Consider the following 50,341-nt stretch of genomic DNA (forward strand, 5'->3'; position numbering starts at 1 on the left):
TGTCTGGGTTTTTTGTGCTGGTGGTACCGGCCTCTTCGCGGGTAAACCCGCTCCTACAGGATATCCACAAAGGTCAAGACCTGTAGGAGCGGGTTTGCCCGCGAAGAGGCCGGTGCAGGCAATAGATCAGCGCCCAACCACCTTGGGCTTGTAGGCGCAATACCCCGGCCGCGGCCCGACCTTGGGGTGGTTGCGGCAGGTATCCGGGCGCTTGTCATAAATGGTGCACAGCCGGCTTTTACGATCCAGGTACATGCAATCGTCGTTGCTCATCCGGGTCAGGGTGAAGATCCCGGACTTCTGGTTGAAGCGCTCGATGATGCCTTCTTTTTGCAGGCGCTTGGCCACGTTCTTGGGGGGTTCGTCTTTTTCGAACTCGTCGACCACGCCGATACGGATCAGATCCTTGATCTTCACCTCCACCGGCAGGGTGCAGCAGGTCGAATGGCAGCCATGGCACATGTTGCTGGTGTAGCGCTGCCAGGTCTCCAGGCGGTCGACTTCGGCCGCGGCGATCAGGGTCGTTTTCATCTTTATAGGGTGGATCACGGTCTTGGGGCGCGCGATGATACCGGAATTGTTCAATTTATGAACAACCTTTTGCCGGAATCGCAGAGTGGGCATGAAAACTGCGAACCGTAACTGTCGCTCTCTGTCGAAGGGTCTAGTCTCAACACTCTCCCTCCGCTTTCGTCAACTTGCCCGAGGATGCCGCATGTCCCAGGAACCCAAAGCACGTGACGCCGAAGTCGCGGATTTTCGCGCTGCTGTACTGAACAAGCTGACCTACGCGGTCGGCAAGGATCCCGAGCACGCCTTCGACCATGACTGGTTCGAAGCCATTGCCCTGGCTGCGCGCGATCACATGGTCGACCACTGGATGGATCACACCCGGCAGGCCTATCGGCGCAGCCAGAAGCGTGTCTACTACCTTTCCCTGGAGTTTCTCATCGGCCGCTTGCTGTACGACAGCCTGAGCAACCTGGGCCTGCTGGACGTCGCCCGCGATGCGCTGGAAGGGCTGAATGTGGACCTCGAACGCATTCGCCTGCTCGAGCCGGACGCCGCGCTGGGCAATGGTGGCCTTGGCCGTCTGGCTGCGTGCTTCATGGAGAGCATGTCTACCCTGGGTATCGCTGCCCATGGTTACGGCATCCGCTACGAGCACGGGCTGTTCCGTCAGGCCGTGGTCGATGGCTGGCAGCAGGAACAGACCGAGAACTGGCTGGATTTCGGCAACCCCTGGGAGTTCGAGCGCGCCGAGGTGATCTACCCGATCAGTTTTGGCGGCAGTGTCGAAACGGTGCACGATGCAAGCGGTAGCCAGCGCCAGGTATGGTGGCCTGGCGAGACGGTGCGGGCGGTGGCCTACGACACGCCGGTAGTCGGCTGGCGCGGATCCAGCGTCAACACCCTGCGCCTGTGGCGTGCGCGGGCGCTGGAAGAGCTGCACCTGGAGCGCTTCAACGCCGGTGACCATTTGGGGGCTGTGGCTGAAGTGGCGCGTGCCGAGAGCATTTCGCGTGTGCTTTATCCCGCCGACAGTACCGAGGCCGGTCAGGAACTGCGCCTTCGCCAGGAGTACTTTTTCGTCTCGGCTTCGCTGCAGGACTTGCTGCGGCGCCACCTGAACATGCACAAGGACCTGCTCAACCTGCCTGATGCAGCGGCCATCCAGCTAAACGACACCCACCCCTCGATTGCGGTGGCGGAGCTGATGCGGTTGCTGGTAGATCAGCACGAAGTGCCTTGGGAAAAGGCCTGGGAGCTGACTGTCGGCACGCTCGCCTACACCAACCATACCCTGTTGCCAGAAGCCCTGGAAACCTGGCCGGTAGCGCTGATGGAGCGCATGCTGCCGCGGCACATGCAGATTATCTACCTGATCAATGCCTACCATATCGATGCGTTGCGGGCCAAAGGCCTGCACGACTTCGACGTGCTGCGCGCGGTTTCGCTGATTGAAGAAGACAACGGCCGACGGGTGCGCATGGGCAACCTGGCGTTTCTCGGCTCGCACAGCGTCAACGGCGTGTCGGCGCTGCACAGCAAGTTGATGAAAAGCACGGTGTTCTCCGAACTGCACAAGCTCTACCCGCAACGGATCAACAACAAGACCAACGGCATTACCTTCCGCCGCTGGTTGTACCAGTCCAACCCTCAACTGACCGAGATGCTGGTCGAGGCGCTTGGGCCGGAACTCAAGGACGACCCACAGACGCGTCTGGCGGGCCTGGTGCCGTTCGCCGAAAAAGCCGGTTTCCGCAAACAGTTCGCTGCCCAGCGGCTGCACAGCAAGCGCGCCTTGGCCAGCATCATTCAGGATCGTATCGGCGTCACGGTCAACCCCGAGGCGCTATTCGACGTTCAGGTCAAACGTATTCACGAATACAAGCGCCAGTTGCTCAACCTGCTGCACACCGTTGCACTGTACCAGGCCATACGCAACGACCCTGGCACCAACTGGGTGCCGCGGGTGAAGATCTTCGCTGGCAAGGCTGCGGCCAGTTACCACCAGGCCAAACTGATCATCAAGCTGGCCAACGACATCGCCCGGGTGGTGAACAACGACCCGACAGTGCGCGGCCTGCTGAAGGTGGTGTTTCTGCCCAACTACAACGTCAGCCTGGCCGAGAGCATCATCCCGGCGGCGGACCTTTCCGAGCAGATATCCACCGCGGGTTACGAAGCTTCCGGTACCAGTAACATGAAGTTCGGCCTCAATGGTGCGCTGACCATCGGCACCCTGGATGGCGCCAACGTGGAGATGTGCGAACAGGTGGGGGCCGACAACATGTTCATCTTTGGCCTGACCGCGCAGCAGGTTGAAGCGCGCAAGCGTGCCGGTGATTTTGGCGCCAATGCCGCCATAGCTGCTTCCAACCGCTTGACCGATGTGTTGCAGGCCATCCGCAGTGGTGTGTTCTCGCCAGACGACCCTTCTCGGTACACCGGGTTGATCGACGGCCTGGTGGCCTACGATCGCTTCCTGGTGTGTGCCGATTTCGATGCCTACTGGGATGCCCAGCGGCGGGTCGAGGATCTGTGGCACACACCGCAGGAGTGGTGGCGCAAGGCGGTGCTCAATACCGCGCGGATGGGCTGGTTCTCCTCGGATCGGACCATTCGCGAGTATGCGACCGAGATCTGGAAGGCGCTGGACTGAGGCGGGCCTGTGCTGGCTTGTTCGCGGGTAAACCCGCGCCTACAGGGCCCTTATCCACCTGTAGGCGCGGGCGCGTCCGCGAATGGCCCCACAACCAGACCACCGGCCTGGCGAAGGCTGAACTACCGACCTATTGTGCCGTCTGAGAGCCGTGGCGAGTCTCATCACTCGCTAGCCCGTCACTCTCCCTGTAAACTGCGGGGGTTTTTCATCCCCCCAATCCGTTCGGAGCCATACATGTCCCGCGTTACCCTGAGTCGCTATCTGATTGAGCAGACCCGCAGCAACAATACCCCTGCCGATCTGCGCTTCCTGATCGAAGTGGTAGCGCGTGCGTGCAAGGAAATCAGCCATCACGTGTCCAAAGGCGCCCTCGGTGGTGTGCTGGGCAGCATGGGCACTGAAAACGTGCAGGGCGAGGTCCAGAAGAAACTGGACGTGATTTCCAACGATATCCTGCTGGAAGCCAACGAGTGGGGCGGTCACCTGGCTGGCATGGCTTCCGAAGAAATGGACAACGCGTACCAGATCCCGGGCAAGTACCCGAAAGGCGCCTACCTGCTGGTCTTCGACCCGCTGGACGGTTCGTCGAACATCGACGTCAACGTGTCGGTCGGTACCATCTTCTCGGTTCTGCGTTGCCCTAACCAGTACCTGAGCCAGAACGAAAGCCTCAACGAAGAAGCGTTCCTGCAGCCAGGTACCGAGCAGGTTGCTGCCGGTTATGCCATCTACGGCCCGCAGACCATGCTGATCCTGACCCTGGGCAACGGCGTCAAGGGCTTCACCCTGGACCGCGAACTGGGCAGCTTCGTGCTGACTCACGAAAACATCCGCGTACCGGAGACCACCGCCGAGTTCGCCATCAACATGTCCAACCAGCGCCACTGGGAAGCCCCAGTACAGCGCTATGTGGGCGAACTGCTGGCAGGCGAGACCGGCCCGCTGAAGAAGAACTACAACATGCGCTGGATCGCCTCGATGGTGGCCGACGTGCACCGCATCCTGACCCGTGGCGGCCTGTTCATGTACCCACGTGACGCCCGCGAACCAAGCAAGCCGGGCAAGCTGCGCCTGATGTACGAAGCCAACCCGATGTCGTTCATCATCGAACAGGCCGGTGGCGCTTCCACCAACGGTTACGATCGCATCCTCGACATCAAGCCAGAAAGCCTGCACCAGCGCGTGTCGGTGATTCTCGGCTCGAAGGAAGAGGTCGAGCGCGTCACTGCTTACCACAAGGAGTAAGTCATGCTCGCACCTTGGCAGCCGTTGCTGGAGTGGTGGTTCGGTTGGGGCACCAGTGCCCAGGCCGTGGCTGACGAGAAGAGCACGCTGTGGTTCGGCAAACATTACGATGCCGAGGCCCATGCGCTGTTTGGCGACCTGGTCGAGCATGCCCTGGCGGGTGGGCTCGAAGAGTGGCAGCAAAGCCCGCAGGGCTGGCTGGGCCTGCTGATTTTGCTCGACCAGCTGCCACGCATGATCTACCGCGACACGCCGCGTGCCTTCGAGGGCGACCGGCGTGCCCAGGTGGTGGCCATGCAGGGCCTGCAGAAGGGCTGGGATTACCAGTTGCTGCCGATCCAGCGCGTGTTCGTGCTGCTGGTACTGGAGCATGCCGAAGTGCTGGACTGGCAGAACCTGTGCGTGGAGCGTTATCGAATGTTGCTGGACGAACAGCCCGAGGCCAACCGCCGGCTGTTTGAAGGCTTCCTCGACTATGCCGAGCAGCACCAGCGGGTAATTGCCCGTTTCGGGCGCTTCCCGCACCGCAACCTGGTGCTGGAGCGGCCGAGCACCAGCGAAGAGATGGACTTTTTGCTGGAGCCTGGGTCCCGGTTCTGAGGCCCAAGGGGCCTGCTGTGCAGGCATCGCGACGCAAGGCCGCTCCCATTGGGGGCGGCCTTTTTTATTGGGCGCATGATTAATGCTTTGTGATTAATCGCACAGTAGTGGCCATCCGACCAATGGTGTAGGGACATAGGGGGTGGGGCAGGGAACCTGGGAGGGATTTTCACGTCGAAGGTCACTGCAGGCCACTCGCCTGTATCATCTTTCAGGAGTGTCCCTTCATGTCGTTGCGTTCCCTCGCCCTGTTGTCGCTGTGCGTCGTGCTGACTGCCTGCAGCAAGATCAATCAGGAAAACTATTCCAAGATCAAGGCCGGTATGAACAAGGCCGAGGTCGAGCAGTTGCTCGGCACGCCGACCGAGTGTTCTGGCGCGTTGGGCATGAGCAGCTGCACCTGGGGGGACGAGAAGAGCTTCATCAGCGTGCAGTACGCAGCTGACAAGGTGCTGATGTATTCCGGGCAGGGCCTCAAATGAGGCGTGCGTACCTGCTGATGGGGGTTTGCCTGGCGTTGCTGCTGGGCGGTTGTGCAGGTTCCGTGCACGACCCGCTGGCGCCGAAAACCGCCGGCCATGTCGATCTCAAACGCTACCAGGGCAAATGGTATGAGCTGGCGCGCCTGCCCATGCGCTACCAGGAAGGCTGCGAGCAGTCCGAGGCCCATTACAACCTCAGGCCTGATGGCAGTTATGGCGTGCTCAACCGCTGCCGCACCATGGGTGATGAATGGCTTCGCGCCGAAGGGCATGCGAATATCCAGGAGCCGGGGCACACCGACAAGCTGTGGGTCGAGTTCGATAACTGGTTCACCAGGCTGGTGCCTGGGGTGGCGCGGGGTGAGTACTGGATTCTTTATGTGGACGACCACTACCGTACGGCCATCGTCGGCAGCCCGGACCGCAAATACCTTTGGATTCTGTCGCGCACGCCGACACTGCCGGCCTGGGAGCGTGAGAACCTGCTGTCCAGGGCGCGGCAGCAGGGGTATGACACCAGCCGCTTGATCTGGCGGGCGTCCGATCAGCAAATAGTAAAAATGCACTGAGTTTTTTTGGGGTTGCGTTGCAACCCTTCGCGGGCAAACCCCACAGGTTCTGCACTGAACCCTGGGCTGCCCCCAAGACATTTTGTGGGGCAGTCCAACCTGTGGGAGCGGGCTTGCCCGCGAAGGGCTGCAACGCAGCCCCGGTACACTCAGCCCAAAAGCTGGCGCAACACCTCGGCAAACGCCCGCCCGCTTTCTTCTTCTTGCGCATGCCGCCCCTGGCGCACCACCCACTGCCCATTCACCATCACATCGCGCACCTGGCGATCGCCGCCGGCAAACAGCCAACGGTTGAGAATGGCATCACCCTCCGCCATGGCGATGTAGGGGTCCTGCCCATCGAGCACCAGCCAGTCGGCACGCTTGCCCACCGCCAACTCGCCGACCGCCTGCCCCAGCGCCTGTGCACCACCGGCCAACGCCGCGTCATACAGCGTGCGCCCGACCATCGGTTGGTCGCCGCGATACAGGCGGTTGCGCCGCTGGTCCCGCAGGCGCTGGCCATATTCCAGCCAGCGCAGCTCCTCCACCACGCTCAACGACACATGGCTGTCCGAGCCAATGCCCATACGCCCGCCCTGTGCCAGGAAATCCACTGCCGGGAAGATCCCATCGCCCAGGTTGGCTTCGGTGGTCAGGCACAACCCGGCCACTGCGCCGCTGCGGGCCATGGCAGTGACTTCGTCCGGTTCGGCATGGGTAGCGTGTACCAGGCACCAGCGGCGGTCCACGTCCACGTGCTCGTACAGCCACTGCAGCGGGCGCAGGCCGCTCCAGGCCAGGCAGTCGTCGACTTCCTTCTGCTGTTCGGCGATGTGAATATGCACTGGGCACTGCCTGTCGCTGGCCGCCAACACTTCGGCGATCTGCCCAGGCGTTACCGCCCGCAGCGAGTGGAAGCAAAGGCCCAGTTGCTGCGCCGGTTGCGCGGCCAGCAGCGGGGCGAGCTGGGCTTGCAGCTGCAGGTACTGCCCGGTGGAGTTGATGAAGCGCCGCTGCCCGTCGTTCGGCGCCTGGCCGCCAAAGCCTGCATGGCTGTACAGCACCGGCAGCAAGGTCAGGCCGATGCCGCTGTCGGCTGCGGCCGCGCTGATGCGTCGCGACAGCTCGACCGGGTCGGCGTAGGGCTTGCCGGCCTGGTCGTGGTGCACGTAGTGGAACTCCGCCACCGAGGTATAACCGGCCTTGAGCATCTCGATGTACAACTGGCGGGCGATGACCTGAAGCTGCTCTGGGCTGATCTGCCCGACCAGGCGGTACATCAGGTCTCGCCAGGTCCAGAAACTGTCGTTGGGGTTGCCGGCAACTTCCGCCAGGCCTGCCATGGCGCGCTGGAAGGCATGCGAGTGCAGGTTGGGCATGCCGGGCAGCAGCGGGCCGGCCAGGCGCTCGGCGCCTTCGGCCGAAGCGCCAGGCTCGATGCTGGCCACGCGGCCATCGCTGGCGACCTCGATACGCACATGGCTGGCCCAGCCCGTAGGTAGCAGGGCGCGTTCGGCGAAGTAGGCTGACATCGGTGGAATCCTGTTATTGTTAACTTGTATATACATATACAGGCGTTTGCCTGCCGGGTAAACTGCGGCAAGCTACCGCTCATTTCATTTGCACAAGGATCCATCGCCGTGCCGACACCTCCTGTCTCCGTGCTGGTTGCCCAGATGGGCGAGGGCCCGGCGCCGCTCTACGCCCGGGTCAAACAGATGATCATCCAGCAGATCGACAACGGCAGCTGGCCACCGCATCACCGGGTACCCTCCGAGAGCGAGCTGGTCAACGAGCTGGGTTTCAGCCGCATGACCATCAACCGCGCCCTGCGTGAACTCACCGCCGAGGGCCTGCTGGTGCGCATGCAAGGGGTCGGCACCTTCGTGGCCGAGCCCAAGGGCCGTTCGGCGCTGTTCGAGGTCAACAACATTGCCGATGAAATTGCCGCGCGCGGGCACCAGCATAGCTGCCAGGTGATCACGCTTGCCGAAGAAGCGGCCGGCTCCGAGCGGGCGCTGGCTCTGGACATGCGTGAAGGTCAGCGGGTGTTCCATTCGCTGATCGTGCATTTCGAGAACGGCGTGCCGGTGCAGATCGAGGACCGCTACGTTAACGCGGCCATTGCGCCCGATTACCTCAAGCAGGATTTCACCCGGCAGACGCCTTACGCCTACCTGTCCCAGGTGGCGCCGTTGACCGAAGGTGAGCATGTGGTCGAGGCGATCCTGGCCGAGCCGGAAGAATGCCGCCTGTTGCAGATCGAGCGGGGCGAGCCTTGCCTGCTGATTCGTCGTCGCACCTGGTCCGGCCGCCAGCCGGTGACCGCTGCACGGCTGATCCACCCCGGTTCCCGTCATCGCCTGGAAGGACGTTTCAGCAAATGAGTCAGTTGCAGTTGTTGCGTGCGCATGATTACCCGCGCATGCCTTGGAAGAACGGTGGCGGTTTCACCGAAGAGATCACCCGCGACAGTGGCGAGGGCCTGGACGGTTTTGGCTGGCGTCTGTCGATTGCCGACATCGAAGAGTCGGGCGGCTTTTCCACCTTCGCCGGCTACCAGCGGATCATCACCGTGCTGCAGGGCGACGGCATGCGCCTGCTGGTCGACGGCCAGGCCAGTCGGCCATTGCTGGCGTTCGATGCGTTTGCGTTCAGCGGCGAGAGCCAGGTCAGCTGCAAGTTGCTGGGCGGGGCGATCCGCGATTTCAACCTGATCTATGCACCGCAGCGATATCGGGCGCGGCTGCAGTGGCTGGATGGCACCAGCCGGGTGTACAGCTCGGCGTCGACGGTGTTGTTGTTTGCTGCCAGCAGCCTGGTCGAAGTCACTATTGCCGGGCGCGAGACGCAGCGGTTGGGGTTGTTCGACTGCTTGCGGCTGGAAGGCAATGATGAATTGCTGGGGCTGGAGGTTCAGGGGCGGTTCTGCCTGATCGAACTGGTTGAGTGCTGAGGGCCTGGCTGTAGGTTTTTGTCGCCTGTGAGATCGAGCGCCGCCAGGTGTCCGCCTCGACACATTCTGCGCCTGTGAGATCGAGCGCCGCCCGCGCGGCGCTCGATCTACGCACCGCCGCAGAACTTAAGCCGGACCGGCGCTCGATCTTCGCACCGCCGCAGAACTCAAGCCGGACCGGCGCTCGCTTCACCCCCCCCCAAGAAGTCAAGCCAGGAACGGCAAGGTCCAATTATTTTGGTTGTCCATGCTTGTACATACAAGTAAAGGTGTGTTTGTATATTGACCACGACATACCCGCCCGCGGACGACCGCAGAGGACCTTTCCCGTGACCGACAACAACAAATACCGTGACGTTGAAATCCGTGCCCCACGTGGCAACAAGCTGACCGCCAAAAGCTGGCTGACCGAAGCGCCACTGCGCATGCTGATGAACAACCTCGATCCACAGGTCGCGGAAAACCCGAAAGAGCTGGTGGTATACGGCGGTATCGGCCGCGCCGCGCGCAACTGGGCCTGCTACGACAAGATCGTCGAAACCCTGACCCGCCTGGAAGACGACGAAACCCTGCTGGTGCAGTCGGGCAAGCCGGTCGGTGTGTTCAAGACCCACAGCAACGCACCGCGCGTGCTGATCGCCAACTCCAACCTGGTGCCACACTGGGCCAATTGGGAACACTTCAACGAACTGGACGCCAAAGGCTTGGCCATGTACGGCCAGATGACCGCCGGCAGCTGGATCTACATCGGCAGCCAGGGCATCGTCCAGGGCACCTATGAAACCTTCGTCGAAGCCGGTCGCCAGCACTACGGCGGCAGCCTGAAAGGCAAGTGGGTACTCACCGCTGGCCTGGGCGGCATGGGCGGCGCCCAGCCACTGGCCGCGACCCTGGCCGGGGCTTGCTCGCTGAACATCGAATGCCAGCAGAGCCGTATCGACTTCCGCCTGGAAACCCGCTACGTCGACGAGCAGGCCACTGACCTCGACGACGCCCTGGCACGCATCGCCAAGTACACCGCCGAAGGCAAGGCCATCTCCATCGCCCTGCATGGCAACGCCGCCGAAATCCTCCCAGAGCTGGTCAAACGTGGCGTGCGCCCGGACATGGTCACCGACCAGACCAGCGCCCACGACCCACTGAACGGCTACCTGCCTGCCGGCTGGACCTGGGAACAGTACCGCGACCGCGCGCAGACTGAACCAGCTGCAGTGGTCAAGGCTGCCAAGCAGTCGATGGCCGTGCACGTGCAGGCCATGCTGGACTTCCAGAAGCAGGGCATCCCGACCTTCGACTACGGCAACAACATCCGCCAGATGGCCAAGGAAGAGGGCGTGGCCAATGCCTTCGACTTCCCAGGCTTCGTCCCGGCCTACATCCGCCCACTGTTCTGCCGCGGAGTCGGCCCGTTCCGCTGGGCGGCGCTGTCCGGTGAAGCCGAGGACATCTACAAGACCGACGCCAAGGTCAAGGAACTGATCCCCGACGACGCCCACCTGCACCGCTGGCTGGACATGGCCCGCGAGCGCATCAGCTTCCAGGGGCTGCCGGCACGTATCTGCTGGGTAGGGCTGGGCCTTCGCGCCAAGCTGGGCCTGGCTTTCAACGAAATGGTCCGCAGCGGCGAGCTGTCGGCACCGGTGGTGATCGGCCGTGACCACCTCGACTCCGGCTCGGTATCCAGCCCGAACCGCGAAACCGAGGCCATGCGTGATGGTTCGGACGCTGTTTCCGACTGGCCGCTGCTCAACGCCCTGCTGAACACCGCAGGCGGCGCCACCTGGGTATCGCTGCACCATGGCGGTGGCGTGGGCATGGGCTTCTCGCAGCACTCGGGCATGGTCATCGTCTGCGACGGTACCGATGAGGCCGCCGAGCGCATCGCCCGGGTACTGACCAACGACCCAGGGACTGGCGTCATGCGTCACGCCGATGCCGGTTATGACATCGCCATCGACTGCGCCAAGGAGCAGGGCCTGGACCTGCCGATGATCACCGGCTGATCACCACGCTTTGGATCGCACCCTGCAAGGGGTGATACTGAACAACAAGAAGGAGCGCGCAGGCACCCACAAGCGGGCCTGCGGCTCCACGCGATTTGGAGTAGTAACGTGACCGAACTCACCCTCAAGCCTGGCACCCTGACCCTGGCCCAGCTGCGCGCGATCCATGCCGCGCCCGTGCGCCTGCAACTGGATGCCAGCGCCGCACCGGCCATCGACGCCAGCGTCGCCTGTGTCGAACAGATCATTGCCGAAGACCGTACTGCCTACGGCATCAACACCGGCTTCGGCCTGCTGGCCTCGACCCGCATCGCCAGCCATGACCTGGAGAACCTGCAGCGTTCGCTGGTGCTGTCCCACGCCGCCGGTATCGGCGCGCCGCTGGATGACGACTTGGTGCGGTTGATCATGGTGCTGAAGATCAACAGCCTCAGCCGTGGCTTCTCCGGCATCCGCCGCAAAGTCATCGACGCGCTGATTGCCCTGGTCAACGCCGAAGTCTACCCGCACATCCCGCTGAAAGGCTCGGTCGGCGCATCCGGTGACCTTGCGCCGCTTGCGCATATGTCGCTGGTGCTGCTGGGTGAAGGCAAGGCACGCTACAAGGGCCAGTGGCTGCCGGCCACCGAGGCCTTGGCGATTGCCGGCCTCGAGCCGCTGACCCTGGCCGCCAAAGAGGGCCTGGCCCTGCTCAACGGTACCCAGGCCTCCACCGCCTATGCCTTGCGTGGCCTGTTCCAGGGCGAAGACCTGTATGCCGCTGCCATCGCCTGCGGTGGCCTGAGCGTCGAAGCTGCGCTGGGCTCGCGTTCGCCGTTCGATGCGCGTATCCACGAAGTGCGTGGCCAGCGCGGCCAGATCGACACCGCTGCCTGCTTCCGCGACCTGCTGGGCGACTCCAGCGAAGTGTCGCTGTCGCACAAGAACTGCGACAAGGTTCAGGACCCGTACTCGCTGCGCTGCCAGCCGCAGGTCATGGGTGCCTGCCTGACCCAGCTGCGCCAGGCCGCCGAGGTACTGGGCATCGAAGCCAACGCCGTGTCGGACAACCCGCTGGTGTTCGCTGCCGAAGGTGATGTGATCTCCGGCGGCAACTTCCACGCCGAACCGGTGGCCATGGCCGCCGACAACCTGGCCCTGGCCATCGCCGAAATCGGTTCGCTCAGCGAGCGCCGCATCTCGCTGATGATGGACAAGCACATGTCCCAATTGCCGCCGTTCCTGGTGGAAAACGGTGGGGTCAACTCTGGCTTCATGATCGCCCAGGTCACCGCTGCCGCCCTGGCAAGCGAGAACAAAGCGCTGTCGCACCCGCACAGCGTCGACAGCCTGCCAACTTCGGCCAACCAGGAAGACCACGTGTCGATGGCCCCGGCTGCCGGCAAGCGCCTGTGGGAAATGGCCGAAAACACCCGTGGCGTGCTGGCCATCGAATGGCTGGGCGCGTGCCAGGGCCTGGACCTGCGCAAAGGCCTGAAGACTTCGGCCAAGCTGGAGCAGGCGCGCCAGGCGCTGCGCAGCGAGGTGCCGCATTACGACCGTGACCGTTTCTTCGCGCCGGATATCGAAAAGGCCGTGGACCTGTTGGCCAAGGGTAGTCTGACCGGCTTGCTGCCGGCGGGTGTGCTGCCAAGCCTGTAATGCCCCTTGGGGCCGCTTGGCGGCCCTTCGCGGTCAAGCCCGTTCCTACACAGACTGCGATAGGCAAACGCTATCCATGTAGGGCGGGCTTGCCCGCGAAGGGGCTGCGCAGCAGCCGCTCAATCTCACGACCACAAAAACAATTCAAGGACGTGACATGCAACAAGCTCAAGGTCTCAAGCGCGGGCTAAGTGCCCGCCACATCCGTTTCATGGCCCTCGGCTCCGCCATCGGCACCGGTCTGTTCTACGGCTCTGCCTCGGCCATCCAGATGGCAGGCCCGGCCGTGCTGCTGGCCTACCTGATCGGCGGCGCTGCAGTGTTCATGGTCATGCGCGCTCTTGGCGAAATGGCCGTGCACAACCCGGTGGCCGGCTCCTTCGGCCACTACGCCACCACCTACCTCGGCCCAATGGCCGGTTTCATCCTTGGCTGGACCTACGCTTTCGAGATGGTCATCGTCGCCATCGCCGACGTCACCGCGTTCGGTATCTACATGGGCTTCTGGTTCCCGGAGGTAGCCCGCTGGATCTGGGTGTTGGGCATCGTTTTCCTGATCGGCGGCCTCAACCTGTGCAACGTCAAGGTATTCGGCGAAATGGAATTCTGGCTGTCGCTGCTCAAGGTCGGCGCCATCGTGGCGATGATCCTGGCCGGCCTCGGCATCATGGCCTTCGGTTTCAGCCAGGTGGGTACCGGGCATGCCGTGGGCATGAGCAACCTGTTCGACCATGGCGGCTTCATGCCTAACGGCGTGGGTGGCTTGATCGCGTCGTTTGCCGTGGTGATGTTCGCCTTCGGCGGTATCGAGATCATCGGCGTCACTGCCGGCGAGGCAAAAGACCCGCAGCGCGTCATTCCCAAAGCGATCAACGCGGTGCCACTGCGGATCCTGCTGTTCTACGTGCTCACCCTGTTCGTGCTGATGTGCCTGTACCCATGGCCGCAGATCGGCAGCCAGGGCAGCCCTTTCGTGCAGATCTTCAGCAACCTGGGCATTGGCTCTGCCGCTGCCGTGCTGAACGTCGTGGTGATTTCCGCTGCCATCTCCGCCATCAACAGCGACATCTTTGGCGCTGGCCGCATGATGTATGGCCTGGCCCAGCAAGGCCACGCCCCGCGCGGTTTCAGCAAGTTGTCGAAACATGGCGTACCGTGGATGACCGTCGTGGTGATGGGGGCTGCGCTGCTGATCGGCGTATTGCTCAACTACCTGATCCCGGAAAATGTGTTCCTGCTGATTGCCTCGATCGCCACCTTCGCCACGGTGTGGGTGTGGCTGATGATCCTGCTCACCCAGGTAGCCATGCGCCGCAGCATGAGCCGCGAGGACGTGGCCCAGCTCAAGTTCCCGGTACCGTTCTGGCCATACGGCCCGGCCATAGCCATTGCGTTCATGGTGTTCATCTTTGGCGTGCTCGGTTACTTCCCGGACACCCAGGCGGCATTGATCGTCGGCGTGATCTGGGTGGTGTTCCTGGTGGCGTCCTACCTGCTGTGGTGCAAGCCGCGCGCAGGGCAGGGCCAGCCGGTAGCGGAGCCGGCCGAGTTGCACCGCTAGCAAAGGAGATTGTGCATGAGAACCCTCTGGCAGCAATGCCATGTTGCAACCATGGCCGATGGCCGTTACTCGGCCATCGAGGACGCGGCGATCGTCACCAGCGCCGGGCTGATCGAGTGGATAGGCCCACGCGCCGAGTTGGCACCGGTCGAAGCTGACTGCACGGTTGACCTGGGGGGGGCCTGGGTCACCCCCGGCCTGATCGACTGCCACACCCATGCGGTGTTCGGTGGCAACCGCAGCGGCGAGTTCGAGCAGCGCCTGCAGGGCGTGAGCTATGCCGAAATCGCCGCGCAGGGCGGGGGTATCGCGAGTACCGTGCGGGCTACCCGGGCGGCCAGCGAAGACGAGCTGTTCGCCAGTGCTCGCCAGCGCGTTCAGGCACTGATGCGCGATGGCGTGACCACCCTCGAGGTCAAGTCCGGCTACGGCCTGGACTTGGCCAATGAGCGCAAGATGCTGCGAGTGGCCCGGCGCCTGGCTGACGAGCTGCCGCTGACGGTGCGTGCCACCTGCCTGGCGGCGCACGCTTTGCCCCCGGAGTACGCGGGTCGGGCCGACGACTACATCGCGCACATCAGTGACGAGATGTTGCCGGCCCTGGCCGGCGAAGGCCTGGTGGATGCGGTGGATGCCTTCTGCGAACACCTCGCGTTCTCGCCGGCCCAGGTCGAGCGGCTGTTCATCAAGGCGCGCGAACTGGGCCTGCCGGTCAAGCTGCATGCCGAACAGCTGTCATCGTTGCACGGCTCAAGCCTTGCCGCGCGTTACCAGGCACTGTCGGCTGACCACCTGGAGTTCATGACAGAGGAAGACGCCGTGGCCATGGCAAACGCCGGCACGGTTGCCGTGCTGTTACCGGGTGCTTTCTACTTCCTGCGTGAAACCCAGCTGCCGCCAATGGATGCATTGCGCCGCCACGGGGTAAAGATTGCCCTGGCCAGCGACCTCAACCCCGGCACCTCGCCAGGCTTGTCGCTGCGGTTGATGCTGAACATGGGCTGCACCTGCTTCCGCATGACACCGGAAGAGGCCCTGGCAGGCGTTACGGTGCACGCCGCCACGGCGCTGGGCCTGGGTGACAGTCACGGCTCGCTGCAAGTGGGCAAGGTGGCCGACTTCGTTGCCTGGCAAATCGAACGCCCCGCCGACCTGGCCTACTGGCTGGGTGGCGACCTGCCCAAGCGCGTAGTGCGCATGGGCCACGAAATCTCCAACTGAGCGAGGCACGATGGACAAGGTATTGAGTTTTCACCAAGGTCGCCTGCCGCTGCTGATCAGCATGCCGCACGCTGGCTTGCGTCTGACCGACGCCGTGCGCGACGGCCTGGTCGACCAGGCGCAAAGCTTGCCGGACACCGACTGGCACATCCCGCAGTTGTACGACTTTGCCCGTGACTTGGGTGCCAGCGTGGTGGCCGCAGAGTACTCACGCTTCGTCATCGACCTGAACCGTCCGGACGACGACAAGCCGCTGTACGCCGGCGCCACCACGGGCTTGTACCCGGCGACGTTGTTCGGCGGCGAACCTCTCTTCAAAGACGGGCTGGCGCCGTCTGGCGAAGAGCGCAAACGCTATCTGGAGCAAATCTGGCGCCCTTATCACGCGACCATTCGTCGTGAACTGGACCGCTTGCGTGAGCAGTTTGGCTATGCGCTGCTGTGGGATGCCCATTCGATCCGTTCGCTGATCCCGCACCTGTTCGACGGCAAGCTACCGGACTTCAACCTGGGTACTTTCAACGGCGCCAGTTGCGATCCGGCACTGGCTGAGCGGCTGCAGGGTGTGTGCGCCGAGGTGCAAGGTTACAGCCATGTGCTTAATGGTCGGTTCAAAGGCGGTCACATCACCCGGCATTATGGCGACCCGGCCAACCATATCCATGCTGTGCAACTGGAGCTGGCGCAAAGCACCTATATGGAGGAAGTCGAGCCGTTTGCCTACCGGGAAGACTTGGCGCAACCGACGCAAGCGGTCTTGAGGCAGCTACTGCAAGCGCTGCTGGCGTGGGGCGACGCGCGTTACAAGCGTTGAGTGGAGGCGGCGACGCTATCGGCGTCGCCAGGCACCGTGGGAGGCAGTTGCCGGAAATCTGCGCAAGGGTCAATTCGCGCCGTTCGAACGCGTCAGCAAGGACGGTGCTGAAAGCGCAATTCAGGTTTATGATGGCCCACGGCCGAATAATCCTCACACGGAGTGCGCAATGCAGACCCTCTACCCGCAGATCAAACCCTACGCCAGGCACGATCTGGCCGTGGAAGCGCCGCATGTGCTTTATGTCGACGAAAGCGGCTCGCCGGAAGGTCTGCCCGTGGTGTTCATCCACGGAGGCCCTGGCGCTGGCTGCGACGCCCAGAGCCGCTGCTACTTTGATCCCAACCTGTACCGCATCATCACCTTCGACCAGCGCGGCTGTGGCCGCTCCACGCCCCATGCGAGCCTGGAGAACAACACCACCTGGCACCTGGTCGAAGACCTGGAGCGCATTCGCGAACACCTTGGCATAGACAAGTGGGTGCTGTTTGGTGGCTCTTGGGGCTCGACCCTGGCCCTGGCCTACGCTCAGGCTCACCCAGAACGCGTGCACGGCCTTATCCTGCGCGGCATCTTCCTGTGCCGGCCGCAGGAAATCGAGTGGTTCTATCAGGAAGGCGCCAGCCGCCTGTTCCCCGACTACTGGCAGGACTACATCGCACCGATTCCACCGGAGGAACGCGGCGATCTCGTCAGGGCCTTCCACAAGCGCCTGACCGGTAACGACCAGATCGCCCAGATGCACGCCGCCAAGGCGTGGTCCACCTGGGAAGGCCGTACCGCCACCCTGCGCCCCAACCCGCTGGTGGTCGACCGCTTTTCCGAACCGCAGCGGGCGCTGTCGATCGCCCGCATCGAATGCCACTACTTCATGAACAACGCCTTCCTCGAACCGGACCAGCTGATCCGCGATCTGCCCAAAATCGCCCACCTGCCGGCGGTGATCGTGCATGGGCGCTACGATGTGATCTGCCCCTTGGACAACGCCTGGGCGTTGCACCAGGCCTGGCCGAACAGTGAGTTGAAAGTGATCCGTGACGCCGGTCACGCGGCTTCCGAGCCTGGCATCACCGATGCCTTGGTGCGTGCCGCCGACCAGATGGCCCGGCGCCTGCTCGACCTGCCCCTGGAAGAAGCATGAGGGGCCTGCTGCAGCGCGTGCGCGGTGCGCGGGTTGAAGTGGCGGGGGAGGTGGTCGGCGCCATCGATCAAGGGTTGCTGGTGCTGGTCGCGGTCGAGCCTGAAGATTCCCGTGAACAGGCCGATAAGCTGTTGCACAAGCTGCTGAACTACCGTGTGTTCAGTGACGAGCAGGGCAAGATGAACCTGTCGCTCAAGGATGTCGGGGGTGGCCTCCTACTGGTGTCACAGTTCACCTTGGCGGCCGACACCCGCAACGGCATGCGCCCAAGCTTCTCGACCGCAGCGCCACCGGCCCTCGGCGCCGAGTTGTTCGACTATCTTTTGCAACAGGCAAAAGCACAGTACGCCGACGTAGCCAGCGGCCGTTTTGGTGCAGATATGCAGGTGCACCTGGTCAATGATGGCCCGGTAACATTTATGTTACAAATATGAGGTCAAAAAACCCTTTGTTCACAGGAAAACAAGGGGTTTTGTACGATAAATAGTTGCTCCAGCCTGATGCGTTGTCACGCAACCTGCTGGATAATCGCGCGCTGCATGGACCTGCGTTCGTAGGTCCGTTTCACTCTGACTCGAGCATTGTCTGGATCCGTTTGGGGAATCATTACGCCCTCGCGGGGTCCGAACAGTGCTCGCCAACCCGGCATTTGTCGCTGGCCGTTGGTTTCATGATCTGTTTTCGGCGAGGGTTGCTCGTGATTGTTAGTCCCCAAAAAGCATCAAGAATCCCCAGCGTCGGGCTACGCAAGGCGCTGATGGCCAGTGTGGCTCTGGTCGGCCTGATGAGCGCGGGCCAGCTGTGGGCATTCAATCTTGACGATGTTGCTGCCAAGGCAAAGGATCTGGCCGGCCAGAAGTACGACGCGCCCAAAAGCAACCTGCCGGCCGTGTTCCGCGACATGAAGTTCGCGGACTACCAGAAAATCCGTTTCCTGCAGGAAAAGGCCGAGTGGGCGAAGGACAAGACCCCGTTCAAACTGTCGTTCTATCATCAGGGCATGCACTTCGACACCCCGGTGAAAATCAACGAGGTCACCGCCACCAAGGTCGAGGAAATCAAGTACGACCCGGACCGCTTCGAGTTCGGTGACGTGCCGCACGACCCGGAAACCACGAAAAACCTCGGTTATGCAGGCTTCCGCGTGCTGTACCCGATCAACAAGGCCGACAAGCAGGACGAGATCATGACCCTGCTTGGCGCCAGCTATTTCCGCGTAGTCGGCAAGGGCCACGTGTACGGCCTGTCTGCCCGTGGCCTGGCCATCGACACCGCCCTGCCGTCGGGCGAAGAATTCCCGCGCTTCACCGAGTTCTGGGTTGAAAAGCCCAAGCCAGCCGACAAGCACCTGGTGATCTACGCGCTGCTGGATTCGCCGCGCTCTACCGGCGCCTACAAGCTGACCTTGCGTCCAGGCAACGACACCGTGGTCGACGTGCAGTCCCGCGTGTTCCTGCGTGACCATGTCAGCCGCCTGGGCATTGCGCCGCTGACCAGCATGTACCTGTTCGGCCCCAACCAGCCGTCCAAGGTGCTCAACTACCGCCCGGCACTGCATGACTCCGAAGGCCTGTCGATCCATGCCGGCAACGGCGAGTGGCTGTGGCGCCCGCTGAACAACCCGAAACACCTGGCTGTAAGTAACTTCAGCGTCGAGAACCCGCGTGGTTTCGGCCTGATGCAGCGTCAGCGTGCTTTCAGCGACTACGAAGACCTCGACGACAACTACCAGAAGCGCCCAAGCGCCTGGATCGAGCCGAAGGGTGACTGGGGCAAGGGTAGCGTCGACCTGGTCGAAATCCCGACCGCCGACGAGACCAACGACAATATCGTGGCCTTCTGGAGCCCGGAGAAACTGCCGGAGCCAGGTAAACCGTTCGAGTACGCCTACCGCCTGCACTGGACCATCGACGAGCCGAAGTTCCAGGCCCCTGACCTGGGCTCGGTCAAGCAGACCCTGCGTTCCACGGGTGACGTCAAGCAGTCCAACCTGATCCGCCAGCCAGATGGCAGCGTGGCATTCCTGGTCGACTTCGCCGGCCCGGCGCTTGCGGCCCTGCCGGAAGACACCGCCGTGCGCAGCCAGATCAGCGTGGGCGACAACGCCGAGGTGGTCGAGAACAATCTGCGCTATAACCCTGAGACCAAGGGCTGGCGCCTGACCCTGCGCCTGAAGGTCAAGGAAGCCAACAAGTCGACCGAAATGCGCGCCGCACTGGTGCGTGATGTACCGGTCGAGCCCGCCAAGCCTGCCCAGGACGCCAAGCAGGACAAGGCCGCAGCCAAGCATGCCAAGGCCGAGAAAGCCGTCAAGGCTGAGCAATCTGCCAAGGCCGAACAACCTGCCGCCGATGCGGCGCCCACCAACGGGGCCCCGGCCACCACCGAGAAGGTGCTGACCGAGACCTGGAGCTATCAGTTGCCTGCCGATGAGTAACTCAAGCGCAAGGCCGGAATCGCTTGGCGAGTACCTGGCCCACCTACCCCTGAGCGACGAGCAGCGGGCTGAACTTGCCAGCTGCACCTCGTTCAGTGAGCTACACCAACGCTTGGCGGCCAACCCGGCCGCCAGCTCTGCCGAGGCCGTGCAGGCCTCGGTGGGCCCGCGCCTGACCGTGGGCAGCGCCGCCGAGCTGGAAGACGCCGAAATGCTCGGCGTCGACGGCAGCGGTCGCCTGTGCCTGAAGATCGCCCCACCGATCAAGCGCACCAAGGTCGTGCCCGAGCCATGGCGCACCAATGTGCTGATCCGCATGTGGCGACGCATGACCGGCCGCCCCAACGCCCCGCAGCCGCCCAAGCGCGAGCTGCCGCCGGCCCGCTGGCGCACGGTTGGCTCGATCCGCCGTTACATCCTGCTGACGCTCATGATCGGCCAGACTATCGTCGCTGGCTGGTACATGAAAGGCATCCTGCCGTACCAGGGCTGGTCGTTCGTGGACTTTGACGAAATCGTCAACCAGCCGCTGTGGGACACGGTGGTGCAGGTGTGGCCGTATGCCCTGCAAACCTCCATCCTGATTCTCTTCGGCATCCTGTTCTGCTGGGTGTCGGCGGGCTTCTGGACCGCGCTGATGGGCTTCCTCGAGCTGCTCACCGGGCGCGACAAATACAAGATTTCCGGCAGCAGCGCAGGCAACGAGCCGATCGCACCCGAGGCGCGTACCGCGCTGGTGATGCCGATCTGCAACGAAGACGTGCCGCGGGTGTTCGCCGGCTTACGCGCAACGTTCGAGTCGGTGGCTGCCAGCGGCAACCTCGACCGGTTCGACTTCTTTGTGCTCAGCGACACCAACGACACCGACATTGCCGTGGCCGAGCAACAGGCCTGGCTGGATGTGTGCCGCGAAACCAAAGGCTTTGGCCGCATCTTCTACCGCCGCCGTCGGCGCCGTGTGAAGCGCAAGAGCGGCAACCTCGACGACTTCTGCCGTCGCTGGGGTGGCGAGTACAAGTACATGGTTGTGCTCGACGCCGACAGCGTCATGAGTGGCGAGTGCCTGAGCAGCCTGGTGCGCCTGATGGAGGCCAACCCGGACGCCGGCATCATCCAGACCGGGCCGAAAGCCTCGGGCATGGATACCCTGTATGCACGCATGCAACAGTTCGCTACCCGCGTGTACGGCCCACTGTTTACTGCCGGTCTGCACTTCTGGCAGTTGGGTGAGTCGCACTACTGGGGCCACAACGCGATCATCCGCATGAAGCCGTTCATCGAGCACTGCGCCCTGGCGCCGTTGCCGGGCAAGGGCGCGTTCGCCGGTGCCATCCTTTCCCACGACTTCGTCGAAGCCGCGCTGATGCGCCGTGCCGGCTGGGGTGTGTGGATTGCCTACGACTTGCCGGGCAGCTACGAAGAACTGCCGCCAAACCTGCTCGACGAGCTCAAGCGCGACCGCCGCTGGTGCCACGGCAACCTGATGAACTTCCGCCTGTTCCTGGTCAAGGGCATGCACCCGGTTCACCGTGCGGTGTTCCTCACCGGGGTGATGTCTTACCTGTCGGCGCCGCTGTGGTTCCTGTTCCTGGTGCTGTCGACCGCGCTGCTGGCGACCAACACGCTGATGGAGCCGCAGTATTTCATCGAGCCGTACCAGCTTTACCCGCTGTGGCCGCAGTGGCACCCGGAGAAGGCTGTGGCGCTGTTCTCCACCACCATTGTGCTGCTGTTCCTGCCCAAGCTGCTTAGCGTCATCCTGATCTGGGCCAAGGGCGCCGTCGAGTACGGTGGACGCGTCAAGGTCACCTTGTCGATGCTGATGGAGATGCTGTTCTCCATGTTGCTGGCACCGGTACGCATGATCTTCCACACCCGCTTCGTGCTGGCCGCGTTCCTTGGCTGGGCTGCGACCTGGAACTCGCCGCAGCGTGACGACGACTCCACGCCGTGGGGCGAAGCCGTGCGCCGGCATGGCCCGCAGACGCTGCTGGGCGTTGCCTGGGCCGCACTGGTGGCGTGGTTGAACCCGAGCTTCCTGTGGTGGCTGGCGCCTATCGTCGGTTCGCTGGTGCTGTCGATCCCGGTATCGGTGATTTCCAGCCGCACCCGCCTGGGCCTGGCGGCCAAGGACGAGAAGCTGTTCCTCATCCCAGAGGAATACGCCACCCCACAAGAGCTGTTGGCTACCGACCAGTACACCCACGAAAACCGCTGGCATGCCTTGCATGATGGTTTCGTGCGGGCTGTGGTCGACCCGCGGCAGAACGCCCTGGCCTGCGCCATGGCCACTGCCCGCCATGGCCAGGCGGCACCGATTGAAGCGTTGCGTGCCGAGCGCGTTGCCAAGGCAATTGAAGTCGGGCCAAAAGGCCTGGACCTCAATACTCGCCTGGCTCTGCTCAGCGACCCGGTGGCACTGAGCCGCCTGCACGAGCAGGTGTGGGCCGAGCACAATGCGGCCTGGATCGATGTGTGGCGTGCGTCGATCAACAATGACCCGCATTCGCCGCTGTTGCCGTTGCACCCGGAAAACGCAGGCCAACCGGCACTCGTCGGCGCCTGATCGGGCCTGTTCGCGGCGGTTCGGCGCCCCGATGAACCCGCTCCTGCGGGGCGCCTGATCGGGCCTCTTCGCGGGTGAACCCGCTCCTACCAGGGATACACATGCCCTTGTAGGAGCGGGTTCACCCGCGAAGCTTTTTGGCCTAGCCCCCTCATTTTGGCCAACAAAGTCCCCCCGCGGCTCTAGGTCCACGGGCCGCCATGCGTTAGCATCCCTCTCCGATACGACGCTTCGGCCAGTACGGCCGTGCCAACACAATAAGATTCGCTACTTTTCTTGCTAGGGGACTTGGTGATGATCAAGAAATACCTTTCGCGACTGCTGGTCGGTGTGACCGCCCTGGTCGCCGTGACCGCGGCCCAGGCGGGCGCCATCGATGACGCGGTCAAGCGCGGCACCTTGCGGGTGGGCATGGACCCAACCTACATGCCGTTCCAGATGACCAACAAACGTGGCGAGATCATCGGCTTCGAAGTCGATATCCTCAAAGCCATGGCCAAGTCCATGGGCGTGAAGTTCGAGGCAGTGTCCACCGCCTATGACGGCATCATCCCGGCCTTGCTGACCGACAAGTTCGACATGATCGGCAGCGGCATGACCCTGACCCAGGAGCGCAATCTGCGCCTGAACTTCAGCGAACCCTTCATCGTGGTTGGCCAGACCCTGCTGATCCGCAAGGAGCTGGCTGGCGAGATCAAGTCGTACAAGGACCTGAACAACGAGAAGTACCGCCTGACCTCCAAGCTTGGCACCACCGGCGAAATGGTGTCCAAGAAGCTGATCAGCAAAGCCAAGTACCACGGTTACGACAACGAGCAGGAAGCGGTGATGGACGTGGTCAATGGCAAGGCCGACGCCTTTGTCTATGACGCGCCGTACAACGTGGTGGCGGTAGAGAAAGCCGGCGCCGGCAAGCTGCTGTTCCTCGAAGAACCCTTCACCTACGAGCCGCTGGCCTTCGGCCTGAAGAAAGGCGACTACGACAGCATCAACTTCATCAACAACTTCCTGCACCAGATCAAGCACGACGGGACCTACGATCGTATTCACGATAAGTGGTTCAAGAACAAGGACTGGCTGAAGGAAATGGAATAAGGCTCAGGCCACAAGCCCGGCTTTATGACCCCGACGCGCAGGCAAACCCTGCGCGTTCGCATTTACGGAAGTACCCCACGTGATCAAACACAAGAAAGCCCAGTGGCCTTGGCATGGGTTGACTGCCCTGGTCCTGGTAGGCCTGGCGCTCAGCCTTTACATGGCCACCTCGATGATTTCCTACGAGTGGCGCTGGAACCGCGTACCGCAGTACTTCGCCTACAAGGCCGAGGAAACACAACGCGCTGCCGGCTACGGCAATGTGCAGGAAATCGTCATCTCCGGTGACAACGCTCGCGTCACGCTGAAGGACGAAAGTGGTGCCGAGCAAGTGCTCGATGTGGCCAAGGACAGCCTGCAACTGAGCCGCGGCGACGATGTTGCCGAAGGCGACCAGATTGGGGTAACCCGCCACTGGGCCGCTGGCCCGCTGGCATGGGGCCTGTGGACCACCTTGTGGATCTCGGTGGTGTCCGGGGCGCTGGGCCTGGTGATCGGCCTGTTCGCCGGATTGTGCCGGTTGTCGAACAACCCGACCCTGCGCGACCTGTCGACCGTCTATGTCGAGCTGGTGCGCGGCACGCCGCTGCTGGTGCAAATCTTCATCTTCTACTTCTTCATCGGCACCGTGCTCAACCTGTCCCGCGAGTTTGCCGGGGTAGCGGCGCTGGCATTGTTTACTGGTGCTTACGTGGCCGAAATCGTCCGTGCAGGCGTGCAGTCGATCGCCAAGGGCCAGAACGAGGCTGCCCGGTCGCTGGGCCTGAACGCTGGCCAGTCGATGCGCCATGTGATCTTGCCGCAGGCGTTCAAGCGCGTGCTTCCGCCCCTGGCCGGCCAGTTCATCAGCCTGGTCAAGGACACCTCGCTGGTGTCGGTGATCGCCATCACCGAGCTGACCAAGAGTGGCCGTGAGGCCATCACCACCTCGTTCTCTACCTTCGAGATCTGGTTCTGCGTGGCAGGCCTGTACCTGCTGATCAACCTGCCGCTGTCGCACATTGCCAGCCGGCTCGAGCGGAGGCTTGCGCAAAGTGATTGAAGTCCGTGATTTGCTGAAAGTCTTCGACACCCGTGGCCAGGTGGTAAGGGCTGTGGATAACGTCACCACTCAGGTCGCCAAGGGCGAAGTGGTGGTCGTGCTCGGCCCGTCGGGGTCGGGCAAATCGACGTTCCTGCGCTGCCTCAACGGCCTGGAGCATTTCGACCAAGGCCATGTGGCCATCGATGGCCTGCAACTGGCCGACCCCAAGACCGACATCAATGCCTACCGCCGCGAAGTCGGCATGGTGTTCCAGCACTTCAACCTGTTCCCGCACATGACTGTGCTGGAAAACCTGTGCCTGGCGCAGAAGGTGGTGCGCAAGCGCAACAAGGCTGACCGCGAGGCCAAGGCCCGGGCGCTGCTGGAAAAGGTCGGTATCGCGCAGAAGGCCAACGAATTCCCGTCACGGCTTTCTGGCGGCCAGCAGCAGCGGGTCGCGATTGCCCGGGCCCTGGCGATGGACCCGAAAGTGATGCTGTTCGACGAGCCTACCTCGGCGCTTGACCCGGAAATGGTCGGTGAGGTGCTGGACGTGATGAAGACCCTGGCCCAGGAAGGCATGACCATGGTTTGCGTCACCCACGAAATGGGCTTCGCCCGCGAAGTGGCTGACCGCGTGCTGTTCTTCGACCACGGCAAACTGCTGGAAGATTCGGCCCCGGCCGCGTTCTTCGCTGCGCCGAAAGACCCGCGTGCGCAGGCATTCCTGCGCCAGGTGCTGTAACCGCGCTGGCTTCTTCGCGGGCAAGCTCGCTCCTGCATGTCCACCACTGCCTTGATGGGGGTGATGTACCTGTGTGAGCGGGCTTGCCCGCGAAGAGGGCGAGGCGAAGTCAGAGGCTGAACCGCCCCACCATCCCCCGCAATTGCTGCCCCAGATGCTCCAGTTCTCCACTCGAGGCTGCCGTCTGCTCACTGGCCGCGCTGGTCTGATCCGAAACATCCCGCACATTGATCACACTTCGGTTGATCTGCTCGGCCACCACGCTTTGCTCTTCACTGGCGGTGGCGATCTGTTGGTTCATGCCCTGAATGCTCGACACCGTGTCGGTGATCTGGCTCAGTGCGTGCCCGGCCCTGCGGCTCAGCTCCACGCTCTGTTCGGTCAGGCTCTTGCTGCTGTCCAGCAAGCGGGTCACTTCGTCGGTACCGTTGTGCAGGCTGTCTATCAGTTGGCCGATCTCTTCGGTCGCCGTCGACGTGCGCTGTGCCAGGCCACGCACCTCATCGGCCACCACGGCAAAACCGCGCCCGGCTTCACCGGCCCGTGCCGCTTCGATCGCTGCGTTCAGCGCCAGCAGGTTGGTCTGTTCGGACACCGACTTGATCACATCGAGAATGCTGCCAATCCGCTGGCTCTCGCCTGCCAGGTGCTGCATGGCCGCCAGGCAATGGTCCATCTGCCCGGCCAGCTGTTCGATACGGCCGATGGCTTCGGCGACGACCTGGTCACCCACCTGGGCCTGCTGGTCAGCGCTGGTCGCGGCCAGCGAGGCTTGCTCGGCGTTCTGTGCCACTTCCTGCACGGTGGCGCTCATCTGGTTCATGGCAGTCGCCACCTGGTCAGTTTCCTCGCGCTGCTGATTGATGCGCAGCTTGGTGTCTTCGCTACTGGCCGCCAACTGTGTGGCGGCCTGTGACAGCTGGCCGACACCCTGATCAATGCCACCGATCAGCTCGCGCAGGCTCAAGGTCATCTCGCGCATGCTGGTTTGCAGCTGCCCCATTTCGTCGCGACGTTGCACGGTGTCGACCTGGCTCAGGTCACCCTTGGCGATGCGGGCTGCCACGGCCAGTGTCTGGCGCAACGGCTGGGTGATCTGCAAGGTGATCAGCCAGGCGGCCAGCGCCCCTACCACCATGGCCAGCAGCGCCACACTGGTCAGCAGCGACCGGGCGGCCAAGGCCTCTCTGTCGCGTTGTTCGACCTTGCGTTTGCCCAGTTCGAGGCTCACCGTTCGCAGCTCGTTGCCCATGTTTTCCATGTTGTTCTGCAACTGCTCCACACGTACGGCGGCGCGGCGATACTGATCCAGGCTGGTGCGGTACTTGCTTAGCTCGACACCCGGTTGCTCAGTGATGGCGCGTGGCAAGCCCAGCGGCGCAAGGCCTTCAAGCAGTTGCGCAAGGCTATTGTCGGCGGCATCCAGGGCGTTATCACCGACTTTGGCAAAATCCTCGACCGGGGCGAAGGTGTAGGCGGGAACCAGGCTTTGCTGGTTGGCACCTTCGACATGCCGGCTGAGGGTATCCATCAGGCCCAGCACACCACTTTGCTGACTGTTGTCAGGCATTTTCAGCAAGGCCTGGGTCTGCAGTTGGTCAATCGCCTCGCTGAGTGCATGCTCCTGCGCCTGAAGGGCTTCGCGGAGGGCTACACGGCTGGCGACGCTGCGCTGCAGTTCGCTGAAGGTGTCGCGCAGGTTCTGCAACAATGCCATTTTTTCTGTCAGCAACTGCCGTGACTCATCGACGTTGCTGCGTTGTTGCAGGGTGGTCAGCATGCTGTTGAGCTGGTCGAGGATGTTGCTGATGCGTGCTCTGCTGGCATCGTCGTTGAGCACGCGGTAGGTGATGCGTTCCGCGCGCAGGTCTTTTGTCAGGTCGTTGATCAGGCCTATTTCGCTGAGTTGCTGTGAGCGCACGATGGCACCATCCAGGGCACGCCAGCCGCTGATGGTGGTGGCCAGGGTGAGCAGCAGGACCACGGCGAAGCCGAGGGCCAGCTTGGCGGCGACACTGATGTTGCCGAGCTTGCGGTTGAGGGAGCCAAGCATGGGGAATCTCCGAGCGAGTGAGAGAAAGGATGCAGGCGCATGGCTGGCATCACATCTCTGCCCATCGGCAGCGGAGCTGTAGGACTTGACCTGATAAACAGGTAGGAAAGTTCGCCGCGAACAGTAGGATATATTTCGTCCTGTGCCGTCCTCTTCGCGGGTAAACCCGCTCCTACGACGGCCTGTGCGTGTGTGTAGGCGCGGGTTTACCCGCGAATACGGTGGCGGCGGCAACGGTGAACGGCGGGTGGAATTGGCCAGCAGGGCCGGCCCATTCGCGGGTGAACCCGCTCCTACGACGGCCTGTGCATGTGTGTAGGCGCGGGTTTACCCGCGAATACGGTGGTGCCGGCAACGGTGAACGGCGGGTGGAAATTGGCCAGCAGGGCCGGCCCATTCGCGGGTGAACCCGCTCCTACGACGGCCTGTGCATGTGTGTAGGCGCGGGTTTACCCGCGAATACAGTGGTGCCGGCAACGGTGAACGGCGGGTGGAGATTGGCCAGCCGGCCTGGCCCATTCGCGGGTGAACCCGCTCCTACGAAGGCCTGTGCATGTGTGTAGGAGCGGGTTTACCCGCGAAGAGGCCCGACCGGGCGACCGCTGGTTCAGATCACAGCCTGAACCGCCCAACCAACCCTTGCAAATGGGTACCCAACCGCGCCAGTTCCACGCTGGAGCTGGCCGTCTCCTCACTCGCCGCCGAGGTCTGGTCGGAAATATCACGCACATTCATCACGCTGCGGTTGATTTCTTCGGCCACCGCCGTCTGCTCTTCGGCCGCCGTGGCAATCTGCTGGTTCATCGCCTGGATCGACGACACCGTGCGGGTGATGGTTTCCAGCGAGCTGCCGGCGCGGCGGGTCAGCTCGACGCTGCTGTCGGTCAGTTGGCGGCTGTTGTCCATCACGCTGGCCACCCGTTGGGTGCCGCTTTGCAGGCCGGCAATCAACTCTTCGATCTCTTCGGTCGACTGCTGTGTGCGTTGGGCCAAGCTGCGCACTTCGTCGGCAACCACGGCAAAGCCACGCCCGGCCTCACCGGCGCGGGCGGCTTCGATTGCCGCGTTGAGGGCCAGCAGGTTGGTTTGCTGGGCCACCGATTTGATTACGTCGAGTACGCTGCCGATCTTGTCGCTTTCGGTCTTGAGCAGGTTCATCGCTTCGCTGGAGTTGACCACTTCGCTTGCCAGGCGCTCGATCTGTGCCACCGCCTGGCCCACCACGCGATCGCCCTCGCGGGCCTGCTGGTCGGCCATCAAGGCGGCTTCCGAAGCCTGTTCGGCATTACGTGCCACCTCGTGCACGGTGGCAGTCATCTGGTTCATCGCGGTCGCCACCTGGTCGGTTTCGACCTTCTGGTTGTTGACGCCGGCACTGGTCTGTTCTGTCACCGCCGACAGCTGCTCGGCAGCGCTGGCGATCTGCGTCACGCCGTCGCCAATACCGCCGATCAGTTCACGCAAGCCTTGGGTCATACGATGCATGCTGGCTTGCAATTGGCCCAGTTCGTCGCGGCGTTGCACCTGCAGGCTCTGGGTCAGGTCTCCGCTGGCCACACGCTCAGCGGCGCGCAGTGTTTGGCGCAGAGGGATGATGATCTGCCGGGTAATGGCCCAGGCGGCCAGCAGGCCAAAGGCCAGTGCCAGCACGGTGGCAACTGCGAGCAGTGTTTTGGCCTGCGCGGCAGTGGCATCGCGCACCTCGGTTTGCGAGGTAGTCATCATCTGGCTGGCCTGCAGCAGTACCGTGCCTTGTTCAGCCATGCGTTGCAACGCTTGCTCGCTGGCGAGCTGGGCATCGCCGAACTGGGTCACCGCATCGCGGTAGCCGCCCATGGCTGTGGCGGCGTCATCCAGGCTGGCAGCATGTTCGGCAGACACCTTGGCCGGCAGTGCACGCAGTTCGGCCAAAGCCTGGTCGATGGCGTTCAGTGCCGTTTGCTGGTATTCGGCATTGCCGCTGTAGGTGTAGCCACGCACCTGGAAACGCGCTTGTTGCAGCAGGGCGCTGACGTCCACCGCGTGCTGGTACTGGTTGATGTCTGCGTCTTGCAGCAGGCTGCGCTGTACACGGCCTATCAACTCCACGGCTTTATCGGCGCTGCTACCCAGTACATCACGGCTGGCTTCGCGGCGTTGGTCGGCTTGCTTAAGCTCGTTGAATGCCTGCTGGTAGGTGCGCACTGCCTCGCGTTGCTGTTCGAGGCGTTGGCGGTCGGCGGGTTGTTCGATCTGGCCAAGCATCCGCTGCACCTGGCGGTCGAGGTTGCTCAGGGCTTTTTCCAGTTCTGCCAGCGAAGCCTCGTCGCGGCGGCGATCGTAATGCTGGCGGGCGATGCGCAATTCCTGGGTGTATTGCTGGATGACAGAGATGTTTCCCAGTTTGTCGCCACGGTCGATGATGCTGTCCATGCCGTACCAGCCGGTCAGGGTAATCGCCAAGGTCAACAGCAGCACCAGGCCGAAACCCAGCCCCAGTTTGCGATTGACGCTCACATTGCCCAACGATTGGGCTAACCATTGATACATGTTCGACTCCCCGGCGGCTTGGCAGCACAAATAATTGTATTGTTGCCAAGGCCATCGGCCCGGGAGAGGGAAACTTGATGGGCGAAAAAGTGGTGTTTGTGTCAGAAAATACGCGAAAGCAGCGCGGTAACGGCGGTCTCCACCCGCAAGATGCGATCACCCAGCTGTACCGGCGCCAGGCCTGCCTTGCCCAGCAGGTCGATCTCGTAGGGGATCCAGCCACCCTCGGGGCCAATGGCCAGGGTAACGGTTTGTTCTACGGCGCGCGGACAGGCTGGGTAGGGGCCGGGATGGCCGACCAGGCCCAGGGTGCCGGCGGCGATGGTGGGCAGGCGGTCTTCGACAAAAGGCTTGAAGCGTTTTTCAATGATCACTTCGGGCAGCACGGTGTCGCGTGCCTGTTCCAGGCCCAGGATCAGGTTTTCGCGAATGCTCTCGGGCTGTAGAAAAGGTGTTTGCCAGAAGCTTTTCTCGACCTTGTAGCTGTTCAGCAGGATCAGCCGCGGCACGCCCAATGTGGCCACGGTCTGGAACAGCCGTCGCAGCATTTTTGGTCGAGGCACTGCCAGCACCAGGGTTAGCGGCAGCTTGGCCGGTGGCTGCTGGTCGAAGGCCACTTCAAGTTCGGCTTCGTGCTTTTCCAGGCGCAGCACCGTGGCCTTGCCCATCAGGCCATTGATACGGCCCACGCGCAGGTTGTCGCCCACTGCCACGCGGTGGATTTCCTGCATATGGGTGAAGCGCCGATCAGCAAGAACGACGCGGTTGGCCGAGACGAAGTCGGCCTCTTCAAGAAGCAGCAGGTTCACGGTTGGGTCGCTGGTGGCTGGTCGTTATGGTCGTCGGCGGTTTCGTCGTGGGCGCTGCGCTTGCGGATCAGGCTGCCGCACAGCACGCCGATCTCGAACAGCAGCCACATGGGCACGGCCAGCAGGGTCTGGGAGAAGATGTCCGGTGGGGTGAGGACCATGCCGACCACGAAGCAGCCGATGATCACATACGGGCGGACTTTCTTCAGGTACTTCACGTCGACCACGCCGATCCACACCAGCAGCACCACCGCCACCGGGATTTCGAAGGCCACGCCAAAGGCGAAGAACAGCGTCATCACGAAGTCGAGGTAGCTTGCGATGTCGGTCATCATCGAAACGCCTTCTGGCGTGGCGCTGGCGAAGAAACCGAAGATCAGCGGGAATACAAGGAAGTAGGCGAATGCCATGCCGGCATAGAACAGGAAGATGCTCGACACCAACAGTGGAATGGCGATGCGCTTTTCATGGCGGTACAGCCCTGGCGCGATAAAACCCCAGATCTGCTGAAGGATGAACGGGATGGCCAGGAACAGCGCCACGATCATGGTCAGCTTGAACGGCGTGAGGAACGGCGAGGCCACATCGGTGGCGATCATCGTTGCGTTGGCCGGCAAGTGCTCGCGCAGCGGCGCGGAAACCAGTGTGTAGATCTGCTGGGCGAAGGAGAACAGCCCGGCAAAGATCAGGAAAATGACGGCAACACAGCGCAGCAGGCGGGTGCGCAGTTCGGTCAGGTGCGAAACCAGCGGCATCGGCTGGTCGTGTTCCGGATTCTCGCTCATGGGGCTCGCGGCGGTTGAGGCGGTTCAGACGGTGCGGCCGGGGCAGCAGGTGCTTCGACCGGCCTGGCTTCGAGCCCGGCAGGTGGCTGCACGCTGGCTGTGGTGACCGGCGGCTTCGCGGGTGGCGTCATTGGGTTGAGGATGCGCTTGGCTTCCTCTTCCATCTGCAGGATGTGCTCGTTATGCAGCTGGCGGCGGATGTCGTCGGCGCCAATTTCGCGCTCCACTTCCATCTTGATGCTGTTGAAGCTGCGCTTGAGCCGGCCGATCCACAGGCCTGCCGTGCGCGCGGCACCCGGCAGGCGCTCGGGACCGAGCACCAGCAGGGCGACCAGGCCGACGAGCAGGAGCTCGCTGAAACTGATGCCGAACATGGGTCAGTCTTTCCGCTGCGGCTCTTGGACCGGGTGGGCCTGGCCTTCGATGGTGTGGCCTTGCTGCGGCTGCGCGGTGTTTTGCACCGGTGGCACAGGTTGGGCAGGCGGCGGAGTCTGCTCGGCCGGCTTGCTCTCTTCTTCGTTCATGGCCTTGCGGAAGCCCTTGATCGATTCGCCCAGGTCGCTGCCGAAGTTCTTCAGTTTCTTGGTGCCGAACACCAGGACCACGACGACCAGCAGGACAATCCAGTGTTTCCAGTCAAAAATACCCATGGTGCTCTCCTAGAATGCGTTGTGCTCAGGCCGAAGGCTGGCGTGCGGCCTTTTCATCATGCCCGGAAAGCCCGAAGCGGCGTTCCAGCTCATCCAGCACGGCTTGCGGATGCTGGCCCAGCGCACTGAGCATCACCAGGCTATGAAACCACAGGTCGGCGGTTTCGTAGATGACATCGCTGTAATCCTTGCTGATCTGGGCATCCTTGGCAGCAATGATCGTTTCGACCGACTCTTCGCCGAGCTTTTCAAGGATCTTGTTCAGGCCCTTGTGGTACAGGCTGGCCACGTAGGAGCTGTCAGGCGCCGCTTGCTTGCGTTCTTCAAGCACTTCGGCCAGGCGGTTGAGGGTGTCGCTCATGTCAATGTCCTGCGCTGTAGATGGCATCCGGGTCCTTCAGGACCGGGTCGACGATTTTCCACTGGCCGTCTTCATAGACGCGGTAGAAGCAGCTTTCACGACCGGTATGGCAGGCGATATGGCCCAGTTGCTCGACCATCAGGATGATCACGTCGGCGTCACAGTCCAGGCGCAACTCATGCAGTTTTTGCACATGCCCGGACTCCTCGCCTTTACGCCACAGCTTGCCACGCGAACGCGACCAGTAGATGGCACGCTGCTCGGCGGCGGTCAGGGCCAGCGATTCACGGTTCATCCAGGCCATCATCAGCACGCGTCCGGTCTTGTGGTCCTGGGCGATCGCCGGTACCAGGCCATCGCTGTTCCACTTGATCTCGTCCAGCCAGTCTTTCATCGTCGACTCCAAAGCGGGCCCGCTCCTGTGCCGGGCCCTTTGCGCTAGTGTGCCAGCCACAGGCGCGGCTGGCTATTGGCGCACGATCAGGTAAAGGCCCGCAGCCAGCATCAACCAGGCTGGCCAGGCGGCCGGGGCGGCCAGGCTGGCGGTTTCGGCAGCGCCTGCAGCCAAAACTGCGCCACCGCCAAGCAGGCCGGCGCCCAGCAGGCGCAGCGCCCAGCGGTCGCCCTGGCGGCGCCGTTCCGGCAGTTGTGGATCGTGCAGGTGAGGCTGCGACAGGCGCTCGAGCAGGTCGCGGGTCATGCCGGCCAGGTGCGGCAGTTGCTCTACCTGGCTGTGCAGGTTGCCGAACACGGCCTTGGGGCTATAGCGGTCGCGCATCCAGCGTTCGAGGTACGGCTTGGCGGTGCTCCACAGGTCCAGGTCGGGGTACAGCTGTCGGCCCAGGCCTTCGATGTTGAGCAGGGTTTTCTGCAGCAATACCAACTGTGGCTGCACTTCCATGTTGAAGCGCCGTGCGGTCTGGAACAGGCGCATCAGCACCTGGCCGAAGGAAATATCTTTTAACGGTTTTTCAAAGATCGGCTCGCACACGGTGCGAATCGCTGCTTCGAACTCGTTGACCTTGGTGTTTGCCGGCACCCAACCCGAGTCGATGTGCAACTGGGCGACGCGGCGGTAGTCACGCTTGAAGAAGGCAAACAGGTTGCGCGCCAGATAGTCCTGGTCCTCGGCGGTGAGGCTGCCGACGATGCCGCAGTCGATGGCAATGTACTGTGGGCTCCACGGTTTGACCGTGCTGACGAAGATGTTGCCAGGGTGCATGTCGGCATGGAAGAAGCTGTCGCGGAACACCTGGGTGAAGAACACTTCCACGCCGCGCTCGGCCAGCAGCTTCATGTCGGTGCGCTGGTCGGCCAAGGTGGCCATGTCGGTCACCGGTACGCCGTAGATGCGCTCCATCACCAGCACCTTGGGGCGGCACAGGTCCCAGTACACCTGGGGTACGTACATCAGCTCGGAGTCTTCGAAGTTGCGCCGCAGCTGGCTGGCGTTGGCAGCCTCGCGCAGCAGGTCGAGCTCGTCGTAGATGGTTTTTTCGTAGTCGCCGACGATTTCCACCGGGTGCAGGCGACGGGCATCCGCCGAGGCGCGTTCGGCGGCCTTGGCGATCAGGAACAGCCAGGCCAGGTCCTGGGCGATGACCGGCTTCAGGCCCGGGCGCACCACCTTGACCACCACCTCTTCGCCGGTTTTCAGGCGTGCGGCGTGCACCTGGGCCACCGAGGCCGAGGCCAGAGGCTCGACGTCGAAACGGCTGAACACCTCGCCGACCTTCGCACCGAGCTGTTCCTCGATCAAGGCCACGGCTTTTTTCGGGTCGAACGGTGGCACACGGTCCTGCAACAGCATCAGCTCGTCGGCGATGTCGGGGGGCAGCAGGTCGCGGCGGGTGGACAGCAGCTGGCCAAACTTGATGAAGATCGGCCCCAGGTCCTGCAGTGCCAGGCGCAGGCGCGCGCCACGGCTGAGTTCGGTGGGCTTGCGTGGCAGCCAGCGCCACGGCATCAACAGGCGCAGGCTGGCCAGCCACCAGGGCAGCAAGGGCTGGTCGAACAGCAGGTCATCGAGGCGGTAGCGGATCACCACACGCTGGATGCGAAAAAGACGTCGGACGGCGAGCAGCTTCATGCGTTATCGCTGGTATCAAGGGATCGGGAGAGGCGCTTGAGGCGCGCTTCGAGGCGTTCTGTATCAAGCTTCAAGGCATCGAGCTCGCTGAAGGCGGCTTCGGCTTCGCGCTTGCCGACCAGGGTACGGGATTCTTCGGCCAGGTATTCGGACAGGTTCTGGCTGAAACGTGCCAGGCCTTGGCGAGTCCAGCGAGCGCGCAGGCGGATATGGCCGGCCAGCATTGCCGTGGCGACCGGGCCAAGCCAGCGTTGCAGCTCGTGCTCCCAGTCCAGCTCCAGGTCCTGCAGCACACCGAACAGGTCGAGTAGTACGGCGCTGTCGCCGTGCAGCTCGACCTGCGGGCTGTGCAGTACAGCGGTCTTGTCCTTGACCAAGGCCAGTTGCGCCAGGCTACCGGCGGGGGCGCGCAGGCGGCAGTCGACCTCGCCCTCCCAATGGGCGGCGAGCATCAGGCCCTCTTCATCGGGCAGGATGAAAACCTGCAGGGCCGGTTGGCGGCAGTCGATCTCGATGACTTTGCCTTCCAGCGCGGCCAGCCGCGGCAGGGCCGTGCTGTCCAGGCGCAGGACGCGGTTCAGGCCATGTTCGACGCTGGCGAGCAGCCCGGCCAGCAACATCAGGGCTTGATTCCCCGGTGCACGGCAACGATGCCGCTGGTCATGTTGTGGTAGGTGACGCGGTCGAAACCAGCCTCGACCATCATGCTCTTCAGGGTTTCCTGGTCAGGGTGCATGCGGATCGACTCGGCGAGGTAACGGTAGCTCTCGGCGTCATTGGTGATCAGCTTGCCAGCCAGCGGCATGAAGGCGAACGAGTAGGCGTCGTAGGCCTTGGACATCAGCTTGTTGGTCGGCTTGGAGAACTCCAGGATCAGCAGGCGGCCACCGGGCTTGAGCACGCGCAGCATCGAACGGATGGCGGCGTCCTTGTGGGTGACGTTGCGCAGGCCGAAAGCAATGGTCACGCAGTCGAAGTGGTTGTCCGGGAACGGCAGCTTTTCAGCGTCGGCCTGGACGAACTCGATGTTGCCGGCCACGCCACGGTCAAGCAGGCGGTCACGGCCAACCTTGAGCATCGAATCGTTGATGTCGGCCAGCACCACTTGCCCGGTCGGCCCGACAAGACGCGAGAACTTGGCCGCCAGATCACCGGTACCGCCGGCGATGTCCAGCACGCGGTTACCGCTGCGCACGCCTGACAGCTCGATGGTAAAGCGCTTCCACAGGCGGTGCATGCCGCCGGAAAGCACGTCGTTCATCAGGTCGTACTTGGCTGCTACCGAGTGGAACACTTCGGCGACTTTCTTCGCCTTCTGGCTTTCAGGCACGTCCTGGTAGCCGAAATGGGTGGTGGGTTCGGCGTGGTCGCCTTTGCGCTGGTCGTTCATATCGCTTCACCGGAAAAAATTACCGCCATTCTAGGGCGAACGGGCGGATTTGTCTTGGCGGGGTGTGCCAGTGGGCAGGGGCGGGCATAATGCTCATTATGTCTACATCTTCAGGAACGCCCGCATGACCCAGATCAGCGTCGAACGCAAACACTCCCTCGGCCGTGATGCCGCCCGCGCCAAGGCCGAAGCGCTGGTCGACAAGCTCAGCCGCGAGTACGACCTCAAGGCCACCTGGAACGGTGACCGTGTGGACGTTGCGCGCAGTGGCGCCAATGGCAGTGTGCACATTGGCGACGACAGCATCCGCGTCGAATTGAAGCTGGGCATGATGCTGTCGATGATGAGCGGCACCATCAAAGGCGAGATCGAGCGGGCGCTGGACAAGGCCCTGGCCTGAGCCGGCGCCGCTGTCTGGCTACTGCGGCGCGTCCGCCGGGAAAGGAATGATGCCAATCACCTGCTCCAGGCGCAGATCGCCGCGGTAAATCGCGATGCGCTCGCGTGCGTCTGCGGCCTGCTCGAGCATGGCCTTGCGGCCTCTTACACCTGCATCCCAGAACTTGAGGTGGCCCTTGACGAAGTCGCGGGCGCTCGCGTCCAGGCTGGGATAATGAAAGTGCGCCTCCCACAGTACCCTGCGAGGCGCTTGCACATCGCGCACCTCGTAGACATCGAGGTAATCATGGGCGTGACGTAGCTGGCGGCGAATCACGGTCTGCCTGATCCGTATCCGATCCTGCTCGGCCAGGAAGCGCAGCGCCTTGCCGTCGGGATGGCGGGTGTTCAGATAGGCGTCGGTGAGTAACCGAAGCCTTTCGTGGTGGACGCGGTCTACCGCTGCACGCAGGAGGTCGATCAGGCCGTTATCCAGTGGGTTGTTCAGCTCGCTCAGCTGCTGTTGCACTTCGCGCATGTCACCGGCCGGCCATTCCAGAAAATCGCTCAGGCTGTTGGGCTCATCGGCATAGTGAGCGGCGAACGCGATTTTCCCATCCACCTCTGCCAGCAGGCGGTTTGCTCGTTGGCGCACCTGGGCCCGGTCACGTTGGGCGGGCCGTGCTTGCTCAGCCACGGCATGCCACACCCCGTCGCGTTGCGCGAAACTGCCTGCCGGCTCATGGTTGAACGCATTACGCTGAATTGCCCGGTTGCCCACCTGGTCGATTTCCACCAGCAGCGGTCGACCTCGGTCAATACGGATGACGCGCCGCCTGATGGTCGTGGGGCGATGGCCGGGGGAAGGCGGAGGTGGGCTGATGCCGCTGTCGACGTTGGCCAAGATCGCGCTCAGTTGCTGCTCCGTGACCTGGGTCATCGTTGACACTTCGCGTATGTATTCGTCCAGCACGTCAGTGACCAGTGCAGGCGAGTCCAGTGTCTTCATGTATTGGGCGCGGTCCAGCACGGTACGGTATTTCTGAAGGATATCGTCAAGCAGTTCGGCCTTGACCTGGGGTGACTCTTCGGTAGCTGCCAGCCCGTCGTGGCTCCATACCGTGCGGCTCAACTCGAGGTTGCTGAGCGGCGCACGCATTGCAAGCAGGTGCTCGGCCATGTCCGCAGAAAGCCGCGTCTTGTCGACGACGAGGTAAGCCAGGTCACTGAGCAGTTGTGCCCGAATCACCAGTGTCGAATAAGTCCTGCTCCGATTGGTCTGGGCGAGCTTCGTGGCTTTATTGGCAAAGTCGATCTTGGGGTCATCGAGGGCCTCCGCCAGCGTCCGGTCCAGTCGCTGGCTGGCGGCAAGCAGGCGGCGGCTGGCCTGGCAGGAATCGTGTACCCGTTCGCGATAATCGAGGTACTGCTGAATATCTTCGGCAGTTTCGGGAAAGCGGCGCAGCATTGCGGCCTGTGCGCTCAATGCCTGGTGGTCGACCTGCTCTAGCAAGCGGCGGCACAGCAGCATGTCGTTTTCGATGGCAGCACCGTACCAATTACCATATTGACGTCGGCTCTGGGGGCGATTGTCGCATTTGCTGAACCGTGGTTCGGCCATTTCCTTGAACACTTCGATGTTCCCATGCAACAGCGTGCTCTGTCGCTCCAGGTAGAGCGCGGACGCCCTGATTTCAGGCAATTGGCGTAAGCGTTGGGCTTTCAGTGCCTGCTTTTGAAGCTGCAATGCTGGCGGCAGTGACGTGCGCTCCTGGTCAGGCAATACATCGATAGCCCGGCTGTACTGCAGCGCGAGTTCGTCATAAGCCTCCAGTTGCACTCTGCTGCGCTCCATGAGTAGCCCCACCTGATTCAGCGCGTGTTGATTCGCCGTGGCGGTTGCGCTCAATGTATCGAACCGCTGGCGGTTTTCGGCGTTGATGGATTGCCTGTTCCTTGGCATGCCGCCATAGAGGTTCAGGTTCAAAGACCATTGGCCATGCCAGCGCGTAAGCCATGGTCCTTTTTGCCGTTCACGACCAACGATGTGGTAACCGTCCGGGGCGCCATTCCATTGGGACACCCACTCGCTGCTGCTCGGCTCGGGGCCGATGATCTGCATGCCGTTCCACGTCTCGATGACCTCATAGGTGCCATCGCCCAGCTTGGCGTAGTAACGACCAGCAATATTGTACAACCCACGCAAACGGCCCCTTGTCAGTGGCGTGTGCCCTTCGAGTGGCTGCGAGGCTTGCAGTTGGGCCAGTGACTGGCGCTCCTGTACCGACAGGTTGCTCAGGCGCTGCCCGTCATGCCAGCCATCTACACGCACGAGCGTGGGCTGCGGCGCCTCGACGGGGGGCTGCCAGGGTTTCTCCTGTGGCTGCTCGAGCGCTGGGGGCGGGGTCTCTTCCTTCGGCGCAGGGCCTGAAAAACGTAGCCTGGCGGGCTCTTCGCTGTTGGCAGGTGGCGTTGCGGGGCGGTGGGCAAGGAGCAAGGCCAGGTTGGTGACCAGGTCTATGGCTGCGACGATCTTGTCGTCACCGCTGCGCTTGATCAGCGCCTCGACGTCTTCCTTGGCTGCCGACAGCGCCACCACCAGCCACACCAGGGTGGTCATCGGGCCATGCCAAAGTTGGGTGACGGTATTGAAGATCGCCCACACAGCCTCCTTCACCAAAGCCCGCACTTCCTGGGCATTGGAGACGCTGTTGCTGGCTGAGGCCAATAACATGGTCTCGATACGCGCGTTGAACAGGTGGGTGTCCAGATCATCCGTCCAGGCCTGGAACGAGGCCTGGACCGGGCGTCTGAGGCGTTGCAAAAGGCGGTCCAGCAGCTCGACCGGCACATTGAGCAGGTGCGTCAGCTTGGTCATGTTCGGGTGCAGGTGCGGGTGCTTGAACCCGTCGTTCTGGTAAGTCGGACGCGCGTCATCCTCGAGCCAGGCCAGTACGCTCTCTTGCAGTTCGCCCCTGCTGCGGATTGCGTCCATCAGCAATTCGAGGGTCGGAAATTCCTGCAGCGCCCTGTCGGCATAGAAGGGGCGGTACAAGACCCAGCTGCCGCTTGCCGGTATTTCGATAATGAACATCCCGTGCGCCACATCGCTTGCTGAAGCGCCAGGCGCGCAAAGGAACGCCAGGGGGGCGATGCGCAGAAGGTCCGCGCCATTGTCCATGCCCTGGCAGAAGCTGAGCATTGCCTGGCTCGCCGTTTCACCAAGTTGTCGCTCGATCTTGGCCTTCAGGGTGCTGAACCGAAGGGCGTCGCGCCATTCCCTGGCATGCTGCCGGATTCGCTCGGCCCTGCGCGGTTGGGTGTTGACTTGGTCCTTCAGGTAGGAGGGGTAGTGACCGCCGATGTCGACCTGATGAATCAGGCCCCTGATCTGGTCGATGCTTAGCCAGTCGGTCACAGGCGAGCCGTCCTCGAAATTCATCCCGCTCATCACCTCACCAGCCTCCAGCCGCAGGCGTGAGATCGCCAGGTCGGTCAGGGGCTCCGTGCGCAAGAACAGTGACTGCCCTTGTGTAGCGGCGCCGATGATGGCCTGGGAAATGCGGATGTGCACCTTGTTCGGGTCGTGCACCGCCTTGTCTGGGTAGCTGGTCTGCAGGGTCTCACGCAAGCGGCGAGCGGCGTAATCACGGATATCCTCGACATCGCCCAGCGATGTGCGGCCCTTCGACCGGCCTTGGTTCGCCGCCAGATCGAGCAGTGCAGTGTGATAGGCGTAGCGGTCCTCAGCGCTGGCATTGAGCAGCCATCGCGGCGGACTGACGGCGGGTGCAGTTCGTTCCTGCGAAGGCAGGTCGAAGAAGTAAGCTGACGGGTCGCTCACCTGGCGCAGTTGTCGCTCCATTTCGTCGACGGTTGCCAGGCCGCCAATACGCAGGCGGCCGATGTCGTCCAGGATATCGTTCAGCAGTTGCCTGACCTGGAAGGCGAAAGGGCGTCCGATTACTGGCGTGTGTGCCCAGGACAACGTTTCGAAGCGATAACGTTGCGCTAGCTGCCGTTGCAGCGCGGTGGCAAAGCTGGGCAGGTCGACATGGAGATGAACCGAACCGCAGGGCTTGCATTGCAGAACCAGGCTGCGGGTGCCGCTTGTGGTGATGAGCAACAGATCCGGTAGGGTAACGGTGTGTGCCCCGCCATCCGTTCCGAGCGTGACTTGTATCGCCTCGACAGTCAGGCTGTCGTGTACCCCGTCGAGCAGGGCGTACATTGCAGCTTTTGCATCATCTTCAAGGCCTTGACGAGGGAGGTTCTCGAGCAAGGCAGCCTTGATGGTGTGCTCCAGCCAGAGCATGCGCGAGACTTGGCTGTCTTCGTCGAGCCCGTTCCAGAAGCCGATCTGGGCTTGCTGGAAGGCGGGTATCAACGCGCCAAGCACTGTATCGAAGTCATCGTTGAGCTTTGTCAGGTCCGGCATGATTTCGGGCTGGCGAAGGTTGTCCTGGTCTTGCTCCTGAATTTGAAACACATGGGGAGGGCTGATGCTCAGCCTGTCTGCGGCGCCCAGTTGCACACGTTCCTTGGCCAGAAAATGCCTCAGAAGCTCGTCCACCAGCCCGCTCTGACGTGAGAGGTCATCGGTGCTGGCCGGTGCATGCAGGATGACGAAAGGATCGAGCGATGTGATGTGAGGGTGGTTACGGTGCACCCATGGATACCGGTCGCTGAAAATCTGGAATGCTTCTTTTGATAAAACGTCCCGCAGGCTGGGTCGTTTGGAGAAACAGGCTGCCACGCGTTGCTTGAACGTCAGCCTGGGTGGGATTGCTGCAGCAGTCATAGCGTCGATGTCCGTGAGGTGAAGCCTGCGACGCTAGCGCTATGGTCAAAGGGGCTTGCGGTATATAGATGTGACAACGAAGACCTTAGGGTGAGGTTTCTAATTTTCTTCCCTACCTTATGCTCAAGCCCAGCCTCCATGGGCGGTTTTCCACCACTCATGAGCATGAGGTACACAGCATGGCCAAAGTGATTGTGAAGAAAAAAGACGAAGCCCTGGGCACGCTTGGCGAGGTGCGCGGCTATGCGCGCAAGATCTGGCTGGCCGGTATCGGCGCCTACGCCCGCGTCGGTCAGGAAGGCTCTGACTACTTCAAAGAGCTGGTCAGGGCGGGTGAAGGTGTCGAGACGCGCGGCAAGAAGCGCATCGACAAAGAGCTCGATGCCGCCAACCACCAGCTTGACGAAGTCGGTGAAGAAGTGAACCGCGTACGCGGCAAGGTAGAAATTCAACTCGACAAGATCGAAAAAGCTTTCGACGCACGGGTCGGTCGCGCCTTGAATCGCCTGGGTATTCCGTCTAAACATGACGTTGAGGCGTTGTCGATCAAGCTTGAACAGTTGCATGAGCTGCTTGAGCGCGTCGCGCACAAACCATAAGGAGAGCAGGATGGCTGGCAAGAAGAACACCGAAAAAGAAAGCAGCTCCTGGGTCGGCGGGATCGAGAAATACTCCCGCAAGATCTGGCTGGCGGGGCTGGGCATCTATTCGAAGATCGACCAGGACGGCCCGAAGCTGTTCGACTCGCTGGTGAAGGATGGCGAGAAGGCCGAGAAGCAGGCGAAAAAGACGGCTGAAGATGTTGCCGAGACTGCCAAGTCCTCGACCACTTCGCGGGTGTCGGGCGTGAAGGACCGTGCGCTGGGCAAGTGGAGCGAACTTGAAGAAGCCTTCGACAAGCGCCTTAACAGTGCCATCTCGCGCCTTGGTGTACCGAGCCGCAACGAGATAAAGGCACTGCACCAGCAGGTGGACAGCCTGACCAAGCAGATCGAGAAGCTGACCGGTGCTTCGGTTACGCCGATTTCGTCGCGCACTGCAGCAACCAAGCCGGCTGCGAGCAAGGCTTCGGCCAAGCCACTGGCCAAGGCAGCGGCAGCCAAACCTGCGGCGAAAACGGCGGCGGCCAAACCTGCTGCTAAAACCGCAGCGGCCAAACCCGCAGCGAAACCCGCAGCGAAACCCGCAGCGAAAACCGCAGCGGAAAAACCTGCAGCCAAGCCTGCGGCGAAGCCGGCAGCGGCCAAGAAACCTGCGGTGAAGAAGGCGCCGGCCAAACCGGCAGCCGCCAAGCCGGCGGCCCCAGCGGCCAGCGCTGCGCCTGCTGCGACCACTGCACCGGCACCTGCCGCTACCCCGGCCAGCAGCACGCCATCGGCACCTACCGGCACCGGTACCCTGATCTGATACCGCGTCGCCTTCTTCGCGGGTAAACCCACTCCCACAAGATGCGCCAAACCTTGTAGGAGCGGGTTTACCCGCGAATGCGTCGGCTGCAACACAACATCTCCAGCAGGCCTACCCCTCCAGGTACTTCACTGCCAGCTGCTCCGCCGCCGCCCGGGCCTGGGCCTGCAAATGCGGCGCCACCAGCATCATCACCTGATACACCACGATCCCCACATCCCCCTCGCGCCCCAGCACACGCTGGTAATCCAGCGAGAACATCAGCGTCAGTGTGATCTGCTCAACCAGTTGCCCCAGCGCCTGGGTATCGCTCTCTACCAGCCCTTGGCTCTTCAGGCTGGCCAACAGCGCCGCCAGCGTGCGTTTGACTGCATTGATCAGGCTGCGCATGCCTCGGGCGAGCTTGGGCAGGCGCCCGGTCAGGTTGGACAGGTCCTGGAACAGGAAGCGGTACTGAGCCATGCGCTCGACGATCAAGTGCAGAAACAGCCAGTAGTCCTCTGCGTCCAGGCGCACCTCCAGCGGCGGGTCAAGCAACGGCATCAACGCTTCTTCAAAACGCTCGAACAAGCCCAGTACCAAGGGCTCCTTGCCATGGAAGTGGTAGTACAGGTTGCCTGGGCTGATGCCGAGTTCGTTGGCAATTTCCAGGGTGGATACGTTGGGTTCGCCCTGCTGGTTGAACAACTGCAGGGCGCATTCAAGGATACGGTCGCGGGTTTTCATCCAGTCAGCAGCTCATCGGGTCAGCACGTAGGTGCCTGGCGCGGGGCCTAGCGGTGGGTAAGTGGCGTTGCCCAGTTCAGTGCGCGGCGCCTTGAGCAGGCCGGAGCGTGCGGTGATCCACTCCAGCCACAACGGCCACCAGCTGCCTTCACTGCGCTTGGCGTCGTGGAACCAGGCGCGTGGGTCGCTGCTCAGCTTGGGGTTGGCCAGGTAGTAGGCCTTGGGGTTGCCTGGAGGGTTGATGATGCTCTGGATATGCCCGCTGTTGGCCAGCACGAAGCGCCGTTCGCCACCCAGCAGCAAGGCCGAGCGGTACACCGCGTCCCATGGCGTGATGTGGTCGTTGCTGCCGGCCACGGTAAAGCTGTCGATATTGACCTGCTGCAGGTCAATCGGGGTACCGCACACCTCCAGCCCGAACGCGTAGGTCAAGGGGTTGAGCTTGAAAAACTCCAGCAGGTCGCCATGCAGCGCGGCGGGCAGGCGCGTGCTGTCGGCATTCCAGTACAGGATGTCGAACGCCGGCGGTGTCTTGCCGAGCAGGTAGTTGTTGACCCAGTAGTTCCAGATCAGGTCGTTGGGCCGCATCCAGGCGAAGATCCGCGCCACTTCGCCACCGTCCAGCACGCCGCGCTGATAAGAGCGGCGCTTGGCCGCCTCGATGGTTTGCTCATCGGCGAACAGGCTGGCCGGGCTTTCGAACTTGCTGTCCAGCAAGCTGACCAGGTAGGTGGCACTGCGTACCCGGCGCAATTGCTGCTTGGCTTGCAGGTGGCCTTGCAGTGCAGCCATGGTCAGGCCGCCGGCACAGGCGCCCATCAGGTTGGGGTCGCGGTTGCCGCTGATACTGCGGCAGGCATTAAGCGCTTCCTCCAGGGCTTGCACGTAGCTGGAAAGGCCCCATTCACGGTGGCGTGGGTCGGGGTTGCGCCAGCTGACCATGAACACCTGCAAGCCGCTTTTGAGCATGTACTGGACAAAGCTGTTGGTAGCGCTGAGGTCGAAGATGTAGAACTTGTTGATCTGAGGCGGCACGACCAGCAGTGGGCGTGCGTGCTGCTTTTCGCTCATCGGCGAGTACTGGATCAGCTCCAGCAGCTCGTTGCGAAATACCACTGCGCCAGGGGTCGCCGCCAGGTTGGCGCCTACTTCGAAGGCGCGCTCGTCCACCTGACGCGGCAGCCCATCGTTGTGACGCAGGTCGTCGAGCAGGTGGGCCACGCCGCGCACCAGGCTCTGGCCGCCGGTGTTGAACAGCTCTTTGACCGCCAGCGGATTGAGCAGTGAGTTGCTGGGCGCCAGCGCATCGTTGATCAGGTTGAACAGGAAGTGGGCGCGGGCTCGATCATCGTCATTCAAGTGGCTTTCATCGATCCACTGGCGTGTCTGCTTCTGCCAGGCCAGGTAGGCCTGCAGGCCACGGCGGTAGAACGGGTTCTGGCTCCAGGTCGGGTCACTGAAGCGTGCGTCACGCGGGTTCGGCTGGTAGGGCGTGTCCCCCAGCATCACCCGCCCCAACTGCCCGCCAAGCGCCAGCAGATGATGCGCGGTATGCAGCGGGTGGCGCAGACCGTGGCGGCCGACGTTGCGCAGCGTGGAAAGCAGGTCGCGGCCGCGCAGGCCGAGGATGGCGTTCTGCACGTTCATGCGGGTGGCGGGGAGCGTTGTCGATCCTTTGGCCGGTTTGTCTTTCATGGCAACACTCCCTCGTCTGATCCATTTCCCCTGTCAGGCCGCAGCTGTTTCACCCCCCCGAGGCCGGACGGGGATGCATGACCGCACGCTGACGTTCTTCCTGCAGGAACTTCATGATGATCGGGGCGACGGCTTCGGCACGGGTGATCAGGAACAGATGGCCGTCGTCGATAATGTGTAGCTGGGCATTGGGAATCCGCCAGGCCAGCAGGCGCATGTTGATCAGCGGGATCAGCGGGTCGTCGTCACCGGCCAGTACCAGGGTGGGCTGCTGGATCTTGTGCAGCCAGTGGATGCTGGTCCAGCCGAGCCCTGCGAACAGCTGCCAGTAGTAGCCCAGCTTGCCGCCGGAGCGCACTTTGGCAGCATGATGCATGGCCAGGTCGGGGTCACGTCGGAAGCCGCCGCCATAGATCATCGGTGCAATGCGGATGACATGCGACGGCTGCACGTAACGCCGGGGGCTGGCCATCATCCACAGCACCTTGGGCTTGCCTGGCACCATTACCGCACCGGCAGCGGTGGCGGCCAGCACCAGTTTCTTGCAGCGCTCGGGGTAATCGTGAGCAAACTGCTGGGCCAGGGCGCCGCCCCAGGACACGCCGATGACGTTGACCTGGCCGTAGTCGAGGTAGTCGAGCATCCGTGCGGTCAGCTTGGCCAGCCCAGGGAAGCGATACGGGTGGCGTGGTGTGGACGAGCCGCCGACCCCAGGCACATCGAAGGCGATGACTTCCAGGTCCGGGTCAAGTGCATCGATGAACGGGAACACCAGCTCGAGGTTGGCGCCGATGCCGTTGAAGATCAGCAACGGCGTCAGGTGCGGTTTGCCGGGGCGAACAGCGGTGCGGATGGACTGGTGGTCCAGCTCGACGGTCCTGAAAATATAGGGTTGCGGCATGCACGTGACTCTTGGGTGAAGTAAACACCGTGGCGCCCCGCAGGCCGCCACGGCGCTGTAACTCAACGCTCGTGAACGTAGGTGCCTGGGGAGGCTTCGCCGGCGGCGTAGGCACGGTTGCCCAGGCGGGTCGGTGCCTTTTTCAGCGCGCCGGCACGCTCGCCCAGCCAACTTTGCCAGTGCAACCACCAGGAGTCTGCATGCTTGGTGGCGTTTTCCTGCCAGGCCACCGGGTCCCCCGGGCGGTCGGCACCGGTCATGAAACGTGCCTTCGGGTTGCCCGGCGGGTTGAGGATGCTTTGGATATGCCCGCTGTTGGACAGTACGAATTCGATCTTGCCACCGAACAGATGTGCCGAGCGGTAGCATGACGGCCATGGGGTGATGTGGTCGTTGGTGCCGGCGAGGCTGTAGATGTCGCATTTGACCTTTTTCAGGTCGATCGCGGTGCCGCACACTTCCAGGGCATCGGGGCGGGTCAGCGGGTTGCTCTTGAACATTTCGATCAGGTCGCCGTGGAAGGCGGCCGGCAGGCGCGTGGTGTCGTTGTTCCAGAACAGGATGTCGAACACGGGGGGCTCATTGCCGAGCAGGTAGTTGTTAACCCAGTAATTCCAGATCAGGTCGTTGGGGCGCATCCAGGCGAACACCTTGGCCATTTCGCTGCCTTCCAGCACGCCCGCCTGATAAGAGTGGCGCTTGGCGGCCTCCAAGGTCTGCTCGTCGACAAACAATGCAACCTGGTTGTCCATGGTGGTGTCCAGCACGCTGACCAGCAGGGTCAGGGCGTTGACCTTGTTCTCGCCAATGGCGGCATAGTGGCCGACCAGAGCGGTACAGGTGATGCCGCCGGAGCAGGCGCCGAGCATGTTCAAGTCTTTGCTGCCGGTAATCGCCAGCACCGCGTCGACGGCTTCTTTCAGCGCATCGATGTAGGTGGACAGGCCCCACTCGCGCTGGGCCTTGGTCGGGTTGCGCCAGCTGATGATGAAGGTCTGCTGCTGCGAGCGCAGGCAGAAGCGCGCCAGGCTCTTTTCCGGGCTGAGGTCGAATACGTAGAACTTGTTGATCTGCGGTGGCACCACCAGCAGCGGGCGGGCATGTACCTGTTCGGTGATGGGGCTGTACTGGATCAGTTCCAGCACATCGTTGCGGTACACCACCGCGCCTTCGCTGGTGCCCAGGTTCTTGCCCACTTCGAAGGCATCCATGTTCACCTGGCTGGGCATGCCGCCGTTATTGACCATGTCCTTGGCCAGGTTGGACAGGCCATCGAGCAGGCTCTTGCCGCCGGTTTCGAAGAAGCGTTTGACCGCAGCCGGGTTGGACAGGGTATTGGTCGGCGCCATGGCCTCGGTCATCAGGTTGATGACGAACTGGCCGCGGCTGATGTCCTGGGGGGACAGGTCGCTGCTGCTGACCCAGTCCTGCAGCTCCTTGCGCCAGGCCAGGTAGGTTTGCAGGTAGCGGCGGTACAGCGGGTTGTTGCTCCAGGCCGGGTCATTGAAGCGACGGTCGTCGCTGTCCGGGGCCAGGCTGGATTTGCCCAGCAACACGTTCTTCAGCTCCAGGCCAAAGTGAGCCACATGCTTGGCGCTGTGCAGCGGTTGGCGCACGGCCTGGCGCAGCACGGTGCGTGCCGAGCTCAACAGGTCCTTGCGGCGGATGCCGATGACCGGGTTCAGCCCCAGGGTGTTTTCCGAGGCCTGCCGCTGCAGCTCATCGTTGTTCTTGTTACTCATCTACGACGCTCCGTTGTCCTGAGACGAGTACCGGTTGCTGTGGTGGGTGCACAGCCCTGAGCCCGGTACTGCTACTCGGGTGACCAGTGATAAGGAACAGCGGTGCTGCGTGGGTGCTGACGACCTGCAAAGTGATGCAGGGAACTTGCCACACCCATTGGTTACCCGACTTTCGTGTAATGCGCAAGACAGCCCTTCACTGGGCTGTCTGCAAGTCATTCAAACAGATGAATTTAGAAAATGCGCTCTAAACCCCTCAGGCCTTGCGCTAGAGCATGAGCTTGACCACAGATTCGGCTGGGTCGCGGGATTTGCCGGCCTTGTGCAACTCGTCGAGGTATTCCGCCCACAGTTGTTCCTGGCGCAGGCACAGTTGCTCAAGGTATTCCCAGGTGAACAAGCCGCTGTCATGGCCGTCGTCGAAGGTCAGTTTCAGTGCATATTGGCCGGCAGGTTCCAGGCCACTGAGGCCGACGTTGATCTTGCCGAACTGCAGGATGGGGTTGCCGTGGCCCTGGACCTCGGCGGAGGGAGAGTGCACGCGCAGGAACTCGGCGGGCAGGTGGTAGACCTCGCCGGGCGCGTAGGTGAGGCTGAGGGTTTTGGAGGCTTTGTGCAGGTTGATGGCGGTAGGCAGGCGGGCCATGGGCAGAATCTCTCGGGAGCTGATGAAGCACAGCTTCCAGATTATGGGGGAGGGATTCAAGGGCCTCTTCGCGGTCAAGCCCGCCCCTGCACGGATCACCACAGGCCCAAGGGATGGGGTGACATGTGCAGGAGCGGGCTTGCCCGCGAAACTGTCGAAACCGGTCTTACAGGATGTAACGCGACAGGTCTTCGTTCTGTGCCAGCTCACCCAGGTGGCTGTTCACATACGCCGCGTCGATCTGAATCGGCGCTTCGTCATGGGTGCTGGCCAGGTCGCCCGCACTGAACGACACTTCTTCGAGCAAGCGCTCGAGCAGGGTGTGCAGGCGGCGGGCACCGATGTTTTCGGTCTTCTCGTTGACCTGGTAGGCAATCTCGGCCAAGCGCTTGATGCCGTCGGCGAGGAACTCGATGTTCAGGCCTTCGGTCTTCAGCAATGCCTGGTACTGCTCGGTCAGCGACGCGTGCGGCTCCTGCAGGATACGCTCGAAGTCTTCCGGGGTCAGTGCCTTCAGCTCGACACGAATCGGCAGGCGGCCTTGCAGCTCGGGCACCAGGTCGCTCGGCTTGCTCAGGTGGAATGCACCCGAGGCAATGAACAGAATGTGGTCGGTCTTGACCATGCCCAGCTTGGTGTTGACGGTGCAGCCTTCGATCAGCGGCAGCAGGTCGCGCTGCACGCCTTCACGGGACACATCGGCGCCGCCAACGTTGCCGCGCTTGGCGACCTTGTCGATTTCGTCGATGAACACGATGCCGTGCTGTTCGACCGCTTCCAGGGCCTTGGCCTTGAGTTCTTCCTCGTTGACCAGGCGGCTCGCTTCTTCATCGCGAACCATCTTCAGCGCTTCTTTCACCTTCAGCTTGCGCGCTTTGCGCTTGCCTTTGCCCATGTTGGCAAACAGGCTCTGCAGCTGGTTGGTCATTTCTTCCATGCCGGGCGGCGCAGCAATTTCGACACCGACGGCATCGGCCACTTCAATCTCGATTTCCTTGTCGTCCAGCTGGCCTTCGCGCAGGCGCTTGCGGAACAGCTGGCGGGTGTTGGAGTCGCTGCTGGTCTGTGCGGCTTCTTCGCTGAAGCTGGTGACGCGTGCCTGGGGCAGCAGGGCGTCGAGGATGCGGTCTTCGGCGGCGTCTTCGGCGCGGTGGCGCACGCGAATGATTTCCTGCTCGCGCAGCATCTTCAACGCGGCATCGGCCAGGTCACGGATGATCGACTCGACGTCGCGGCCCACGTAGCCCACTTCGGTGAACTTGGTGGCTTCGACCTTGAGGAACGGCGCGTTGGCCAGTTTGGCCAGCCGGCGGGCGATTTCGGTCTTGCCGACGCCGGTAGGGCCGATCATCAGGATGTTCTTGGGGGTGACTTCGGCACGCAGCTCGGCAGGGAGCTGCATGCGCCGCCAGCGGTTGCGCAGGGCAATGGCCACGGCGCGCTTGGCGTCGTCCTGGCCGATGATGTGGCGGTTGAGTTCGTGGACGATCTCGCGGGGGGTCATGGACATGATCAATACGGTCCTTGGGCAGGTGAGTCAGCGTGGAAAAGCCCCTTCACCGGGAAGGGGCGCCAGAACAGCTGAATCAGTCGGCCAGGTCCTGCTCCTCGATGGTCAGGTTGTGGTTGGTGAACACGCAGATGTCGCCGGCGATGTTCAGGGCGGTCTCGGCGATTTCGCGGGCCGAGAGGTCGGTCTTGTTCAGCAGGGCACGGGCTGCGGCCTGGGCATAGGCTCCGCCGGAACCCATGGCGATCAGGCCATCTTCGGGTTCGACCACGTCACCGTTGCCGGTGATGATCAGGGATGCATCCTTGTTGGCCACGGCCAGCATGGCTTCCAGGCGGCTCAGGGAGCGGTCGGTACGCCATTCCTTGGCCAGCTCGACGGCGGCGCGTACCAGGTGACCCTGGTGTTTTTCCAGCTGACCTTCAAAGCGCTCGAACAGGGTGAAGGCGTCGGCAGTGGCGCCGGCGAAGCCCGCGATGACCTGGCCGTGGTACAGGCGGCGCACCTTCTTGGCGTTGCCTTTCATCACGGTGTTGCCAAGGGATACCTGGCCGTCGCCGCCCATGACGACTTTGCCGTTACGGCGGACAGAAACGATTGTGGTCAAGGGGAGAGTCT

At 62.6% G+C, this 50,341-nt stretch carries 43 protein-coding genes and 2 pseudogenes; 22 read left to right on the forward strand and 23 right to left on the reverse strand.

Translation table 11 applies throughout. From position 1 onward, the window contains the following. Positions 1 to 126: 126 nt before the first annotated feature. Positions 127 to 531, reverse strand: a complete 405-nt coding sequence (locus ACK59Z_RS19950) for a YkgJ family cysteine cluster protein (protein ID WP_003249225.1) — start codon at positions 529 to 531, stop codon at positions 127 to 129. 184 nt (positions 532 to 715) lie between these two features. Here ACK59Z_RS19950 and ACK59Z_RS19955 point away from each other — a divergent pair, with 184 nt between their 5' ends. From ACK59Z_RS19955 to ACK59Z_RS19975, 5 genes are all read left to right on the forward strand, one after another. Beyond that, complete coding sequence (locus tag ACK59Z_RS19955; protein WP_012053932.1) at positions 716 to 3,166, forward strand: glycogen/starch/alpha-glucan phosphorylase; 2,451 nt, start codon at positions 716 to 718, stop codon at positions 3,164 to 3,166. Between the two features lie 237 nt (positions 3,167 to 3,403). After that, positions 3,404 to 4,414 (forward strand): class 1 fructose-bisphosphatase, encoded by a 1,011-nt coding sequence (locus ACK59Z_RS19960; protein ID WP_003249230.1) that lies wholly within the window; start codon positions 3,404 to 3,406, stop codon positions 4,412 to 4,414. A gap of 3 nt (positions 4,415 to 4,417) precedes the next feature. Then, a complete protein-coding gene (locus ACK59Z_RS19965; RefSeq protein WP_012053931.1) occupies positions 4,418 to 5,014 on the forward strand; it encodes a DUF924 family protein in 597 nt (198 codons plus the stop codon). A gap of 227 nt (positions 5,015 to 5,241) precedes the next feature. Further along, positions 5,242 to 5,496: an outer membrane protein assembly factor BamE gene (gene bamE, locus ACK59Z_RS19970; RefSeq protein ID WP_003249234.1), complete on the forward strand. Its 255-nt coding sequence runs from the start codon at positions 5,242 to 5,244 to the stop codon at positions 5,494 to 5,496. Continuing rightward, positions 5,493 to 6,065 carry a lipocalin family protein gene (locus ACK59Z_RS19975; protein WP_019752666.1) on the forward strand — a complete coding sequence of 191 codons (573 nt, stop codon included), beginning with the start codon at positions 5,493 to 5,495 and terminating at the stop codon, positions 6,063 to 6,065. The genes bamE and ACK59Z_RS19975 overlap by 4 nt, the downstream gene beginning before the upstream one ends. Before the next feature lie 149 nt (positions 6,066 to 6,214). On the opposite strand, the gene ACK59Z_RS19980 is transcribed toward ACK59Z_RS19975, so the two are convergent. Beyond that, positions 6,215 to 7,579, reverse strand: coding sequence for a formimidoylglutamate deiminase (locus ACK59Z_RS19980; protein ID WP_409293596.1), 1,365 nt, complete (start codon positions 7,577 to 7,579; stop codon positions 6,215 to 6,217). A gap of 144 nt (positions 7,580 to 7,723) precedes the next feature. On the opposite strand from ACK59Z_RS19980, the gene hutC reads away from it, so the two are divergent. The 14 genes from hutC (at position 7,724) to ACK59Z_RS20050 (ending at position 25,251) form a co-directional block, all read left to right on the forward strand. Next, positions 7,724 to 8,434: a histidine utilization repressor gene (hutC, locus tag ACK59Z_RS19985; protein WP_173881450.1), complete on the forward strand. Its 711-nt coding sequence runs from the start codon at positions 7,724 to 7,726 to the stop codon at positions 8,432 to 8,434. Further along, on the forward strand, positions 8,431 to 9,003 hold the full coding sequence (locus tag ACK59Z_RS19990; protein WP_004576933.1) for a HutD family protein: 573 nt from the start codon (positions 8,431 to 8,433) through the stop codon (positions 9,001 to 9,003). The genes hutC and ACK59Z_RS19990 overlap by 4 nt, the downstream gene beginning before the upstream one ends. Before the next feature lie 329 nt (positions 9,004 to 9,332). Then, on the forward strand, positions 9,333 to 11,006 hold the full coding sequence (hutU, locus tag ACK59Z_RS19995) for a urocanate hydratase (RefSeq protein WP_004577162.1): 1,674 nt from the start codon (positions 9,333 to 9,335) through the stop codon (positions 11,004 to 11,006). Between the two features lie 108 nt (positions 11,007 to 11,114). Further along, the gene (gene hutH, locus ACK59Z_RS20000) at positions 11,115 to 12,647 is read left to right on the forward strand and encodes a histidine ammonia-lyase (RefSeq protein ID WP_003249248.1); all 1,533 of its coding nucleotides are present in this window, start codon (positions 11,115 to 11,117) and stop codon (positions 12,645 to 12,647) included. A 157-nt stretch (positions 12,648 to 12,804) separates the two neighbouring features. After that, positions 12,805 to 14,208: an amino acid permease gene (locus tag ACK59Z_RS20005; RefSeq protein ID WP_409293597.1), complete on the forward strand. Its 1,404-nt coding sequence runs from the start codon at positions 12,805 to 12,807 to the stop codon at positions 14,206 to 14,208. Positions 14,209 to 14,223: 15 nt separating this feature from the next. Further along, the gene (hutI, locus tag ACK59Z_RS20010; protein WP_409293598.1) at positions 14,224 to 15,429 is read left to right on the forward strand and encodes an imidazolonepropionase; all 1,206 of its coding nucleotides are present in this window, start codon (positions 14,224 to 14,226) and stop codon (positions 15,427 to 15,429) included. A 10-nt stretch (positions 15,430 to 15,439) separates the two neighbouring features. Then, complete coding sequence (gene hutG, locus ACK59Z_RS20015) at positions 15,440 to 16,243, forward strand: N-formylglutamate deformylase (RefSeq protein WP_003249258.1); 804 nt, start codon at positions 15,440 to 15,442, stop codon at positions 16,241 to 16,243. A 169-nt stretch (positions 16,244 to 16,412) separates the two neighbouring features. Further along, complete coding sequence (gene pip / locus ACK59Z_RS20020) at positions 16,413 to 17,384, forward strand: prolyl aminopeptidase (protein ID WP_003249260.1); 972 nt, start codon at positions 16,413 to 16,415, stop codon at positions 17,382 to 17,384. After that, on the forward strand, positions 17,381 to 17,818 hold the full coding sequence (gene dtd / locus ACK59Z_RS20025) for a D-aminoacyl-tRNA deacylase (protein ID WP_003249262.1): 438 nt from the start codon (positions 17,381 to 17,383) through the stop codon (positions 17,816 to 17,818). The genes pip and dtd overlap by 4 nt, the downstream gene beginning before the upstream one ends. A 263-nt stretch (positions 17,819 to 18,081) precedes the next feature. Further along, on the forward strand, positions 18,082 to 19,821 hold the full coding sequence (locus tag ACK59Z_RS20030; protein WP_003249263.1) for a glucan biosynthesis protein G: 1,740 nt from the start codon (positions 18,082 to 18,084) through the stop codon (positions 19,819 to 19,821). After that, positions 19,814 to 22,387, forward strand: a complete 2,574-nt coding sequence (mdoH, locus tag ACK59Z_RS20035; protein ID WP_003249265.1) for a glucans biosynthesis glucosyltransferase MdoH — start codon at positions 19,814 to 19,816, stop codon at positions 22,385 to 22,387. The genes ACK59Z_RS20030 and mdoH overlap by 8 nt, the downstream gene beginning before the upstream one ends. Before the next feature lie 297 nt (positions 22,388 to 22,684). Further along, on the forward strand, positions 22,685 to 23,482 hold the full coding sequence (locus tag ACK59Z_RS20040; protein WP_029380729.1) for a transporter substrate-binding domain-containing protein: 798 nt from the start codon (positions 22,685 to 22,687) through the stop codon (positions 23,480 to 23,482). A gap of 79 nt (positions 23,483 to 23,561) precedes the next feature. Then, positions 23,562 to 24,524, forward strand: coding sequence for an amino acid ABC transporter permease (locus ACK59Z_RS20045; RefSeq protein WP_409293599.1), 963 nt, complete (start codon positions 23,562 to 23,564; stop codon positions 24,522 to 24,524). Then, positions 24,517 to 25,251 carry an amino acid ABC transporter ATP-binding protein gene (locus ACK59Z_RS20050; RefSeq protein ID WP_003249271.1) on the forward strand — a complete coding sequence of 245 codons (735 nt, stop codon included), beginning with the start codon at positions 24,517 to 24,519 and terminating at the stop codon, positions 25,249 to 25,251. Before ACK59Z_RS20045 ends, ACK59Z_RS20050 begins: the two co-directional genes overlap by 8 nt. 109 nt (positions 25,252 to 25,360) lie before the next feature. Here the strand turns inward: ACK59Z_RS20050 and ACK59Z_RS20055 are convergent, their stop codons facing one another. From ACK59Z_RS20055 to ubiE, 13 genes and pseudogenes are all read right to left on the reverse strand, one after another. Then, positions 25,361 to 26,254, reverse strand: a complete 894-nt coding sequence (locus ACK59Z_RS20055; protein ID WP_405124605.1) for a methyl-accepting chemotaxis protein — start codon at positions 26,252 to 26,254, stop codon at positions 25,361 to 25,363. Positions 26,255 to 26,263: 9 nt separating this feature from the next. Then, positions 26,264 to 27,304, reverse strand: a pseudogene (locus tag ACK59Z_RS20060) (methyl-accepting chemotaxis protein); the annotation flags it as partial. A gap of 612 nt (positions 27,305 to 27,916) precedes the next feature. Continuing rightward, positions 27,917 to 28,789: a methyl-accepting chemotaxis protein gene (locus ACK59Z_RS20065; RefSeq protein ID WP_370626950.1), complete on the reverse strand. Its 873-nt coding sequence runs from the start codon at positions 28,787 to 28,789 to the stop codon at positions 27,917 to 27,919. Beyond that, a pseudogene (locus ACK59Z_RS20070) lies at positions 28,772 to 29,833 on the reverse strand (methyl-accepting chemotaxis protein); the annotation flags it as partial. The pseudogene ACK59Z_RS20070 and the gene ACK59Z_RS20065, both read right to left, overlap by 18 nt. Before the next feature lie 101 nt (positions 29,834 to 29,934). Further along, positions 29,935 to 30,642: a 16S rRNA (uracil(1498)-N(3))-methyltransferase gene (locus ACK59Z_RS20075; protein WP_012053922.1), complete on the reverse strand. Its 708-nt coding sequence runs from the start codon at positions 30,640 to 30,642 to the stop codon at positions 29,935 to 29,937. After that, the gene (gene tatC, locus ACK59Z_RS20080; protein WP_003249278.1) at positions 30,639 to 31,427 is read right to left on the reverse strand and encodes a twin-arginine translocase subunit TatC; all 789 of its coding nucleotides are present in this window, start codon (positions 31,425 to 31,427) and stop codon (positions 30,639 to 30,641) included. Before tatC ends, ACK59Z_RS20075 begins: the two co-directional genes overlap by 4 nt. Beyond that, positions 31,424 to 31,801, reverse strand: a complete 378-nt coding sequence (gene tatB, locus ACK59Z_RS20085) for a Sec-independent protein translocase protein TatB (RefSeq protein ID WP_003249280.1) — start codon at positions 31,799 to 31,801, stop codon at positions 31,424 to 31,426. The genes tatC and tatB overlap by 4 nt, the downstream gene beginning before the upstream one ends. 3 nt (positions 31,802 to 31,804) lie before the next feature. Then, positions 31,805 to 32,077 carry a twin-arginine translocase TatA/TatE family subunit gene (locus ACK59Z_RS20090; protein ID WP_003249282.1) on the reverse strand — a complete coding sequence of 91 codons (273 nt, stop codon included), beginning with the start codon at positions 32,075 to 32,077 and terminating at the stop codon, positions 31,805 to 31,807. A 25-nt stretch (positions 32,078 to 32,102) separates the two neighbouring features. Continuing rightward, positions 32,103 to 32,438, reverse strand: a complete 336-nt coding sequence (locus tag ACK59Z_RS20095; RefSeq protein WP_003249283.1) for a phosphoribosyl-ATP diphosphatase — start codon at positions 32,436 to 32,438, stop codon at positions 32,103 to 32,105. Position 32,439: 1 nt separating this feature from the next. Further along, a complete protein-coding gene (hisI, locus tag ACK59Z_RS20100) occupies positions 32,440 to 32,832 on the reverse strand; it encodes a phosphoribosyl-AMP cyclohydrolase (protein WP_003249284.1) in 393 nt (130 codons plus the stop codon). A 72-nt stretch (positions 32,833 to 32,904) separates the two neighbouring features. Then, positions 32,905 to 34,527, reverse strand: coding sequence for a ubiquinone biosynthesis regulatory protein kinase UbiB (gene ubiB / locus ACK59Z_RS20105; RefSeq protein WP_004576731.1), 1,623 nt, complete (start codon positions 34,525 to 34,527; stop codon positions 32,905 to 32,907). Then, on the reverse strand, positions 34,524 to 35,147 hold the full coding sequence (locus ACK59Z_RS20110) for an SCP2 domain-containing protein (protein WP_003249286.1): 624 nt from the start codon (positions 35,145 to 35,147) through the stop codon (positions 34,524 to 34,526). Before ACK59Z_RS20110 ends, ubiB begins: the two co-directional genes overlap by 4 nt. Further along, positions 35,147 to 35,917 carry a bifunctional demethylmenaquinone methyltransferase/2-methoxy-6-polyprenyl-1,4-benzoquinol methylase UbiE gene (ubiE, locus tag ACK59Z_RS20115; protein WP_004576729.1) on the reverse strand — a complete coding sequence of 257 codons (771 nt, stop codon included), beginning with the start codon at positions 35,915 to 35,917 and terminating at the stop codon, positions 35,147 to 35,149. Before ubiE ends, ACK59Z_RS20110 begins: the two co-directional genes overlap by 1 nt. A gap of 124 nt (positions 35,918 to 36,041) precedes the next feature. On the opposite strand from ubiE, the gene ACK59Z_RS20120 reads away from it, so the two are divergent. After that, a complete protein-coding gene (locus ACK59Z_RS20120) occupies positions 36,042 to 36,317 on the forward strand; it encodes a polyhydroxyalkanoic acid system family protein (RefSeq protein WP_003249289.1) in 276 nt (91 codons plus the stop codon). 18 nt (positions 36,318 to 36,335) lie between these two features. Here the strand turns inward: ACK59Z_RS20120 and ACK59Z_RS20125 are convergent, their stop codons facing one another. Next, positions 36,336 to 41,096: a hypothetical protein gene (locus ACK59Z_RS20125; protein WP_409293600.1), complete on the reverse strand. Its 4,761-nt coding sequence runs from the start codon at positions 41,094 to 41,096 to the stop codon at positions 36,336 to 36,338. A gap of 179 nt (positions 41,097 to 41,275) precedes the next feature. Here ACK59Z_RS20125 and ACK59Z_RS20130 point away from each other — a divergent pair, with 179 nt between their 5' ends. After that, the gene (locus ACK59Z_RS20130; RefSeq protein ID WP_003249293.1) at positions 41,276 to 41,695 is read left to right on the forward strand and encodes a phasin family protein; all 420 of its coding nucleotides are present in this window, start codon (positions 41,276 to 41,278) and stop codon (positions 41,693 to 41,695) included. 10 nt (positions 41,696 to 41,705) lie between these two features. Beyond that, positions 41,706 to 42,503, forward strand: coding sequence for a phasin family protein (locus ACK59Z_RS20135; RefSeq protein ID WP_108190500.1), 798 nt, complete (start codon positions 41,706 to 41,708; stop codon positions 42,501 to 42,503). Between the two features lie 111 nt (positions 42,504 to 42,614). On the opposite strand, the gene ACK59Z_RS20140 is transcribed toward ACK59Z_RS20135, so the two are convergent. From ACK59Z_RS20140 to hslV, 7 genes are all read right to left on the reverse strand, one after another. Beyond that, the gene (locus ACK59Z_RS20140; RefSeq protein WP_108190501.1) at positions 42,615 to 43,229 is read right to left on the reverse strand and encodes a TetR/AcrR family transcriptional regulator; all 615 of its coding nucleotides are present in this window, start codon (positions 43,227 to 43,229) and stop codon (positions 42,615 to 42,617) included. Positions 43,230 to 43,241: 12 nt separating this feature from the next. Beyond that, complete coding sequence (gene phaC, locus ACK59Z_RS20145; RefSeq protein ID WP_409293601.1) at positions 43,242 to 44,924, reverse strand: class II poly(R)-hydroxyalkanoic acid synthase; 1,683 nt, start codon at positions 44,922 to 44,924, stop codon at positions 43,242 to 43,244. 49 nt (positions 44,925 to 44,973) lie between these two features. Beyond that, positions 44,974 to 45,825 (reverse strand): poly(3-hydroxyalkanoate) depolymerase, encoded by an 852-nt coding sequence (gene phaZ / locus ACK59Z_RS20150; RefSeq protein WP_003249302.1) that lies wholly within the window; start codon positions 45,823 to 45,825, stop codon positions 44,974 to 44,976. 62 nt (positions 45,826 to 45,887) lie between these two features. Next, the gene (gene phaC, locus ACK59Z_RS20155; RefSeq protein ID WP_060538104.1) at positions 45,888 to 47,567 is read right to left on the reverse strand and encodes a class II poly(R)-hydroxyalkanoic acid synthase; all 1,680 of its coding nucleotides are present in this window, start codon (positions 47,565 to 47,567) and stop codon (positions 45,888 to 45,890) included. Positions 47,568 to 47,835: 268 nt separating this feature from the next. Further along, a complete protein-coding gene (locus tag ACK59Z_RS20160) occupies positions 47,836 to 48,213 on the reverse strand; it encodes a gamma-butyrobetaine hydroxylase-like domain-containing protein (RefSeq protein WP_003249306.1) in 378 nt (125 codons plus the stop codon). Positions 48,214 to 48,379: 166 nt separating this feature from the next. Then, on the reverse strand, positions 48,380 to 49,723 hold the full coding sequence (gene hslU, locus ACK59Z_RS20165) for an ATP-dependent protease ATPase subunit HslU (protein ID WP_003249308.1): 1,344 nt from the start codon (positions 49,721 to 49,723) through the stop codon (positions 48,380 to 48,382). A gap of 76 nt (positions 49,724 to 49,799) precedes the next feature. Further along, a complete protein-coding gene (gene hslV / locus ACK59Z_RS20170) occupies positions 49,800 to 50,330 on the reverse strand; it encodes an ATP-dependent protease subunit HslV (RefSeq protein ID WP_003249309.1) in 531 nt (176 codons plus the stop codon). Between the last annotated feature and the right edge of the window lie 11 nt (positions 50,331 to 50,341).

It is taken from the genome of Pseudomonas sp. KCJK9058 (genome assembly GCF_046230975.1).
GTDB classification, from domain to species: domain Bacteria; phylum Pseudomonadota; class Gammaproteobacteria; order Pseudomonadales; family Pseudomonadaceae; genus Aquipseudomonas; species Aquipseudomonas alloputida.

Excerpts from the sequence above, each read along its gene's own strand:
- ACK59Z_RS19950 (WP_003249225.1), bottom strand. The coding sequence starts at position 531 with ATGAAAACGACCCTGATCGCCGCGGCCGAAGTCGACCGCCTGGAGACC.
- ACK59Z_RS19955 (WP_012053932.1), top strand. The coding sequence starts at position 716 with ATGTCCCAGGAACCCAAAGCACGTGACGCCGAAGTCGCGGATTTTCGC.
- ACK59Z_RS19960 (WP_003249230.1), top strand. The coding sequence starts at position 3,404 with ATGTCCCGCGTTACCCTGAGTCGCTATCTGATTGAGCAGACCCGCAGC.
- ACK59Z_RS19965 (WP_012053931.1), top strand. The coding sequence starts at position 4,418 with ATGCTCGCACCTTGGCAGCCGTTGCTGGAGTGGTGGTTCGGTTGGGGC.
- bamE (WP_003249234.1), top strand. The coding sequence starts at position 5,242 with ATGTCGTTGCGTTCCCTCGCCCTGTTGTCGCTGTGCGTCGTGCTGACT.
- ACK59Z_RS19975 (WP_019752666.1), top strand. The coding sequence starts at position 5,493 with ATGAGGCGTGCGTACCTGCTGATGGGGGTTTGCCTGGCGTTGCTGCTG.
- ACK59Z_RS19980 (WP_409293596.1), bottom strand. The coding sequence starts at position 7,579 with ATGTCAGCCTACTTCGCCGAACGCGCCCTGCTACCTACGGGCTGGGCC.
- hutC (WP_173881450.1), top strand. The coding sequence starts at position 7,724 with ATGGGCGAGGGCCCGGCGCCGCTCTACGCCCGGGTCAAACAGATGATC.
- ACK59Z_RS19990 (WP_004576933.1), top strand. The coding sequence starts at position 8,431 with ATGAGTCAGTTGCAGTTGTTGCGTGCGCATGATTACCCGCGCATGCCT.
- ACK59Z_RS20005 (WP_409293597.1), top strand. The coding sequence starts at position 12,805 with ATGCAACAAGCTCAAGGTCTCAAGCGCGGGCTAAGTGCCCGCCACATC.
- hutI (WP_409293598.1), top strand. The coding sequence starts at position 14,224 with ATGAGAACCCTCTGGCAGCAATGCCATGTTGCAACCATGGCCGATGGC.
- hutG (WP_003249258.1), top strand. The coding sequence starts at position 15,440 with ATGGACAAGGTATTGAGTTTTCACCAAGGTCGCCTGCCGCTGCTGATC.
- pip (WP_003249260.1), top strand. The coding sequence starts at position 16,413 with ATGCAGACCCTCTACCCGCAGATCAAACCCTACGCCAGGCACGATCTG.
- dtd (WP_003249262.1), top strand. The coding sequence starts at position 17,381 with ATGAGGGGCCTGCTGCAGCGCGTGCGCGGTGCGCGGGTTGAAGTGGCG.
- mdoH (WP_003249265.1), top strand. The coding sequence starts at position 19,814 with ATGAGTAACTCAAGCGCAAGGCCGGAATCGCTTGGCGAGTACCTGGCC.
- ACK59Z_RS20055 (WP_405124605.1), bottom strand. The coding sequence starts at position 26,254 with ATGGGGCAGCTGCAAACCAGCATGCGCGAGATGACCTTGAGCCTGCGC.
- ACK59Z_RS20065 (WP_370626950.1), bottom strand. The coding sequence starts at position 28,789 with ATGCATCGTATGACCCAAGGCTTGCGTGAACTGATCGGCGGTATTGGC.
- tatC (WP_003249278.1), bottom strand. The coding sequence starts at position 31,427 with ATGAGCGAGAATCCGGAACACGACCAGCCGATGCCGCTGGTTTCGCAC.
- tatB (WP_003249280.1), bottom strand. The coding sequence starts at position 31,801 with ATGTTCGGCATCAGTTTCAGCGAGCTCCTGCTCGTCGGCCTGGTCGCC.
- ACK59Z_RS20090 (WP_003249282.1), bottom strand. The coding sequence starts at position 32,077 with ATGGGTATTTTTGACTGGAAACACTGGATTGTCCTGCTGGTCGTCGTG.
- ACK59Z_RS20095 (WP_003249283.1), bottom strand. The coding sequence starts at position 32,438 with ATGAGCGACACCCTCAACCGCCTGGCCGAAGTGCTTGAAGAACGCAAG.
- hisI (WP_003249284.1), bottom strand. The coding sequence starts at position 32,832 with ATGAAAGACTGGCTGGACGAGATCAAGTGGAACAGCGATGGCCTGGTA.
- ubiB (WP_004576731.1), bottom strand. The coding sequence starts at position 34,527 with ATGAAGCTGCTCGCCGTCCGACGTCTTTTTCGCATCCAGCGTGTGGTG.
- ACK59Z_RS20110 (WP_003249286.1), bottom strand. The coding sequence starts at position 35,147 with ATGTTGCTGGCCGGGCTGCTCGCCAGCGTCGAACATGGCCTGAACCGC.
- ubiE (WP_004576729.1), bottom strand. The coding sequence starts at position 35,917 with ATGAACGACCAGCGCAAAGGCGACCACGCCGAACCCACCACCCATTTC.
- ACK59Z_RS20120 (WP_003249289.1), top strand. The coding sequence starts at position 36,042 with ATGACCCAGATCAGCGTCGAACGCAAACACTCCCTCGGCCGTGATGCC.
- ACK59Z_RS20125 (WP_409293600.1), bottom strand. The coding sequence starts at position 41,096 with ATGACTGCTGCAGCAATCCCACCCAGGCTGACGTTCAAGCAACGCGTG.
- ACK59Z_RS20130 (WP_003249293.1), top strand. The coding sequence starts at position 41,276 with ATGGCCAAAGTGATTGTGAAGAAAAAAGACGAAGCCCTGGGCACGCTT.
- ACK59Z_RS20135 (WP_108190500.1), top strand. The coding sequence starts at position 41,706 with ATGGCTGGCAAGAAGAACACCGAAAAAGAAAGCAGCTCCTGGGTCGGC.
- ACK59Z_RS20140 (WP_108190501.1), bottom strand. The coding sequence starts at position 43,229 with ATGAAAACCCGCGACCGTATCCTTGAATGCGCCCTGCAGTTGTTCAAC.
- phaC (WP_409293601.1), bottom strand. The coding sequence starts at position 44,924 with ATGAAAGACAAACCGGCCAAAGGATCGACAACGCTCCCCGCCACCCGC.
- phaZ (WP_003249302.1), bottom strand. The coding sequence starts at position 45,825 with ATGCCGCAACCCTATATTTTCAGGACCGTCGAGCTGGACCACCAGTCC.
- phaC (WP_060538104.1), bottom strand. The coding sequence starts at position 47,567 with ATGAGTAACAAGAACAACGATGAGCTGCAGCGGCAGGCCTCGGAAAAC.
- ACK59Z_RS20160 (WP_003249306.1), bottom strand. The coding sequence starts at position 48,213 with ATGGCCCGCCTGCCTACCGCCATCAACCTGCACAAAGCCTCCAAAACC.
- hslU (WP_003249308.1), bottom strand. The coding sequence starts at position 49,723 with ATGTCCATGACCCCCCGCGAGATCGTCCACGAACTCAACCGCCACATC.